Genomic DNA, 47,653 nt, shown 5'->3' with positions numbered 1-47,653 from the left:
TTTGTAGTGAATTATGCACGTGGTCGAGCCAGCCGCCGAGAGCCGGCAGGTTTTCAGGAATCGCCGCCAGCGCGGCCGCCAATGTGGATGTCGCCTGACGAAACTGACGTAGTTCGAACGCTCCGAACGCATAGACTACGCCAATGACAGTCGTCATCGCCAGCGCCAGAAAACTGGAGTGGATAAATCCGACTCCGATCCAAACGACTCCAAGTGCGCCCAAGAAGAAGGCGACTGTAAATAAATGTTTATTCATTGCGTATCTTTGTTATTGAATGCTTCGATGAGTCCCATCGCCGGTTGTAAGCGAAGCTCCATTTCGGCCAGCAGCAGCATTTGCATGTCATTGGAAAAACGCGCCAGCCAGGCTCCGGCTTGCGTCCAACTGGCAGAGTTGTCTGCCTGCTGAGTATCAACCAGCATCTGCTGATGTGTTTTGTACAATTGCTCGAAACGTTTTTTAAGAAGCACCGGCACCTTCGAGAGCAATTTACTCTCGCGATCGCGCAGTATTCCTTCGAGCGCCGCGTCCAGGTCGGCAAGCTTTTTGAGCCTTGGCGACACCTTTGCAAGCGCTTCCCGGACATTGACCCGCAGGGGCTGAATGCGCAATTCCATGTCCCGTTGATGCGTATCATAGAACCGACGATACGGTGCGTAAGCCATGGCAAGGTCCATCGGCAGTTCTATGTGCGTCTTGTCCAAGTTAAGAGAGCAACTTTTCATGATCGAATTGATCAAGCTAGTCTGTATCCGGTGGAATTCGATACCGATCGCAGCACCCAGGGAAAATTGCACTTCGTACTGCATTTTCGGCGGACTCGCAATGCTGTCGCTGTGCACAGCAGACAGGGTGATCGCGTCGGTAAAATGAATCCACAGGCCTAGTTTTTCCGCAAACGCATTCTCGGGCTCGGCAGCATCCACAATGGCCAAGTCAGCGAGACAACGAATTAATTTTGAACTGTGGAAATTTGTACGCAGTGATACTCGCGTCATATGCAGTGCAATCAAAATCGAAAAAAAGCAGGAAGGCTAGCAGTTCGCACGGCTATTCGCATAAACACACGTTTTGGTCCTGCTCCAGCAAATCTGAGGCATTTTCTGTGGGCATTTTATGGCACTCGTGAGCTTGGGATTATATCGTGGAAGAGTAGGAAACTCAAACACTTAGGGAGTACAAGCAGTGCTTCCGCATGAAGATGCTTGCTGCGTAAGCCTTGCCGGCTGAGCCTTATGGCGGAATCCCCAGCATTGATGCATGCTCCACGATATCCCACGCGGCAAGGTCGTATACCTCGGTAAATTCGTCTACAAACTAACGGTAAATTTGTTTACACGAGCACTTGTCAAAAAATATGTACAAATATCCTGTTAAATTCGGAGAGCTATCGCATCTGTAAAGCAAATTCATCTACACCCAATATCCAGCAACCTTGTCAGGTAAATTTGTCTACAAATGAATCTGGGAAATAAGGCGAAGCGCCTAAATTTGAGTTCATCAGAAGACTGCAACAGTACACCTCAAGCGCGGCCTCACTGGGATTGGGCGACGGCATCGCGCCACTGGGACTGGCGACCGACAACACCATCAGTGGTGTGCCCACCGGGAACCAGAACGGCATCAATGGCGTGACCGCCGTGAACGGCAGCGGCAGCACCAGTGTGCCGGGTGTGGCCCGGGTGGTCGATGGCGCTCGCGCCGGCCTGGTCAACACCGTGTTGCCGACAAACGGTTTGTATTCTGTCCATCCGCAACCGAATCAGCCGTATCTGATCGCCACCGCCCCGCGTTTTACGCAATACGGCAATTTCATTTCCAGCGATTACATGCTGGGTCTGCTGGGCATCAATCCCGCCACGACGGAGAAGCGTTTGGGTGACGGCTTCTATGAAGAAAAATTGGTTTCCGATCAGGTCACCAATTTGACCGGGATGCGCTATCTGAATAGCTATGCCAATGCGTCAGCTGATTTTTGATACTGCGAATCCACTGTGATTACCATTCCGAAAATCATTGCTTCGCCGTCACTCACTTGATATGAAACGACCCATGACACCCTATCAATCGATGGAACTAGCGCCGGATTGCAACTTGCAGAGAGTCTTGGCCGGCTAGGTTTTTGGGCAATTCAGTCATCTTGAGAACATGGATCTATGCAAAATTTGAGAAGACCTCTACGCATGTTTATCTCTGTAGCAGCTAGTAATTCGGCCGGTGCAGCGGGCAAATTCAAGGAATTCAAGCGATAATGGCGTTCCGGAATCAGCTTCTAATTTCAATATGCGCGACATTATCAATGGTTTTCTCCGCTTTCAGCAGGACGTCTTTCCAGCACGCAAAGCGCTATTCAAGACGCTAGCGACTGGTCAAACGCCTAAAGCGTTATTCATTTCTTGCTCTGACAGCCGAATGGTGCCGGAGCTTGTCACGCAAAGAGAGCCTGGAGAGCTGTTCGTGATTCGCAATGCTGGCAACATCGTGCCATCGTTCGGTCCTGAACCAGGCGGTGTCAGCGCAACGGTTGAATATGCGGTGGCCCAACTGAAGGTAACGGATATTGTCATTTGTGGCCACTCTGATTGCGGCGCCATGACGGCAATCGCCACATGCGCATGTCTGGACCACATGCCGGCGGTCAAACACTGGCTGCACTATGCCGATGCCGCTCGGATGATTAATGAGTCTAAGAACCATGCGAACGAGAAGGACCGCATAAACGGCATGGTTCGCGAGAACGTTATTGCACAGTTGAACAATATCCGCACACATCCGTCAGTAGCCTTGGCTCTCGCTCAAGGTGGATTAACACTTCACGGATGGGTCTACGATATCGAGAGTGGCTCGATAGACGCGCTTGATGCCGCTACGAACAAATTCGTATCGCTGGCACAGCATCCCACAAGCAAACTCTAAACATTTATCTAATGTGGAAGGGACGCTGCTACAGCATTGGTTATCGTAGTATTGCGCAACAGATTCCGGTCCACAATCTAATGTAGTGTCTGCTTGATCACATCGCTCTTTATCAGTGAAGGGAAAAGCCAATATCGGGCATCAGTCGGGGTTTGCCTGGGTAAAAATGGGTTTTTCAATTGAATGATGTGTCGGTGACTGAGGTTGGCGCGTCGTATCGCTTCGCCGTTGTATTTCATGAAAATCCGGTTAAATGTGCCGTCATCGATCATGCGTTCCAGACCAAGTCGAATTCGCTCGGCCAATTGCGGGTTATTTTTATTCACGAAAAAATAATACGGCCAGGGATAGTAAATCAATAAATTTTGCTCCACTGCCAGATTCGGATAAATCTGGCGGCGTTGATCATATTCATTAAACACCTCGTTAATCCCGCGCGGAAAAAGATCAAAGCGGTCGTGTGCGGTCATGGTGAATAGCGCATCATAATGGGCAGTGACAACATTGATCTCATTGGCTTTCAACACACTTAAATCCACCCAGCCTATACCCATGCCCAGACTGAGTTTTTTGAGGTCGGTAATGGTGTTAACTCGTTCCAGGCTGCTTTGTTTTTTTTTATCGATTAACGAGATACGTAATCCTAACAATCCTTTGCGCAATGGGATGCGGATAGCAATGTATTTCTTTTCCAACTCTTCTGAGGTTGGACTCCAAACCACCGTAACAGAATCCCCCCGTTTTAATTCCACCAGCGAACGTGCTTCATTCATTTTTAATTTGGATGGGCCGACGCTGTATGCGCCGTACTCGCGCTTGGTTTTTTCCAGTGAAGTGGAGAGCAGTTCGATCAAATCATTGTGGCGGATATCGATACTCGAAGCTGAGGAGGGGTATATCACTGTCGTTTGGCAGCACGCGCTACCACTGAGCAGCAGGAGCAGCAGGTGCAACAAGCAACGCTGTGCCGACAAGTAAAGTCTGTTAATCATCGTTTTCTGCACGATTTAGTGACAGTTCGATTTCTGATCCGTCATTTTTCGCCTCACGCGGGAACAGTAGTCGGGCCAGGGCTTCTTTTAATTCATCATCGCGTATCGGTTTATGCAAAACCGGTAGTCCGGTGGATTTCAATTGTGTAATGCGTTTCGGAGAGGTGTCGGCTGTGATCAGCAGAGCAGGAATATTGGTATTAAATTCTTCCCATATCTGTGTCACCGCATCGGCGCCGTTTTCTTTGCCGCGCAAACGATAATCACAAATCATCGCATTCGGTAATGTTGGCGCCTGCATTAAAAGCTGTATGGCAGTTTTTATATCTTCCGCCATGATCACGATGCAACCCCATTGTTCCAGCAGACCGCGTGTTGCTTCCAGGATGAAGGCATCGTCATCAATCAGTAAAATCGTACATCCCTGGAAATCGACGTGGTTGTTCAAAGGCTGTATCGATAAATGGTCGACATTGATGAGTTGGGATAGTGTGAAGGTCACTGAAAACATCGAACCTTTGCCTTCCGAAGACGCAAGCCGCAGTGGCGCGGACAGGAGTTTGCTTAGCTGATCAACGATAGACAACCCCAGTCCCAAGCCCGCCTGATTCAAATCGGCGATGTCGGCTTTATAAAATTCGTCGAAGATTTTTTCCTGCTGATCCTGTGCGATCCCGACACCCGTGTCATACACGGCAAGTTCCAGTTTATGATCAGCACGCCTGCGGCAACCGACCAGTATCCGACCGGTTGAGGTGTAGCGGATCGCATTGGTCACCAGATTGCGCAATATGCGTTCGACCATTAACGGGTCGCTTTTTATCCAGGCCGAACTAGGTACCACTTGGAGTTGCACACCCTTGAAGCTGGCTTGCGGCGCGCATTCATGGCGGATGCGGTTCAAAACGGTCATGACAGGAAAATCGGATATCTGCGGCGCAATTAGTCCGGCATCGAATTTCGCGACATCTAGCAGAGAGACAAACATTTCATCGATAGACTCGGTACACCTTAAGACATTCGCTAATGGTCGCTGCGCCTGGATGGGTAATTCCAAATTTTTCAAGGTACCCAGAAATAGATGCAATGCGTGTATCGGCTGGCGCAAGTCATGACTGGCTGCGGCCAGGAAACGCGACTTAGCGCGGTTGGCGATTTCAGCCGCTTCTTTTTGCGCACTCAGTCTGGCAAGAAGCACGGTCTGTTGTTCGGCAATTTTTCTGTCGGTAATATCTTGGTTGGCCCCGAACAATTTCAATACTTTTCCACTGGCATGCCATTCGTTCTTAAACCGTATCAATACCCAGCGGATCTGATTATCGGTGCAAACTATCCGTGTTTCGATTTGCGACAAATAGCGATTATCGGTCGTGCTAATGGCTTGTTGCAGCATCTGCAGCACGGATTCGGCATCCTCGGGATGCAACAGGAGACCTGCAAATTTGGACAGCGACATGTGGTAGCCGCCAATTTGATGGGCGTCAGTACGATGCAAAGAATAATATTGATCGTTGAAAGTAAATTCGTCACGTTCGATGGAGTATTCCCAATAACCTAGTCGTGCAATTTTCAAAGCATAGGAAAGTGACGCCTCGCTCTCTTGCAATGCCGACTCGATGCGCATGCGTACCGCAATGTCCTGGCGCAATTCCTCTTCGGCAATCGAGCGTTCTTGCCGATATCTATTGATCGCATCCACCAGGATATCCAGCTCATCTTTGCTACGGTCACGCCGATCCAGAGCAATCGGCGTGATGGCATTTTGTTGCTGATTGTTGCTCGACTCGATGGCATGGGCAATCGATTTGAGATGGCGGGTCAGTAGCTGATGCATGATGATAAACAGGATGGCTGCCAGCACACCGATCTTGATCAGTTCTGACATGATCACTGCAATCATGTTATCGGTCATGACATCGCGCAGATCGTCGTAGGATTGCGTAATCCGTAAAGCGCCGATTTTTTTCTCATCGTCCGGCGACATCAAATCAACTGACCAGACCCGATCGGCGACGCCTTTGCCAGCGTCGCGCGAATATTGAGCAACGACTTTGTCGTTATCCACTACCTCCGCCCGAACAATCGTGCTGGTTAGCGTCATGCCTTTCAATGCGGCGGTAAGCGTTGCCTTATCAAATTCCCATAGTCCGCGGGCAATCACAGAAGCATTTTCTTTCACTGCGTTGGACGCATCATCATTCGCCGCAGAAAACATGCGATTGCGCTCATGGAATGCAGTCAAGGCCGACACCATCGAAAACATGATGAAAGTCACCGAAACGACAGAGATCAATATCTTTTGATTGAGGCTGAAATGAAGACTGAAATTTTTAGAGAAAGGCATGGAATTAGGCTGGGCGGCTAAAGCCCTTGTTCTTATTGCCTATAAGTAACATGCAAATATGACAGAGATATGAAAAGTGAAATAAACCACACCTATACGTAAGTACAGATTCAAGCCCGGGGTGGTTGCCTTACCATGGCGGCCATTCAAGCTTGAGCATAGTGCAGATAGTTGAGCGAAGTGCATTTTAAAGAATCGACATGACGCATTACACCCTGATAGTTGAAGACCATCCGCTGTATCGCGAAGGGCTCTCCGATACGTTGAGTTTAATTTTGACCGATACCGTGGTGCTGAAAGCATCCAGTGCAGAAGAAGGTTTATTGATGACCGACCATCTGCAGGATGTCCGATTGATTTGCATTGATTTGGGATTGCCGAAAATTCAAGGCGTCGATGCGGTGTCGATATTTAGAACTAAATTTCCGCGTGCTGTATTGATCGTGATCTCCGGGAATGAGCAGACCGAGTTGCACAAGTTGGCGTTGAAGCGAGGCGCGAATACGTTTATTCCCAAATCTGCATCATCAGATGAAATTGCTGCATTGGTGCATCGCGCCATGGCAGGGGAATGGCTGATGCCGCATGTGGAATTGGCTGAATCCAAGACGATGGCCCCCAGTCATGTGAAGCCGTTTTTGACTATGCGCCAAAACGAAGTGTTGCAGGTAATGGCCATGGGAATGAGCAACAAGCAAATTGCACGGCATATGAATTTGGCCGAGGTCACGGTCAAGTTGCATGTGACCGGGATATTCCGCGCCTTTGGCGCCAACTGTCGGACGCAAGCGTTACAGATTGCTCGCAAGTCAGGGTTATTACTGGATTCGTAATGTTTTTTTAGGTGTCGTAGCTGTCATAAACAATTAAAGGTACTCACGTGAAATTCAACCATAACATCATCACACAAACAGTCGATAAGTCAGGCGGATTCGGTTTCAAGCTCACGCCGTTAGCTAAAAGCATATTGATCATTTGCAGCGCATTTTGCGTAAACACGGCATTCAGCCAACCGATTTTGCCTGTAGATAATGACGCTGTAACCAGCGCGGAATCTGTTCCACCGCCAGCGGCAACGCCAGCGCCGGTAGCAACTTTTGCGTCACCTGATGCGGCGATAGAAGAAGTGATGGTATTGGGACAACGTGCCACGGTTGTCAACGCGATCAAGGCGCAAGAGAAAGCGCCGAATATCATCAACATGCTGACTGCCGATGAAATCCGCAAATTGCCAGATGTGAATGTGGCGGAAGCCGTGGCGCGCTTGCCAGGAATATCGTTGGAAACCGATACTGGCGAAGGGCGTTTTATTAATATTCGCGGTCTTGATTCCGACCTGAACAGTACGACATTTGCCGGTATGCGTCTGCCGCCTTCGAATCCTTCCTCTCCGCAGGGCAGTGGTCGTGCCGTAGCCATGGACGCCATCCCAAATGGCTTGGTCGGTTCAATTACAGTGACCAAGACTAATTTGCCTGAGCAGGATGCAGAGGCATTGGGCGGCTCTATCGAAATTAGCCCTAAAACTGCACCGCTAGATGGCAAGCCGTTTTTTGAAGGTCATATTGGTAGCGGTTATGAAAATTTGCGCGGCACCGGGATTACTGATCTGTCTGTGTCGATGGGTACTCGATTCGGCGGTTCCGGCGAAAACACCGGTGGCATTTCCAGTTATTCGGACCATCCTTTTTCAGTCGTGTTTACCGGTGCTTATTATGAGGATAGACGCGGTATTGATGACGTAGAAAATGCTTATATTGATGATGGTATTGCACCGGCCAAGGCATTGCCTGACATTGACATGCGCCGTTACCAATATCATCGTGAACGTCATGGGGTAGGTCTTGATCTGGGATATCAACCCGATGCCAATAACAGTTATTACATTCGGGGATTTGACTCCGGTTACACAGAGTCAAAAGAAAACAACCATTTAGTGATTAATCTGGATGGCAATCCAGTTGTGAACCCCAATGGTTCCATCACCGATACCGCTACCGGCAAAAAAGCGTTTCAGGCGGATGTGACATCTGAAAAAGAAAAAATCGACGACCAGGTATTCATGGTTGGTGGACAAAATAAATTCGATGGTGATGTACTCGATTATCGCTTAGGCTATACCAAAGGAACATACAATCAGCTGTACGATAATGTTGCAAAATTCAATTACGGCTCTAAGACAGGATCCGTTACCTACGATGATACGGGGCCGGGTAATGTGCCTGTATTTAGCGTAAATGGCGCCAATTATTTAAATCCGTCCAATTATGTGCTGGGCTCCTATTCTAACCAAACCCAGCTCACCACCGATCAGGAATGGTCATTCGCCACAAACTTAAAAATGCCGGTAAGCTGGGGTTCTTTTGATCAGGAAAACATTAAATTCGGATTAGACACACGCTTCAGAACACGCGATTCCGACAATCCATCTTACAGTTATCCAGGCATTCCAAAAATCCCATTGGCCAGCGTTGCGCCGGGCGGCAATACCAGTATGTATAACGGGCTGTACAATATCCAGCCGCTGGTTCAGACCGGCACTGTGAATAGTCTGCTGTCTTCTTACCAAACGACCCTGGCCAGCGATATACAGCAAGCGGAGCAGGCGCATCAACATGGCACTGAAAATGTCAATGCGGCGTATTGGCAGTACCAGATGAAGCAAGGTCCGCTAGGCGTGATCGCTGGTCTTCGAGTAGAAAATACCAATGCCAAATACGAAGCCAATATTGACGAAACCGATGCGGCAGGCAACGATGTCTATACTCCCGTTACGACTAGCCGTAATTACACCAATTTTTTTCCAAGCGCACAGGCGCGATATGAACTGGATAAGGATACGCTGCTACGGGCAACATTTTCTACCTCGATTGCGCGGCCAGGTTTTCAGCAGATTAACCCATCGGTTGTAGTCAGCGACTCGGACAATACTATTTCGACAGGCAATCCGAATTTGAAGCCAACTACCGCAAATTCGTTTGATCTGTCGTTTGAAAAGTATTTGCCGCACGCAGGGATATTGTCATTTGGCGTATTTGACAAGCAGATCAAAAACTATATCGTTGCGACTAACTACAATGAAGTTTTCCAGGACGGTAATACACAATATCCGGGCTTGTCCGGCGTAACGGCGGTCTCATCCTGGGTCAATACCGACTCTGGCTTTGCCCGAGGTATTGAAGTTAACTGCGTGGAAAAATTCAAAGGCTTGCCCGATTTCTGGTCAGGTTTTGGCATCAACGCAAACTATACTTACAATAATTCAGGAACGACAATTCATCCCGGCATAACGTCGATGCTGCCTTCTACATCGCGAAACAATGCCAACTTCGAAGTATTTTATGAACGCGACTCACTGCAATTACGTCTCGGAGCAAACTACGTGTCATCAAGTCTGTGGGCGATTGGCGCCAATGCGACGACACCGGATACGTTTGCGGATTCCCGTCTGCAGTTCGATTTCGGTAGTACGTACATAGTAAATAGTAATTATTCGATCTATTTTTCAGCCAAAAATATATCGAATACACCGCTGAAATTTTATGAAGGAACACCCGATCGTCCAATCCAGCGCGAGTTCTACGGGCGCACCTTCCTGGCAGGGTTGAATTTCACACTCTAGTCATATTGTTTATTGTTGTAAGCAGCAAATACAAAATCCATCAGTGCGACAAATTGATGGGTTTTGTTTTTTATAGATGCTAAGTGTGATCTAAGTATTTTGGATTACGATTGGTCAGCTTAAAAATAAGCAGCTTTTGTAAGCTAAAAACAAACGGTGAATACGCATGGGCTGTATTTACCATGGGCTGTATTTACTTTACGCAGTTGAATTCAAACAATGGAAGCAATGATGAAATTAGCACTTACCGTACTAACGTTAGCCATTTGCGGTTCAGCAATGGCAGCAGCACCCGACTATAAACTTGTCGATACTATCCATATTGGTGGTGGCGCCAAGTGGGATTATTTATATGTTGACAGCGACGCGCATCGCTTATACGTCACACATGCAATACAAACTGAAGTCATCGATACGCAAACCGATAAATTGATCGGCACGATCGGCGATACGCAAGGCGTGCACGGCGTGGCGATCGCCAAAGAATTCGGCAAAGGTTTTATCACTGATGGCACTGCCAATGCCGTTGCTGTTTTTGATTTATCTACGTTAAAAAATACTGGCTCAATTAAAGTCGGTACCAAACCTGATTCCATCGTTTATGCGCCAGCCAGCCAGAAAGTAGTGGCGTTCAACGGCAAGTCGAATAGTGCCAGCATCATTGACGCAAAGACTTTGAAAGTCGTGGCAACTGTTGCGGTTCCCGGCAAGCCCGAATTTTCTGTAGTTGGTGCTGATGGCAACGTGTATTTCAATCTGGAAGACATAGGTCAAATCGGGTCGATTAATCTGACTACAAACAAATTTGTCAAAGCCCATTCGCTCAAGCCATGTGACGGTCCAAGCGGACTGACGATCGATGAAAAGCAGAATTTATATTCAGTTTGTGCGAATAATTTGATGATGGTGACAAGCACAGCAGGTAAAAATATCGGTCAAGCAAAAATCGGCAGTGATCCCGATGGCGTCGCGTATATGGATGGCTATGCATTTAGCGCGAACGGTGCCGACGGCAACATGACGGTGGTCGGACTGGTGGATGGGAAATTCCAGACTGTAGCAACGATACCAACGCAATTCGGTGCTCGTACCATCGCAGCTGATCCTGCAGCCCATCGTTTGTATTTGCCAACCGCTGATTTCAAACCTGCGACTGGCGATGAAAAGCGTCAGCGTATAGCTGATACTTTCCGCGTACTGGTGCTGGAAAAGCAATAAACCATCCTTAAGAAAAACCGGTAAAAGAATAGAGTTTGTATGAAGGTAGTGACCTTGAATAGTTTGTTACGTTTTACTGTAGCGACGGGATTATCGTTATCATTTGCATCGGCATGGGCGGTAGGTGGTGCGCCGTTGGAGACCGATGATCCCGATACGCCGGGAGATGGGCACTGGGAAATCAATCTGGCGACCATCGCCCAGCATACGGTACAGGGTGATACGGTGTCGCTACCTGATGTGGATATCAATTATGGACTGGGTGACTCCATACAACTGAAAGCCGACCTGCCGTGGACGTATGTCCAACAGCCGGGTGACGGATGGAAGTCCGGACCGGGCTTTGCCAACTACGGTGTCAAATGGCGTTTTATTGATGAGGGCGATGCTGGTTTTTCGATGTCGACCTACCCGCAATATGCGCATAGCATCACGACGACATCGATCAATCGTGGCATTGCACCAAGTGGTAGCCAATTTTTTTTACCGATAGAAGTATCCGGTAAAGTCGGTGAATTCGACTTGGATGGCGAGATCGGTCGTAACTTTGTTCAGAACGGTCCGAATCAATGGGAAGCCGGCTTTGCGGCAGGACATGCATGCGGCAAGGGCGTGGATTGTTTATTTGAAATTCATGAAACCTATACGCAGGGCGCTGACGGCGCTGGCGGCTCGACCCAGACCTTACTCAATGTGGGTGCGAGCTGGCAGTTCACCAAATCGTTGGCGATATTGGCTGCGGCTGGGCGAGAGTTCGGCAAGCGAACACCAGATCAACTGCAGGCGCTGTTTTATTTCGGTATACAAATTACTCGATAGGAAAATGCAAATAATGCGTGTTATTTCCCCATTTAGCTTCGCATTGGTCTTGGGTTTGTCAGCCATCAATGCCGTCGCCGCAGAGCAGGTCGTTCCACCAGCCGGATACACTCTGGAGCGGGCAGTGTTAGTCATGCGCCACGGCGTTCGTCCGCCGACCAAATCTGCACAAGCCATGGCATCGTTATCGGATCAAGCCTGGCCTGACGACGCCGCGTGGGGTGCGGCGCCGGGCGAGCTCACGCCCCACGGTGGTTTGGCAATCCGCAAAATGGGGAGTGATTTGCGTGATTTCTATGTCGGTGCGGGATTGTTGCCAGCGCTGGGTTCCATCGCTGATCAAACATTAATTTGGGCTGATAGCGCTGATCAACGGACCCGCGCAACAGGTCAAATGCTGGCGCTGGGTTTGAGCGGAAACGCGACTCAGCCAATTTCTGTGGGCTGGTCAGCTAATCATACCGATCCGCTGTTTCATGGATTAGACGAAAAGACTTGCCCGCTCGATCCGGCGGCTGAGCAGCAGGCAATACTTGCTCAGGGACCTCTCGATACACCAGAAACACGCTCAGCGTTAACACGGTTGCAAGCCATACTTGCGCCACAGGCTTGCCAGGGCAGTGCGGGAGCCTGTCTGGAAGGGCCTGGCAAACTCACTGCAGGCTCAGGAGAAGTGAAAATTTCCGGCCCTCTGTCGATCGGTGCTACCGTCTCTGAAGTGCTACTATTGGAATACGAAAATGGATTGCCGATGTCCCAGGTTGGCTTTGGACGTGCCAGCCGCGCCGATATCGAACAGCTGCAATCGATACACGAACACACGGCTAATTTAACGCGCCGCACGCCGTATATTGCCACGCGGCGTGCCTATGCATTGGCCCAGTTTATCTTGGCTGCCTTGTCGGAAAATAACGTGAATTCAACTGTGCCGACGATTAATGCGGCACAGCGCTTGATCGTATTAGCCGGGCACGATACCAATTTGTCGAACCTGGCCGGCGTGTTCGGGCTGGATTGGCACATGCCTGATCAACCCGATGTCACTGCACCGGGAACTGTGATTGCCTTTGAACGTTGGCGCGAAAATACAACCGGCAAGACGTTGTTGCGCATGCGCTTGTTTTATCAAAACATGGAACAAGTACGCAACCTGTCAGATTCGCCGGCCCGGCAAATTCCATTGCAACCCGCTGCATGTCGAGATTCGGACAACTGCGCATTGAGCCATGTTGTTAGCGAGGTAAAGGCAATCTTACCCAAAGATTGTGCAAAATAAGCCATGAGAATCTTGCTAGTCGAAGATGATGTCATGATAGGCGAAGCGCTGGTGTACGCCTTAAGCACTATGCACTATGCGACAGATTGGGTCACAGATGGCGCATCGGCCCTGTTAACGGCGAAGACACAGCACTATGATGCAATATTGCTGGATTTGGGTTTGCCGAAAATGGATGGCATTGAAGTGTTGCGCAGCTTGCGCCAATCCGGCAGCGCAACACCGGTCCTGATTGTCTCGGCCCGAGATGCGGTTGAGATGCGGATCGCCGGACTCGATCTTGGCGCCGATGATTATGTACTGAAACCGTTCGAGATCGGTGAACTGTTGGCCAGGATCAGGGCGGTGGTCAGGCGCAAAAGCGGACATGCCAACTCTCTGCTGGAAAACGGGAATTTGAGCCTGAATCTCACGACGCGTGAAGCAATTGTCGATGGTGCGGCCGTGCGTTTATCTGCGCGAGAATATGCGCTTCTTGAAGCATTGCTGATCAGACCCGGTGCGATATTGTCGCGACGGGATCTGGAAGACAGGGTCTATCAATGGGATCAGGAAGTTGAAAGCAATGCCATCGAATTTTTGATTCATGGCCTGCGTAAAAAATTGGGCGCGCAATCGATTAAGAATGTAAGAGGTTTGGGATGGATGATCTCAAAACAAAACTAAACTCATTGCAGTTCAGATTGGCATTGGCATTGGCGGTCACTATGATTGTCGCCGCCATCGCAATTGGTGCTATCGGATTCTATTCCACCCTGCATGACGCCCATGAATTACAGGATGATCACCTGCGCGATATTGCCGCCATGGTCAACGCCAATCTTATCACCGTCAACCAGCCCGATACAAATAATCCAGGCGATTTGGAAGATCCAGATGCCCATGTGATTGTACAGTTGGTAGATATCGGCCCGGTATCGCATGACTCTGTTGCAAACAACCAGATGAGATTTCCAGATGGTCTGCACGACGGATTGCAGACGATACGGGTTCAACAGACTGAGTGGCGCGTATTTGTGCAAACGCTGCAGACGGGCGGGAAATTAGTGGTGGGGCAAAAAACCGAAGCCAAGAACGAGATCGCCCGACATGCAGGACGAAAAACTCTGAAACGTATTTTGGTGGTAATTCCTTTTTTGATTTTGCTGTTGAGCTTGACGTTACGCAGGATGCTAGCGCCTTTGTCAAGGTTGGCGGCAGAATTGAATGCACGTCATGCCGAGGATATCCGGGCAATATCTGATAGGGGATTGCCCGCGGAGTTACGTCCGTTTATTTCTGCAATTAACACGGTCTTGAAAAGAATCGCCATCACGCTTGATCAGCAACGACGGTTTGTGGCGGATGCCGCGCATGAATTGCGCAGCCCGTTGACTGCGCTCACCTTGCAAACAAAAAATTTAGCGCGACAAGACATGTCGGACGAGGCGCATCATAAGCTCAACGAATTTGAGCGAGGATTGAAAAGAGCCAATGACCTGATCGATCAATTATTGAACATGGCACGCGCTCAATTGGCCGAGCCCGAGAAAATGCATGCCGTCTCATTGCAGCAGGTCGTAAGAAGTGTATTTGAAGAAATGATGCCTTACGCGGACGCAAAAAAAATCGAACTGGAATTTCGGCAAAATACTGACGTGCCACCGATCACCATCCCGGCAACTGAAATGGATGTAGTCACGTTATTGCGCAATCTGGTTGATAATGCCATTCGCTACACCGGCCCGGAAGGCAAGGTTGAAGTTGCCATTCAAGCTGATGCCTGTTGGGTTGTGCTTACAGTGCAAGACAACGGACCGGGTATACCTGTGGCGGAACGCAGCAGAGTATTTGACTCCTTCTATCGTGTACTGGGAACTGGGCAAACTGGATCAGGATTGGGATTGTCGATAGTAAAGAGCATCGTGAATAAACTCCACGGGGAAATCACCATTGATTTTTCAGATCAGTCACTGCAGAGCGGGACGGTCGTTCTGGTGAAAATCCCGCAAAGCGTACGATAACAATAATTTTATATATTTGGGAGGATCTTTTGCCTGGCTTGGATACCAGGCATTCGACTCTCTATGCTTGGGATGCGTATCGGTTTGCTTTGTTCCCAAAGTTAGACATGACTATATTTGCGCTACTTCTTTGGCAATGCAATCTGCGTAACTGGACAGTCCGGTATTGAGGGATTTGCTTCGCACCGCTTATTGATGATCATCTTGATCACGCATGATCCAACGACGCCGGCAATGATCAAGATAACCATCAGTTGAATAATCGTCAGTCCTTTTTGTTTCTTCATAATCGCTCTCTGTTCTTGTTTGTCGTATCGTCTAAAAGATGTCATAAAAACTGTTTCTTCGCTAAATCCTTAAATTTCAGGCTGCCAGTTTGGCGGAAAATGGCCTTTGACGGTGGTATTTTATTTTTCGGTATGACTTGGCTTCCACCTTAAATAATAGCTTGTGATCACATCTTCACCAGAGCAAGCCATGAGAATCCCATACGCAGTTAGTCACGTTAGCCGTTATTTTCGCTATCAATTTTGGTAGGAAAATTATTGCCAACCATAGCCATTGGGTTGCGCTCTCGATGATTATTTTGAATGAGAAAAGATTAATGCGTATGCACTTTTTGAAAAAAAACGGCAAAATTTAAAAAATAGCTTGCTATTTAGTAGTTCGCTATATATTATTCATTCCATGAACACCAAATCTGAAAAAACGATCGCAACACCGATTCTGGACGAGCAGCTTTGCTTTGCTTTGTATTCCACTTCGCTGGCGATGACCAAGCTGTACCGTAAGCTACTCAAGAAGCTGGATATTACCTATCCACAGTACTTGGTGATGATGGTGTTGTGGCAACAAGATGGAGTGACAGTATCGGAAATCGGAGAGCGTCTGTTTTTGGATTCCGCTACTCTTACGCCATTGCTGAAACGCATGGAGGCTCAGGATTTGATTATCAGAGAGCGTGCAACGCATGATGAGCGCCAGGTGATTATCACTTTAACTAAATCTGGAGATGCATTGCGGCGTTTGGCTGCAGAGGTGCCCGAGTCAATTTATTGTGCGTTTAATTGCACGCCTGACAAAGCGAAGGAAATGGGTGAGTTGAAGGATAGGATTGTTGCGGTGCGATCCGAATTGCTCAAATGAGGGTGCTGGATATTTTCGCGGAAGTTGTTTCTAATATATATCGTACGCTATTTAATAGTTGATTATTTAAATGACGTTGACGCATCTGCGTTAAACAACTGGCAGGCTCCATCTTTGATGAGAAAGTCCCGGTAGCCAATTCCAGTATTTATATAGTGTGCGATTTAATAGTGTAGATTGTTTGTGAGAACCTGGTGCCGCATAGATCGGTCACAAAGGTTCAAATTGATGTAGTAAATGTAGTTAAACCAGTGGTCGGATACGACCAGAAAATTGAAAAGGAAATTATCATGTCGATCGAAAAAGTTCTTTACCGCACAAATGCAAAATCCACAGGAGGGCGCGATGGCCGTTCAGTTTCTTCGGACGGAATATTGAACGTCAAATTATCTACGCCAAAGGAGCTTGGCGGTGCTGGCGAAGCTGGAACAAATCCTGAGCAGCTGTTTGCAGCCGGATATTCTGCATGCTTTCTGAGCGCAATCAAATTTGTCGCAGCGCATGACAAGATTCACTTGCATCCTGATACAGCAGTCGAAGCAACTGTCGGAATTGGCGCTATCCAAACTGGCTTTGGTATCGAGGTGGAATTGAAAGTTTCTTTGCCGGACCTTGATGCAAATGCGGCGGAAGCATTAATCGCCAAGGCACACGCTGTTTGCCCTTATTCAAACGCAACGCGTAACAACATCGACGTGACACTGTCATTGATTTGAAAACGACTAGTGTGTGATTGGCTAAGGATAAAACGAAGTCCAGAGGCGATCCACTTCTTTCCAAGCTTAGTAATGGAGATTTAAAAATGAAATCCAAACGTCTTTTAAATATTTTTTCTTTCTTGAGTATCTTCGGTGTCGCATCATTAGCCATTGGCGTCATGCCCGAAAGTGCCTCCGCTGCGTCGACCGAGCGCGTCAACAATGTTGTACTGGTTCACGGTGGATTCGTTGACGGTGGTGGCTGGGAGTCCGTCTACAAGTTGCTTAAAGCTAAGGGCTACAACGTGAGCATCGTTCAAAACCCGACCACGACGCTTGCAGCAGATGTGGCTGCCACCAAGGCTGTTATTGATGCCCAAAAAGGTCCAGTGGTTCTGGTCGGGCACTCGTACGGTGGTGTAGTGATTTCCGAAGCAGGAAATGACTCTAAGGTCACACGCTTGGTGTACATTGCCGCTTTCGCTGCTGACAATGGCGAATCGGTGCAAAAGCTCATCGCTAACCCTGCGCCAGGCGCACCCGTGCCACCCATCCTTCCGCCAGTCAATGGTTTCCTGATGCTCGACAAGGCAAAATTTCCGGCAGCGTTTGCAGGCGACGTGAAACCAGAGCGTGCAGCGTTCATGGCTGATGCACAAGTCCCTTGGGGAGTGGAAGCGTTAGCCGGCGAAGTCACCAACGCCGCATGGCACACCAAGCCTAGTTGGTATCTGGTGACTAAAGACGACAAAATGATCCCGCCAGATGCCCAGCGCGCGATGGCGAAACGCGCCGGCGCGACTGTGACTGAGGTGACTGGTAGCCATGCTGTGTACGAGTCGCATCCAGCGGCAGTGGCTGCAATCATCGAAAAAGCAGCGACGTCGAAGTAATATATCCATTACGCCAGCTGACATCACGCCTTGTGGGCCCGCGCCCGCAAGGCGTTGTTCTTTTGAGCCGATCACTCCAGCGCACATTATTTTGATTTTTCTTACTTATCTGAGCTGACGCACATTGATGTTGATTTTATGATCGGGGTCTCGCCATTTTTTGCGCCAAAAGTAATTTATGCCCAGCTTTCAACGTTGCCGTCTATAAGAAAGTCATAATGGCACTGCGGTTTGTATCTGGGGCGATTCCATCGGCTTTAACTTTCACTACACGAGCATAAGAATGGCTGGGCGCGATATCGTTGAAAGTGGATTTATTACAGGAACCGAACTCGAAGTTGATGGTGGGATACGATTGGCGTAATCCATTAATGGAATCATCGTATCCAGAATAGCACCTGCTCCCCCTCAATCGCGCTAGGCGGGTGAGAGGGGCAACACGAGGGAGGGATGCAGCCAGCAACACCAATAACTGAAATGCAGCATGCTGCGCACTCCCCAAAAAACTAATGATTCAGGTTATTTAAGGAGTGCAGAATTTTGTATGATGCTCGCTCATTGGGTCTCATTGCAGTGAAACAGATAACGTCGAAGGTGTCGCGGTCGAAGAGCTAAATGTGACGGCGCTACCGACTGGCGTGACGCTGGTATAGCGTAGATCAGCGGTGCCAATAACGAGTGCCAATTGATTACCGGGATCGATTTCCCAGTTGGTCGCTTCCAGGTTCATTTTGATGGCGAGCGGTGCTCCCTGTGTTGCATTGAGGTTGGTGTACGGTTTTTGGGTGATCAACTGACCGATGCCAGTTACCTGATTGACGCTGTAAAGGTAAGCAACTAATGTGAACTGGCTGCTGTTAGGAGTTACAGTAATCTGTAGTGAAGGAATCCCTAAAAGATTCTTGGTCTGAGTAAAGACCGGCCCCATCCAGACGGCTGCATTCGAGCGGTTAACCAAGCTCAATGCGACGGGGGGTGGTAAATCCAGATATCCGGTCAAAGCCCCGCTGAGTAGCACTACACCTGAAGTGGCAGCTGTCAGGTAGCCGCCAGTAATGCCATATTGCCAGTTGCCGCCGCTACCGGACGACAAGTTACCCGTGGGAAGTATGCCAAGAAAACCAGTGGGCTGCGTCAGATTATAGGTAACTGTACCTTGTTGTACTGCATTCCAGTTTGCGTAGGTTTTCCAGACACCGGTCTGGGATTTGACCTGCACCGGCTGTTGAGTATTGATACCGTTATTTACACCCTTTAGATAATGATCAAACCAGCTATTGGCTGCAGCGTAGACTTCGTTAGGCAGGCCAACAGCGCCGAGAAGTTCAGAGGTCGCATGGTCGCCATGTGAAAACATCATCATTTTCGGTACAGTAAGCTGGTTATATAAGTTGACCAATTGGCTGGGTACAAACAAGCTATCTTCAAAAGCATTGGCGACAAAGACTGCCGTGCCATTCGCATTGAGTTGGGCGACACTTGTTATTGGATCGCGTTGCGCGGCGACTGGCAGCAAGGATTGTACGGCGCCATAAAAATTTAACTTAGCAACGTTTTGATTGATCGTTTGCATCAATGGCCCAGGTTTGCCGATATAGCTGGCGAACGACAACAAACCTATGCCTTGTGTACTCGGGGTTTGATTAGCATAGAGCGAATTTTCCAGACTCGCCCACGTGCTCATTGAAGCTACCGCCTTGATGCGGGTATCGTTTTCGGCGGCGAGCAAACTGGTTCCGGCACCGTAGGAAATACCCGAGACGCCAATTTTGTTCGGATCGGAAGGGGTATGGGCCAGAGCCCAGGTGATGACGGTGCTTACATCGCCAACCGTGAGAGGCCCAGCGATATCGATATAGCCGCATTGCGGCAAAATGGCGCACCCTAAATCAAAGCCGCGTGAACTGTAGCTGACGACAATATAACCATTACTGGCTAACGTATTGGCCTCGCCGATGTACTCAATGAAATTCAGTCCCCAGCTGGAGGGCATGACAACTAATGGGAATGGGCCACTACCCTGACCAGTGGGAACCGAGACGTACGCGCCCAATCGGTAGCCATCTATGGTTGGGATCGAAACAAGGGAACCAGGTGGTGTCTGCGCCGCTACTGGCGCAACAACGGCCAATGCCACCACAAACATGACAAGTAAATTTGCAAGTTGACGCATATCATCCTCCGCGAATTATTTAAGAAAAATAAAACCAGCTAGATTTAAATGACTGTTATGACAATTGCTATTGAAGTGCAACACACCTCGTTTTTAGAGGAGTGAGAAACCACACCATGGTGTTGTTCACCATTCTCATTCCAGCCTATTTTTTGTAGGTGGAGATATGCGTGCATTGCTGACAGATTGGATTGTTTTTACGGGTAAAAAAACAGTCGCTTTTAATGACTTGGCGAACTTTTAAGACAATGACTTCCCAAGTTGGAGGTCAATAGTATTGATGCGCAGAAATATAATCAAGGGAATATTTAATTTACTAAAGATGGTTTGTTAAAACCGATTTAGTAATAAATTTTGGTGTTTTGATGTGGTTTTGAGGAGGGCGGCTCATTTCCTCAATGCCCTGATGGGTTTCAAATTGTATGAAATGAGCGGCGGCGCGATCGAGGGGAAATTATTCCGACCACAACTTTCCAGCAGTCGCCCAATTCTCACGTTTGACTTCGGAAATGATGATGTCAACAGATTCCGGCCCACAATCTAATGTTTTGCAGGTGACTTCGGTGATAGCCTGGACGAAAGCGCGTTTTTGTTCCGGGGTGCGGCCTTCAAATAATTGGACGTTGAATGTTGGCATGGGTGTTTCTCCTATTGTGGTTGGATGATGTACCTGATTAATTAAGTTTGATATGAGGGATCAAGCGCATCTAATTTGCGCAGCAGGGCTGGCCATTCGAGTTCACCTTCCGGACTGCCGTCACCCAGCAATTGATCACGGGTTTTGCGACAAATTTCTGCTGATGGCATAGTTAGCTGCGTATTGCCGGATTGCGCTTTGAGTTGAATGTCGCAGGCTTTGGTGAGTGTATCCATCAATACGTAAGCTTCTGCAATTGTGCGGCCACACACCAGGCTGCCGTGGTTGCGCAAGAACATGGCGGGAAAGTCGCCCAAGTTGCTTATCACACGGGTTTGCTCCGTTGGCGTCAACGCCAAGCCTTCATAATCGTGATAACCACATTGTTCATAAAAGCGTAAAGCATGCTGCGACAGTGGTAGCAGGCCGTCGGTTTGTGCACCGACGGCAATCGCGCTGGTATTGTGTAAATGCATGACGCAATGGGCATCCGCTTTGGCAGCGTGGACAGCACCATGTATGGCAAAGCCTGTCACATTGACGCGATAAGTGGCGTCGCCAATGATGCGCCCTTGCAAATCTATTTTGACTAAATTGGAGGCGCAAACTTCGTCGAAGCGATAACCAAATGGATTGAGCAAAAAGTGCCCTGGTTCGTTCGGCACAGCGGCAGAAATGTGCGTGTAAATCACATCGTCCCAGCCATTGATGGCGCACAAACGATAGCAGGCAGCGAGGTCTTTTCGCACTTGCCATTCGGCTGGGCTAATCGAGTGCTGTGGATCTTGATTGTTGGTTGCCATATGCTGTAGATAATATGCAAGAAGAATGAAAAATGCGCATAAAGCAAAACGCATCTGCCGAAACATATAGTTCGGCAGATGCGTTCTTGGGTTTGATCAGAACATTACACCATCAAACGGATTAGAAGCGATGACGAATCCCGACGCCAACGCTGCCGCCGCTGTTTTCGTCAGTAATTTTATCGTACATGTAATTCGCATACACATCCGTGCGTTTTGACAAGTTGTAGTCATAACCCACTGTTGCGGTATTGCGTTTGATCGACGATTCGCCTAAAGGTGCGCTAATGTCTGTGCCAGTACGCTTGGTGCCAGCCCACGATGCCAAAATCGCGCCGTGACCGAATGGAATGCTGGTACCGAGTTGGAGAGTTTTATCTTTCCAGTCTATGCCATCATTGGTGGTTTGCTGATAAGTAGCAAATAGTTTGGCAAAGTTCAAATCGTAGCTACCACCGACAAACCATGCTTTTTGACTTGGCGCAAACGGGCCTTCGCCGTCAGTAGCTTGTTGTACGTTGCCAACTTCGCCTGGTAATGGGTTGTTGATGTCGACGCGTTGATAAAACGCGGTCAACGCCAGTGGGCCATGGAAGTAGAGCACGTTGGCACCAATATTGTTTTTGCCCGTTTGACCAGCAATGCCGCCAAATTGGTAGTGCAAGTTGGCTTTTAGTCCGCTGAAATCAGGTGTGGTGTACATCAGCTCATTGCTCCATCCGGTATCACCAGCAGTGGTGTTAGCCCAGTTGGATGCATTGAATACCGGCACGTCCATGTGCATGATCAACGGTGAGAACTGGAATGAATCGCCGAACGGGTTAAACAGGATAGATGGCAAGAAGTTTGGCGCCAGATCGCGACCTACGGAAATCGCACCGAATGCACCGGATAAACCGACGTGAGCATCGCGTGAGAACATCGTTTCGTTACCATCAAAGCGACCGATTGCGCCGTTATTTGAGCGGAAAAAAGAAGTCAATTTGAAGTTGGCTTGTAAGCCATCGCCCAAATCTTCAGTACCAGAAAATCCCCACCATGATGTGGTCATGCCGCCAGCGCCGACAATGCTGGAAGCGGCGCTATCGCCACTGTATTTTTGCGAACCGACATAAGTATCGACCAGGCCGCTGACTGTGACGTTGGTGTCTGCCATTGCTGGCATGGCTACTATGGCGCTGGCACCGCCGATAAGGGCGGCGACAGCCAGTTTTACTGCTTTGAATTTATTATTTGTAGTTTGCATTGCTTGTATCTCCCTAGTTTTATGAATTGTGTTTCTTTGTGTGTTTCTTTGGTTTATCTACTGCTATTCGTGGAGCCGCCACTGCGGGCAAAAGATGTTTCAGGCTTATGGCCGTGGCGGTCTAGTGCTAATACTTATGTACACTTATTCAGTGAATGCGTTATGCCGAAAACGGGTGCGTTTTGCGCCAGTGATCTGCAATGTCAATCCGGCGTGTAATCCATACGCGATCATGTGACTGCACATAATCCAGAAAGCGCGCTAATGCCGCAGCGCGGGCTGGACGACCGACAACGCGGCAATGCAAGCCAATGGATAACATTTTTGGTTGATTTAACCCTTGTGGATCACCTTCCTGGTACAGCACATCAAAGGCATCTTTAAGGTAATCGAAAAACTGCGTGCCAGAATTGAAGCCCTGCGGAGCAGCAAAGCGCATGTCATTGGTGTCCAGGGTATAAGGAACGATCAATTGCGGTTTACTGACGACTTCGCCGTTGGCATTACTAATTTCTACGCTCTCCCAGAATGGCAGGTCATCGCCATAATGGTCGGCATCATAACTAAAACCGCCATGTTCGACTACCAGGCGACGTGTATTTGGTGAATCACGACCTGTGTACCAACCTTTAGGCGCGCTACCGGTCAGCTCTTTAATGATGTTAACGGCTTGGGCCATGTGCGCGCGCTCAGTGGCTTCGTCGATGTTTTGATAGCTAATCCAGCGTAAACCATGGCATGCAAATTCATGCCCTAATTCTTGAAATGCGGCGACAGCCTCGGGGTTGCGTTGTAGCGCGCGCGCAACACCAAAGATCGTTAATGGCAATTTGCGGTCTTCAAACATGCGCAACAAGCGCCATAGGCCGGCACGCGAACCATATTCATACAGCGATTCCATACTCATATGGCGAGCAGCAAAGCTTTGCGCACCGATGATTTCAGATAAAAATGTTTCAGAACCAGCGTCGCCATCCAGTACGCAATTTTCGCTGCCTTCTTCGTAGTTCAGTACGAATTGCAGAGCGACTCTTGCTTGATTGGGCCATTGCGCATGGGGCGGCGTACGACCATAACCGATCAGGTCGCGAGGATAGCTTGGGGAATGCTTAAGGCTGCTCATATCAACTTCTTTCTTTGTCTCGGAATCTCATTCGCGTAATACCTGCTATTTGTTGCCTTGGCGAATGTTTGTTTGATCGGATTATGTCGTTACGGCACCATTATTAATATATGTTTCGTCTTATATTCACTTATATTCTGAGGTATATCATTTGCGCGTTGGTGGTTTTTAACTGTTTTAGGGCTTACGCAAAATCGCCCCAGCTCCGCCGTTCCAGCATGTCGTACAGGCCGCGCTCGGCACGCCGTGCTGGGGCAATTTTGCGTAAGCCCTATGTTTGCATAGGGAAAAAATAATGGGCAAGTTAAGTACGCATGTTTTGGATATTACCCAAGGTAAGCCAGGCGTTGGTGTCAGCATCGAGTTGTATCGCGTCACGGCTAATGGCAAAATTTTGCTAAAGAACGCCGTAACAAATAGTGATGGCCGTTGTGATGCGCCGTTGTTGCAAAATGACGACTTGTTAGTTGGTCAATATGAATTGATTTTTGCGGCGGGTGACTATTTTGCGGGGCAAGGCGTTAATGTGCCGGCGCCACGTTTTGTTGATAAAGTTACATTGGCGTTCGGTATTGCCGATTCGTCGCAAAATTACCACGTACCATTAGTTGTATCGCCATGGTCTTATTCAACTTATCGCGGCAGTTGATCGCGCTTTAGGTTTGCTCCTGCATGATAAGCGACACAGCAAGCGACGCAAGCTGTGTCGCTTAAATAATCAAGTCATGGCGTAAAAGTCATAAAAACCAGCCACTCTCCATCCGCAGTTTGTGCTACACTTCGCGCAATATCTTGCATCAATACAAAACACTTTGATGTGAAAGATAAGTAAATTGGCATGGCGCGCTGATGTGTTTAGCGCCTCAAAGTCAGATGTTCCTGCCCCAATGCAGTACCCTAGCGGGCACCGGACAGCAGTATCAACGCGTTTCTATTGACGATAAAACTACACAGGTATCGCCTATTTTTCAGATACTTGTCGTTGACTTACTTTAAGCATCTTTTCAGCATCATTTCTGCCCAATTTCTGTAAATTTTAAAAATTTTAACTAATACGCCGTACATGGATATTGTTGAGGCTAAGAAAGTCCTCGAAACAGCGCTACTTTGTGCTCATGAGCCTTTGTCGATTAACGACTTAAAAAAGCTCTATGTGGCCTATGACGATGTCGAGAGCGAAGTTGATGCGGATACGATCAAGTCGATGCTGGAGGAATTGCGCGTCGAATGGTCCGATAAGGGTATCGAAGTGGTGTGTTTATCGACCGGCTGGCGCTTTCAAAGTCGGCCTGAGATGAAAGTTTATCTGGAGCGATTGAATCCGGAAAAGCCGCCCAAGTATTCACGCGCGACATTAGAAACATTGGCAATTATTGCCTATCGACAGCCAGTTACGCGTGGCGATATCGAAGAAATTCGTGGTGTAACTGTCAATTCGCAAACCATCAAAATGCTCGAAGAGCGCGGCTGGATTGAGGCCATTGGACATAGAGACGTACCGGGGCGTCCGGCATTATTTGCGTCTACCAAACAATTTTTGGATGATCTTGGACTGACTTCGTTGGATCAGTTGCCGCCGTTGCAGCAAGTCGCCAAAAACGACATGGCCGAAGGCACGTTACTTGAGTTGCAGGCATTTGAGGCTGATTTGGCCACTAATCTGGCGCAAAATTCAGTTGATCCGGCGGCAGGAGTAGAATTGAATGAGGCGCCACCAGACAATGTCTCCAATAGCTCCACTGAAGTCATAGAGGTTGCAGCAATTTCAGAGCCCATGGCGCTGGTGGCTGAGCAAGTAGTTGAAGATAGCCCCATTGAATTGGCAGAGACTGCAGAGGCAATATTAAAAGAAGTAACTGTTGAAGTAGCATTTGTACCGAACGACATTCCCACCAATGACCTTGCATCCGAAGCTATGGATATTGAATCGATAGCTCACCCTACGCCCGGTCAGCATAACTAACACTTGAATAATGAATCCACCTAGTTCTAAAGATGCGACTACCGTCGACGCGACAGCAACACCCGAGTTGAAGGTCAAGAAACCGAGAGCGCCACGCAAGGTTGCCACTAAGGTGGCGGCAGAGGCTGCGGTCATCAGTGATGATGCGCCAGCGACAACAGCGGTCAAAAAAACGAGAAAAAAAGTCGCCGAATTAGCTGTTGATGCAGAAGTTAGTCAGCCTGCGCCACGTACTCCGCGCAAAAAAGCGGTGCCTAAAGAAGTGAGTTCTGAGGTTGTTGTGTCAGAAGCGGTCAAGGTGCAAGAGTTCGTGCCAGTGTCGAATGAGGCGGTATCAGTTGAACAATCCGCAGAAAAGCCGGTGCGACGTGGTGTGCGTGGCCCACGTGCGATGCGTAGCAACCGTGCGGCTCAGCGCGCGCAAGAAGCTGCTGCAGCGGCAGTTGCCGATGTAGCGACAAGCTCTGCAAGTGATGCGGTGCCTGTGCAAGCGGAAGGCGGCGAAAGTAATGCTGCAGCGGCGATCCCGCGTGGCGAGCGAAATGTTCGTGAGCCGGGTGAGAGAGATCGTCGTACTGGTAATAAGTCGAATAATGTAAATCCGCGCGATCGTCAGCAAAATAAAAAACCGCATAACCGGCAAGGTGAGCAGCAAGGTCGCCCCGGTCAAAAAGGCGGGCAGAAAGCAACGCCTGCTGCCGCTGCGGATGAGGTTTTCTCTTTCGTTACCTCAGAAGATTTTGATAGTCTGGTAACTGAAGATGAAAGTCGTGCCACCAGCCGTCAAGCGCCAAAAAATGTGCGTCGGGATTTAACAGCGGATGATGATGCGCCGAAATTGCATAAAGTATTGGCTGACGTTGGTCTGGGTTCGCGTCGTGATATGGAAGAATTGATTATCGCTGGCCGGGTATCGGTCAATGGTGAGCCCGCGCATATAGGTCAGCGCATCTTGCCGACTGATCAAGTGCGTATTAACGGCAAATTGTTGCAGCGCAAAGTTTCCACGCGTCCTCCGCGGGTACTGGTTTATCACAAACCAGCGGGTGAAATCGTCAGTCATAACGATCCGGATGGTCGCCCATCTGTGTTTGATCGTTTGCCGAACATGAAGGCCGCCAAATGGTTGGCAGTAGGTCGTCTCGATTTTAATACGGAAGGTTTGTTGCTATTTACCACTTCAGGTGACCTGGCTAACAAATTAATGCACCCGCGTTACAACATCGATCGTGAATATGCGGTGCGTACTCTGGGTGAGTTAGAGCAGGGCATGCGTCAAAAATTATTGGCCGGTGTCGAACTGGAAGATGGTTTGGCGCAGTTCTCTAAAATCGCCGATGGTGGCGGTGAGGGTATTAATAAGTGGTATCGCGTCACGATTGGCGAAGGTCGTAATCGTGAGGTACGTCGGATGTTCGAGGCAATTGGCTTGACTGTTTCGCGACTGATTCGTACTCGTTATGGCGCAATGACTTTGCCTCGCGGCTTAAAGCGTGGTCGCTGGGAAGAGCTGGATGAAAATGACGTGCGTGCCATGATGGCTGCCAACGGCTTGGAGAAAGCTGCCTCGCCGAAAACGGGCGCTGGCGGTAAAGATCGCCCATCGAGAGGTGCTGGGCCAGGTCAAGGGCAAAGCCGTGAGCCGAATGGTAATCGCGCCGGGGGTAATTACGCCGGCAACTCAACATCTAAGTTCGGGCAAAATTCGGGCCAAGGTTTTGGCGGTGGTTATGGTCAGCAAGGTCAGGGGCAAAAGCGTGGCCCTAACCAAGGTCCGGGAGGGCGCCCTCAAGGTCAGCGCAGTCGTCAGCCTGATCCATTGCAAACTGCGCTAGGTTTTCCCGATGCCGGCCAGCAGCGTCGAAATAATACGCGTCCAGCAAGGCCGGGCGGCAGAGGTCCTGCAACGCCAGGCGGCTATCAAGGCGCACCAAGCGGTGGACGTCGTCGTCCGCGCTGATAAAAAATAGTTGTTTTGTTCCTTGCAGGGAGTTGTCAAATTGTTATGTAAAGCAGGCCTGGCGTAACAAAAGATAGTTTCTACATTGCGATAGCTATGCTAATCGCTTATAATCTGCAAGTTAACGGAAGTTGTTTCACAATCAGTCTGTGAAATCTTCGTCTGAAGCAATGCGAGCATAGACAAGCCAAAGCAGTACAAGCTTGATGCAAGCGATAAGAAGATGGGCTGATGCCCATTTTTTTTTTGCTCAACGATTGTGAAGCATCTTGTTTCAAATGCGCGGAGCACGCGCTGGCTTGATAGAAACAAGCGCTAAACAAGAGTCGGTACAGGCATAAATAATTATTAGGAGAATCTCCTTGCAGCTACAGGAATTGATAGAAAAAACCGTGGTTGGCATGGGCTACGAGTTGGTCGAGTTCGAAAAAGCCGCGCGTGGTTTGTTGCGTGTGTATATCGATCTGACTGCCGAAAATGCTGCGCCAGATGAAGATGGTGTGCCGGCATCGATCACCGTAGAAGATTGTGAAAAAGTGACGCATCAATTGCTGCATGTATTAACGGTCGAAAATGCGGTTTACGAACGCTTGGAAGTGTCGTCACCTGGCCTTGATCGGCCGTTGAAGAAGCTGGCAGACTATACGCGTTTTGTAGGTAAGGAAGTCATCATCAAATTACGTTTACCTATGCCAGGCGCAGCGCACCGGAAAACTTTCCAAGGTGTTTTGCAAGCGCCGGATGGTGAAAATTTGAAACTCGAATTTGTAGCAAACGATGGGTCGTCAGCATTACTGGATTTTATGCTGGCTGACGTGGACAAGGCACACTTGGTGCCACAAGTGAATTTTAGGAGTCGCAAAGCATGAGTCGCGAAATTTTATTGTTGGTCGATGCGCTCGCGCATGAAAAAAACGTCGACCGAGACGTCGTGTTCGGTGCACTAGAACACGCACTTGGGCAAGCAACCAAGAAGCGCTATGAAGGCGATGTGGATATTCGCGTGGCTATCGACAGAGAAACTGGCGAATTCGAATCCTTCCGTCGTTGGTTGGTTGTGCCCGATGAAGCTGGTTTGCAAATGCCAGATCAAGAAATTTTATTATTTGAAGCACTCGAGCAGATTGAAGGCGTAGAAGTCGATGACTACATCGAAGAGCCTATCGAGTCAGTGGAATTCGGCCGTCGTTTTGCGCAAGATACTAAGCAAGTCGTATTGCAAAAAATCCGTGATGCTGAGCGTGAGCAGATTCTGGCTGATTTCCTGGAACGTGGCGATTCGCTGGTGACTGGCACGATCAAACGGATGGAGCGCGGCGACGCGATTGTTGAATCCGGCAAGATCGAAGCTCGTCTGCCACGCGACCAAACGATTCCTAAAGAAAATCTGCGTATTGGCGATCGCGTCCGCGCCTATATCTTGCGCGTTGATCGCAATGCCCGTGGACCACAAGTGATTTTGTCGCGCACTGCACCAGAATTCATCAAGAAATTGTTTGAGCTGGAAGTGCCGGAAATTGAACAAGGTACGCTGGAAGTGAAATCAGCTGCTCGTGATCCGGGCGTGCGCGCCAAGATTGCCGTGTTTACTAATGACAAGCGGATTGATCCTATCGGCACTTGCGTCGGTATGCGTGGTTCACGCGTGCAAGCCGTGACTGGCGAGTTGGGCGGCGAACGTGTTGATATCGTGTTGTGGTCAGAAGATCCAGCCCAATTTGTGATCGGCGCATTGGCCCCGGCCAACGTCTCATCCATTGTTGTGGATGAAGAAAAACACGCTATGGATGTAGTTGTTGATGCCGAAAATCTGGCGATCGCGATTGGTCGTGGTGGTCAGAATGTACGCTTGGCAGCTGAGTTGACCGGTTGGCAAATCAATATCATGACAGCGGAAGAATCGGCAGACAAGTCGGCGTTGGAAACAGCTGCGACACGCGCGCTGTTCATGGAAAAGCTCGACGTTGATCAGGAAGTTGCTGACATTCTGGTAGATGAAGGTTTTGCCAGCCTGGAAGAAATCGCTTATGTGCCAATTAGCGAAATGTTGGACATCGAATCCTTCGATGAAGATACCGTCAATGAATTGCGTACCCGTGCACGTGATGCCTTGGTAACAGAGGCGATTGCTTCTGAAGAAGGTATGGAAGGCATGGAAGATGCACTTGCTAATTTCGAAGGCATGGACCGTGTAGTGGCTGGTAAGTTGGGCTTGGCAGGTGTTAAGACGTTGGCTGCGTTTGCTGCTTTGGCCTATGACGAATTCGGTGCGATTCTGGCCTTACCGTCAGAGCGTGCCCGTCAATTGATTAAAGAAGAATTTAAAGATGTGACTGACGATGAGATGAAACTTATCGATGGTAAGTACGATGATCGTGCCAAGGCTTTACAAGCTAAAGCATGGAACCTTGCGGAAGCCAAGTGATCCGCGAGGTTCCCATGTCGTCTACCGCGCCACATAGAAAAAGAGGACTGAATGGCGAGTAACAATGTAGCCCAATTTGCCACCGAGCTGAAGATGCCAGCGGATTTGCTATTAACGCAATTGCGCTCAGCAGGTGTCACTAAAGAATCAACTGAAGATACTTTATCGAAAGAAGATAAGGATCGTCTGCTGGAGCATCTGCGTCGTTCACACGGCGCTAGCGCCGATAGTGAAAAAAAGAAAATCACTTTGACGCGTAAAGAAACCACTGAAATCAAGCAGGCTGATGCTACTGGAAAGTCACGCACTATCCAGGTTGAAGTGCGTAAAAAGCGCACTTTTGTTCAGCGTGATGAACCAGCGGTAGCAAGCCCAGCAGCAGTCGCTTCCGACACAACTGAATCTGCAGCACCGGTGGTTGACGAGGCAGAAGTTGCTCGTCGGGCTGAAGATGCTCGCCGTCAAGCTGAGTTAATCGCTCAGCAAGAAGCTGACTTGCGCGAAAAGCAAGAGCATTTGGCCAAACTTGAAGCTGAAAAAATAGCGCAAATTAAAGCTGCGCAAAAAGCTGAGATCGAAGCCAAAAAAGCCGAAGCTGAAGCGAAAAAAGCGGCTGAAGCAGCCGCCGTAGTTGCGGCAGCAGCACCAGTTGCACCGGCAGCCGAAAAAGCGGCGACGCCTGCGCCAACGCCAGCACAAGTGGCTGATGCAGCCAATGTGGCCGCGGCAGCAGCAGAGCAGGAAGAGAAAAAGCGCGTAGCGGCTGAAGAGGCGAAGCAAAAAATCGCCGATACAGCCAAAGAAGCTGCGGCAAAAACTGCCGCCAATGATCTGGCACGTAAAGCAGTGCAAGATGAAGTAGCGCAGATCAAAGCCATGATGAACGCGCCACGTCGCGTGATCAAGGCGCCAGAGCCTGTGGTTGCTGCTCCAGTGGCCGCTGCCAAAGCACCTGCTGGCACCTTACATAAACCAGCTGATAAAAAGCCGGGCGAGAAAAAAGACGAGAAAAAACCCGTGGTCGACAAAAAATCGATCAAATCGGCGAACGTTTCCTCGACTTGGTCTGACGATAGTAAAAAACGTGGTGCTGGCATCAAAACCCGTGGCGGCCCAGCGGCTGGTACTGGTCGTGACGGCTGGCGCAGTGGTGGTAAAGGCGGTCGTCGCGGTAATTCGCAAGCAGATGATCATGAAAGCAATTTCCAGGTGCCGACCGAAGCAGTGGTCAAGGACGTCTATGTTCCTGAAACCATTACTGTTGCAGAACTAGCGCACAAAATGTCGGTGAAGGCGTCAGAAGTCATCAAGCATTTGATGAAGCTGGGACAGATGGTCACCATCAATCAGGTACTGGATCAAGAAACATCAATGATTCTGGTCGAAGAAATGGGCCACACGGCACATGCAGCCAAGCTCGATGATCCAGAGGCTTTATTGGTCGATGGCGAAGAGCAGGAAGATGTTGAGCAATTTCCACGCGCACCAGTGGTTACCGTCATGGGTCACGTTGACCATGGTAAAACTTCATTGTTGGATTACATCCGTCGTTCTAAAGTGGCTTCTGGTGAAGCTGGTGGTATTACCCAGCACATCGGTGCATACCACGTTGAAACACCAGGCGGAATGATCACTTTCCTTGATACACCAGGTCATGAAGCCTTTACGGCGATGCGTGCACGTGGTGCTAAAGCGACAGATATCGTGATTCTGGTGGTGGCTGGTGATGATGGTGTGATGCCACAAACTAAAGAAGCGATTGCCCATGCAAAAGCTGCTGGCGTACCGCTGGTGGTTGCTGTCACTAAGATGGATAAACCTGGTGTTAACATGGATCGCGTCAAGCAGGAATTGATCGCTGAACAAGTTGTGCCAGAAGAATATGGTGGTGATGCTCCGTTCGTAGCAGTATCGGCCAAAACGGGTATGGGCGTTGATGCCTTGCTAGAGCAAGTACTGTTGCAAGCCGAAGTGCTGGAATTGAAAGCGCCGGTGGCTTCGTCAGCACGTGGTCTGGTAGTAGAAGCACGTCTTGATAAAGGTCGTGGTCCGGTTGCAACCATCTTGGTGCAATCAGGTACATTGAAGCGCGGTGATGTGGTCCTGGCTGGCTCTGCTTATGGTCGTGTTCGTGCCATGACAGATGAAAATGGTAAGGCGATCACCGAAGCTGGTCCGTCGATTCCAGTTGAAATTCAAGGCCTGACCGAAGTGCCGGTGGCTGGTGAAGAAGTGATGGTCATGGCCGATGAGCGCAAAGCGCGTGAAATCGGTTTGTTCCGTCAAGGTAAGTTCCGTGACGTGAAACTGGCTAAGCAACAAGCTGCCAAGCTGGAAAATATGTTCGAGAACATAGGCGAAGGCGAAGTCAAAAACCTGCCTATGATCATCAAGACCGATGTGCAAGGTTCACAAGAAGCGCTGGTTCAATCGTTGCAGAAATTGTCGACCGGCGAAGTACGAGTGCAAGTGGTTCACGCTGGCGTTGGTGGTATCAGCGAATCAGACGTCAATCTGGCAGTGGCAGCGAAAGCAGTCATCATCGGCTTTAACGTTCGTGGCGATGCGCAGGCACGCAAACTGGCAGAAGCCAATGGCGTTGATATCCGTTACTACAGCATTATTTACGATGCAGTAGACGAAATCAAAGCAGCGATGTCCGGCATGTTGGCACCAGAGAAGCGCGAGCAATCATTGGGCTTGGTCGAAATTCGTCAAGTACTGCTGGTCAGCAAGGTCGGCGCGATTGCAGGTTGCTATGTACTCGAAGGTTTGGTCAAGCGCGGTGCTTCGGTACGCTTGTTACGCAACAACGTGATTGTCTGGACAGGCGAATTGGATTCCTTGAAGCGCTTCAAAGACGACGTAAAAGAAGTTCGCGCTGGTTTCGAATGCGGTCTGACACTGAAGAACTTCAACGACATCAAAGAAGGCGATCAGCTTGAAGTGTTTGAAGTCGAAGAAATCGCTCGTACACTGTAATTGCGTGCAAGCTTAGTAAGGACACTTGGTACTAGCAATTCGGTACTAGCAATTTAGTGCAAGTAATGATCGGGCTTAATTGAATAATTAAGCCCGATTGTTTTTTGGTGTAACCTGTTCTAGCTATGTGATGGGTGAAGCATTGTGCTCACCGATTATGTAAAAAATACAACGAAATGAAATTATGGCTAAAAATAGCAAATCTATCCCGTCGCGCGGTCTGCGCGTAGCGGATCAAATCCAGCGTGATTTGTCTGTCATCATTGCTTCTGAACTAAAAGACCCGCGGGTTGGCATGGTAACGATCACAGAAGTGCAATTGACGCCGGATTATGCGCATGCCAAAGTGTTTTTCACTATGCTCAATGACGATCCTGCAGCGATTAAGAATACCTTGGATGCTTTGAGTAATTCAGCCGGTTTTTTGCGGAATCAACTCGGCCGCGTTTTGAGAATTCATACATTGCCGACATTGCATTTTCATCATGATAGCTCCACAGCGCGTGGTCAGGAAATGTCACGTCTGATTGACGAGGCTAATGCCACCCGCGCTAAGGACGACGATCAGGAATAAACCCCTGGGTTGCACGTTTCATTTCACATATCAACGTTCAAAAAGTCAGATAGTCTATGGCGTCAACTTCGCCCAAAAAAATTCGTATTCCTCTTAACGGTGTTTTATTGCTAGATAAACCAGTTGGTTTTTCTAGCAACGATGCCTTGATTAAAGCCAAGCGATTATTGAACGCGCCGAAGGCTGGCCACACCGGTACGCTTGATCCATTCGCTACCGGCGTATTGCCATTGTGTTTTGGTGAGGCCACCAAATTTTCCCAGGACTTATTAGAGTCCGATAAAACCTATGAGGCGGTGATCCATTTCGGCATTACCACGGCGACCGGGGATACTGAAGGTGAAGTCCTGACAACGAGCGAAGTCAATGTGACGCCCGAGCAGATAGCTGCCGTGTTGGCAAGATTTCGTGGCGATATCAAACAGATTCCACCGATGTATTCCGCACTTAAACGTGATGGCAAACCGCTGTACGAATATGCGCGCGCCGGCATTACGTTAGAACGCGAAGCACGCGACGTCACCATTCATATGCTGGAATTTTTAGACTATCAGGCACCATTTTTACGTGTGCGGGTAGCCTGCAGCAAAGGCACCTACATTCGGGTATTGGGTGAGGATATTGGCGCAGCCTTGGGTTGCGGTGCACACTTACAAGAGTTGCGACGTATCCAAGTCGGCCATTTAACGTTAGCTGGCTGCATTACGCTGGACACGTTATCAGATACACCGGAAGAAGAGCGACGGCAATTATTGGCGCCGGTAGATAGTCTTTTATCGTCGTTTCCAGAAATAGTCTTGTCAGACGGATTAGCGCAGCGGTTTTTGCAAGGTCAACGTCTGACATTGGAAAAAGAAGGCGTGAAGCTCCCTGAGTCAGCTGGGCGAGTGCGCGTTTATCGATTGTCGGAAATGGATGGCAACACGAATGTCGAACCAGTGCGACAATTGTTAGGAACGGCACAGCTACACGACTACGGTGTTTTAGCACCAGAGCGCTTGATCGCCACCGCATGATGGCGTAATAATGCAGGTATAGAAGCGCAGACTTCTGACATTTTTACAACAAACGGCAGTGCAAGTTATTGAAATTGCACGGCTTTTTAGATTCCGAAAATACGTTCTTGCACTGCGTCATGCTATAATGCGCGGCTTCCCGAATTCCGCTGTAAGTAAGCCCACATAGCTGTTTATACATTGTTGCCCCTCCTAGTCGTACAGGCGTACTGTCTGCGTCGGGGGCGCCTAATCAAAACAGCTATGCGGCCTTACTTATTTACCGGATTACCCGGGTTTTTTGAACAGCGGCAGGTTTGTTTGATTGTGACAACTTCGCGCAACACATCGTGTGACGATATTGTTGCGACTTATTTGTAACGTTATTTACACCGTCACTCGCCACATTCGTTGTTCCGTTGTTCATTACTGAATTCCTCAATCTTCCATATTTAATATGTCAAACTCAAAACGCGCTATCCGCAACATCGCCATTATTGCCCACGTTGACCATGGCAAAACCACGCTAGTTGACCAATTATTGCGTCAATCTGGTACTTTCCGCGACAACCAACAAGTCGATGCTCGCGTGATGGATTCGAACGATATCGAAAAAGAACGCGGTATCACGATTTTGTCGAAGAACTGCGCAGTCGAATACAAAGGCACGCACATCAACATCGTTGACACCCCGGGCCATGCTGACTTTGGCGGTGAAGTGGAACGTGTATTGTCGATGGTTGATAGTGTTCTATTGCTGGTTGATGCGCAAGAAGGCCCGATGCCACAAACGCGTTTCGTGACACGTAAAGCATTGGCGCTAGGCCTGAAACCTATCGTTGTCGTGAACAAGGTTGATCGTCCTAATGCACGTCCGGAATGGGCAGTGAACGCGACTTTTGAATTGTTCGACAAGCTCGGCGCAACTGATGAGCAATTGGATTTCCCAATCATTTACGCATCAGGTTTGAGCGGTTATGCAGGTTTGACTGAAGACGTTCGCTCAGGAAATATGGAGCCTTTGTTTGACGCTATTCTGGAACACGTTCCAGCACGTGAAGATGATCCTGATGCACCTTTGCAATTGCAAATCACTTCGTTGGAATACTCATCGTACGTCGGAAAAATTGGCGTTGGCCGTATTCTTGCTGGTCGCGTTAAAGCTTTGCAACAAGTGGTCTTCATGAATGGTCCTGAAGATACGCCGAAAAAAGCCAAGGTTAACCAAGTATTGACATTCCAGGGTCTGGATCGCGTTTTGGTTGACGAAGCGCAAGCTGGCGATATCGTGCTGATTAACGGTATCGAAGATTTGAGTATCGGTAGCACGATTTGCGCACCAGATGCACCAAATGGTTTGCCGATGTTGAAAATCGATGAGCCGACTTTGTCGATGAACTTTATGGTTAACAGTTCGCCGTTGGCAGGCCGCGAAGGTAAGTTTGTTACTACGCGTCAGATCAGAGATCGCCTGGAAAAAGAATTGCGGGCGAATATGGCATTGCGCGTTGAGCAAGATCCAGATAACGATTCAACATACAAAGTTTCAGGTCGTGGTGAGTTGCATCTGACAATTTTGATTGAAAACATGCGTCGTGAAGGCTTTGAATTGGCTGTGTCGCGCCCTCAGGTTGTATTCAAAGAAATCAATGGCGTACGTAATGAGCCATTTGAAATGCTGAGCGTTGACGTTGAAGAAGAAAATCAAGGCGGCGTGATGGAAGAGTTGGGCAAACGTCGCGGCGATTTGCAAAACATGGAATCGGATGGTAAAGGCCGTACACGTTTGGAATACCGTATTCCAGCACGTGGTCTGATCGGCTTCCAGGGCGAATTCATGACGTTAACCCGTGGTACAGGTTTGATGAGCCACGTGTTCGATGACTACGCACCAGTTGATAACAGCAAGAGCGGTGACTTGGGTGTGCGTCGCAATGGTGTTCTGATTTCCCAAGATGATGGCGCTGCTGTAGCTTATGCGATTTGGAAATTGCAAGATCGCGGTCGTATGTTTGTTAGCCATAACGATCCAGTGTATGAAGGCATGATCATCGGTATTCACTCACGTGACAACGATTTGGTTGTGAACCCGATTAAAGGTAAGCAATTGACTAACGTGCGTTCATCAGGTACTGACGAAGCGGTACGTTTGGTACCGCCAATCGAGATGTCATTGGAATACGCGGTAGAGTTTATTGCTGATGATGAATTGGTTGAAGTCACACCAAAAAGCATCCGTCTGCGTAAGCGTCACCTGAAAGAAAACGATCGTAAAAAAGCATCGCGCGACGCATAATTGTTGCTTGATGTTGTTGGCGTGCGAATGACTATCGCAGGTTAGACATATTCAGTAGTACCGACCCGTCAATCTTGTGAGGCCAATGTGCTTTGCAATATTGACGGGTTTTTTCATGGCATTTCAGTAAAGAATGAATGTGGAAAAACCCCATTTCATTTTGTTATAGCCAGCTTTGACTTTAGCTTCAACTTCAGTGTGAACTTCTGCAAATGACTTATCGCAAACGAACAATTAGCGTTGCCCCGATGATGGATTGGACAGATCGGCATTGCCGCATGTTCCACCGTCAAATCACGCGCCATACCTGGCTGTACACCGAGATGGTGACCACCGGTGCCTTGTTGCATGGTGATGTGCCGCGCCATCTGGATTTTAATGATGAAGAGCATCCCGTCGCATTACAACTCGGCGGCAGCGAACCTGCTGATCTGGCAAAAAGTGCAAAACTTGGCGAACAATGGGGCTACGACGAAATCAATTTGAATTGCGGTTGCCCATCTGAGCGCGTGCAAAAAGGTGCCTTCGGTGCTTGTCTGATGGCTGAAGCGAACCTTGTGGCTGACGGTGTCAAGGCGATGCGCGATGCGGTTGATATTGATGTCACCGTCAAACATCGCGTCGGCATTGATGAAATTGAGCATTACGACTTCGTCAGAGATTTTGTTGGAACGATAGCTGATGCTGGTTGCAAGACGTTTATTGTTCATGCGCGCAACGCGATTCTGAAGGGCCTTAGCCCGAAAGAAAATCGCGAAATACCGCCTTTGAAATACGATTTTGCCTATCAATTGAAACGTGATTTTCCTGCGCTGGAAATCATCATCAATGGGGCGATTAAAACTACTGCAGAAATCGACCTCCACTTGCAGCATGTCGATGGTGTCATGCTTGGTCGTGAGGCTTATCATAATCCGTATTTGATGGCCGATTTCGATGGGCGATATTACGATGATCATGAAATTACGCCGAAGTCGCGCGCAGAAATATTACAAGCGATGATGCCGTATATCCGTCAACAATTGGCCTTGCATGGCAATGATGGTAAAGGTCTGCGTTTAAACAGTATTACGCGCCATATGTTAGGTTTGATGGCGGGATTGCCGGGTGCCAGAAGTTACAGACAGGCTTTGTCTGATTCTAAAAAACTGGCTTTGGGTGATCCGGCATTATTGCTAGAGGCGATGGCAAGAATGCAACCATTGGCTGCGTAATCTGGTTTCTGACGGCATTTATCGAATAATGAAATCTATTAAAATGGCGAGATGGCTTTAACCCAAGCTTGATCGTTTTCTTATTTCAAGGCAAAAACATGTCAATTGCAACAACCGAAGAAATCATTGCTGAATTACGCGCCGGTCGTATGGTGATACTGGTCGATGAAGAAGATAGAGAAAATGAAGGCGATTTAGTCCTGGCCGCCGATTTCGTGACGCCGGAAGCAATCAACTTTATGGTGAAACATGCGCGTGGCCTGGTTTGTCTGACGCTGACTGAAGAGCGTTGTGACTTGCTGGATTTGAGCATGATGACCAGTCGTAATGGCACCGCTTATGGCACCAATTTCACGGTCTCGATTGAAGCCGCAGAAGGTGTTACAACCGGTATTTCAGCGGCAGACCGTGCCCGCACTATCCAGGTTGCGGTAGCAAAAAATGCTAAGCCGAGCGACATCGTTCAGCCCGGCCATATTTTCCCGCTCAAAGCCAAAAAGGGCGGCGTGTTGATGCGTGCTGGTCATACTGAGGCGGGCTGTGATTTAACTCACATGGCAGGTTTGACACCAGCGTCAGTGATTTGCGAAATCCTGAAGGAAGACGGCACTATGGCACGTTTGCCAGATTTGCTGGAATTTTCAAAAGAGCATAATTTAAAAGTCGGCACGATTGCCGATTTGATTCACTATCGAAGCCAGCATGAAAGCGTGATTGAGCGTTTGGCTGAACGCACCACCCAAACTGCACAAGGCAGTTTCAGAACCATTGCTTACCGCGATACGCCTAGCGGCAGTGCGCATTTGGCGCTGGTGCATGGCACACCAACTGCGGATGTAGAAACGCTGGTGCGTGTGCATCAACCAGTATCGGTTCTGGATTTGTTGGAAACTGAAGCGACTAATCACTCCTGGAATATGGCATCGGCTTTGCAGGCAATTGCGGCCTCGCCGTGTGGAGTTGTGGTGTTGCTCAATTGCGAGCAATCGGCAGAACAGATTTTCGATAAGTTTTCAGCACTCGATGCATGCGATAAAGGGATTAAAGCACCGGCTCCGCGGGTTGATTTACGCACTTACGGTATTGGTGCTCAAATTCTGAAAGATTTAGGCGTCGGCAAAATGAAGTTGCTGGCAAGTCCAAGAAAAATGCCTTCGATGGCGGGTTTTGAGTTAGAAGTAACTGGCTATCAAAATAAACCGAATAGTTAATGCACTGCTTTCGGAACCGATTGCGCGACACAATATTGTGCTGGTCGCTACGCTCCGAAAGAAGTCTAAATAAGGTAAGGGTGCGGCAAGCCGTGCCCGCAACGATTCATAATTTGTTGTAATTGTTTGTTGTAAAAAATGTTGTAACTAAGGCGCGCTGCGCAAAAAGGAAAGCCATGACAGTCGGAACTTATGAAACTAACCTCAACGGTGCAGGTTTGCGTATCGGTATTGTGCAAGCGCGTTTTAATGAAGATGTTTGCCACGGTTTATTGTCAGCTTGTTTAGGCGAATTACAACATCTGGGCGTAGACGATGCCGATATCTTGCATGTCACCGTTCCTGGCGCGTTGGAAATTCCGCTGGCATTGCAAAAATTGGCAGAAACCATGCAATTTGATGCGTTAGTGGCATTGGGCGCAGTGATTCGCGGAGAGACTTATCACTTTGAATTAGTCTCGAACGAATCAGGTCGCGGCATCAGTGAAGTCGGTTTGGAATTCGGTATTCCGATCGCCAATGCAGTCTTGACGACTGAGAATGATGAACAAGCAGAAGTACGCATGAAAGAAAAAGGCGTTGATGCCGCGCGTGTAGCAGTGGAAATGGCAAATTTGTCTATCGCACTGGAAGAATTGGCTGAGTCAACTGGTGACGAAGAAGAGTAAAAACGGAAAAAATGATGACTAACAAAACGCAATCTACCCATGCCAATCCAAGCAAGAACCGCACACCTCGTCACCGGTCGCGTGAGTTTGCGCTGCAAGGTTTATATCAATGGTTGCTGAGCAATGAAGATGTGCACGACATTCATGCCAACATCCGTGAAGCGCATGGCTTTGATAAAGCCGATGTGGAGCATTTCAATGCCTTGTTGTTTGGTGCGGTAAAAGATGCAACGTCGCTACGTGCGGAATTGGCACCGTTGATAGACCGCAAAATTACGGAACTATCGCCTATTGAGCATGCGGCGTTATTGATCGGTGCATTTGAGTTGCAGAACCATCTGGAAATTCCGTACAAAGTTGTGATCAATGAAGCCGTTGAATTGACTAAGTCATTTGGTGGAATTGATGGTCATAAATATGTTAACGGTGTGCTGGATAAATTTGCTGCGAAAGTGCGGCAGACAGAGATCAACGCAAAGCATCGCGTTTAAGCATCGTTTTATGCATAGCTAATTCAAAATAACCGATTTGAAAATTATCGCCGTCCCCGCGAACGCGGGGATCCAAGTTGCATAAGATGGATTTCCGCGTTCGCGGGAATGACGAGGTGATTTTTCAATCGGTTATTAGACATTATTTATTCAAAAATTATCACTACATTTCCCTATGAATTTAGCCAACCTCGCTTCTCGCCTCGACAATATTGCGCCGTTCCATGTCATGGAATTGGCAAAAATGGCTGCCGCTTTGGAGCAGCAAGGCCGGCATATTATTCATATGGGTATTGGCGAACCCGATTTTACTGCGCCGCCATTGGTCGTTGCCGCGGCGACGCAGGCTATGAATGACGGCAAAATGCAGTACACCTCTGCTACCGGTTTGCCCGCTTTGCGTGCTGCGATTTCCGATCACTACAGAAGTGTGTATGGATTGGAAATTACGCCGTCACGTATCGTGGTCACGGCTGGAGCATCGGCCGCATTGTTGTTGGCGTGTGCGGCGTTGGTGGAGAAGGGCGCAGAAGTGTTGATGCCGGATCCATCTTATCCTTGCAATCGACATTTCGTTGCGGCGTTTGATGGTGTGGCGCAGATGATTGCCAGCGGGCCTGAGCAACGTTTTCAATTATCCGACGAGGCGGTACGCTTACATTGGAGCGCCGCTACGCGTGGGGTTTTGTTGGCATCGCCGTCAAATCCAACTGGCACATCCATTCTGCCAGATGAGTTGGCAAAAATTCTTGCTACTGTGCGCGAGAAAAATGGTTTCGCCATTGTGGATGAGATCTATCAAGGATTGACTTACGATGCTCAACCGTTCTCGGCCTTGTCTCTCAGTGATGATGTGATCGTTATCAATAGCTTTTCCAAGTATTTCAATATGACAGGCTGGCGATTAGGCTGGTTAGTTTTGCCGGAAAAACTGGTGCCGCAGATCGAAAAATTGGCGCAAAACTTATTCATTTGCGCGTCATCTATCGCACAACATGCCGCGTTGGCTTGTTTTGAACCGGCATCGCTGGCTATTTATGAAGAGCGTAAGGCTGAATTTAAACGTCGTCGCGATTTTTTGGTCCCAGAGTTGATCGCACTTGGTTTTAAAGTGCCGGTAATTCCAGATGGTGCCTTTTATATTTATGCGGATTGCAGCGCATTGGCTGATGATGCTGATCATCTGGTCAAAGGGATCATGCAGGAAGTCGGCGTGAGTGTGGTTTCCGGATTGGATTTCGGCGCTTTTACCGCGCCTAACTACATTCGCCTGTCATACGCAACATCGATGGAAAATTTACAAGAAGCGGTGCGACGCTTAAGGAAATTTTTTGGCAAAGAGGATGTTTGATGCTTTGCCGCTGATAACCGGTTTTGTGCAAGTTTTATTAAGAAAAAATTAAAAAAATAACGTCATATTTCTGGTTACAGCAATTTCCCGCACTGATAACATAGTCGTCTCACTCAGTTTAATAACGGAGACTTTTATGCAATTCGCCTTTCCCCCACAGCAAGCAGTTGTCCCGATTGAAGGTAGTGAAGCACTTTTTCCGGTGCATCGCATTTACTGTGTAGGCCGTAATTACGCTGAACATGCGAAAGAAATGGGCCATAGCGAGCGTGAAGCGCCATTCTTTTTTATGAAGCCAGCCGATGCAGTTTTGCCAGTGGCAAGTGGTAGCGTCGGCGAAATGCCTTATCCATCGCGCACACAAGATTTGCATCATGAAATTGAATTGGTCGTTGCTCTGAAGAGCGGCGGCAAAAATATTTTGGCAGCAGACGCGGCAAAACATATTTTTGGTTACGCCGTTGGTCTCGACATGACCCGCCGTGATTTGCAGGGGGAGGCAAAAAAACAAGGCCGCCCTTGGTCTACCGGTAAAGGTTTTGATTACTCCGCACCGATCTCATCGATTCATCCTTCTTCAGATCTTAAAACCAGCGGTAGTATTCAACTTGCCGTGAACGGTCAGGCGCGACAACAAGGTGATATTGCCCAATTGATTTGGAGCATTGCAGAAACTATCGAGTATCTTTCTACCTACTTCGAATTACGTGCGGGCGATTTGATTTTTACCGGCACGCCAGCGGGTGTTGCTGCGGTGGTAAAAGGCGATGTGCTTGAGGGTAGTGTTGATGGTGTGAGTGGACTGAAGGTACGTCTGGTTTAGTCGCATTAGTAGTAGACTTTTCGGATCAGAAGGAAAACTAGTCAATTCAGTTGGATAGTCTACGCTGATGCAACTATACAAAAAATATAGGAGGAGATATGAAACTCTATAGCTACTTTCGTAGTTCTGCCGCCTATCGGGTGCGTATAGCGTTGAATCTGAAGGATTTGCCGTACGAAACCGTTCCAGTACATTTGTTAAAAAATGGCGGCGAACAGTTAAGCCCGGAATATCGTCAGCTCAATCCGAATGGTGTAGTGCCAACGTTGATCGACGATATGGCGGTTGGAAAAATGGCAAGTCATTCCACCTTGAATCAATCACTTGCCATTATCGAATATCTGGAAGAGATCTATCCACATGTTGCCTTGTTGCCGTCGGCACCGATAGATCGCGCTTTTGTACGGAATATTGCGTTGTCGATTGCTTGTGACATTCATCCTCTTAACAATTTACGCGTGCTACGTTATTTGGTACGCGAATTGAAGGTGGATGAGGAGGCCAAAAACAAATGGTATCGCCATTGGTGTGAAACAGGTTTGGCAGCATTGGAAGCGCAGTTGGCGGCTGACACTCGTGTCGGTAAATTTTGTTATGGTGACACACCGACCATGGCTGATTGTTGCTTAGTGCCGCAGTTATTTAATGCACAACGATTACAATGTGATTTGTCGGGAATGCCAACATTGATGCGTATTTATGCGCATTGTCTGCAACTTGATGCGTTTGTCAGAGCAGCACCGGAAAATCAGCCGGACGCCGAGGCATAAATAGCGCTTACACAAAACGTACCGGATACTGTCTTTTGTATCCGAACGATATAGCGCACACCCAGGGCTATGCCTTGGGTGATGTTGTTGGCGCTAATTAATTACTTCTTTCCTATGTTCCCTGCATGGGCACAAAATGCCTGGTCTAATTTGATGCCTGTTTTGCGGGAATCCAAATAAGCGTTCCCAAAACATCGTTTAGATGTTGTCGTATCTCCTAGTCGTACAGCCGTACTGTCTTTGTCGATACGCTTAATCTAAACAATGGTTTGGAAGCACTTAACTTTATTTTCTGGAGTAGGCATATGTTTGGATGGTTTGAAAAACTGCTGCATCCTTATCCAGATGCTGTATTGAAGACGCCACCACGCGGCTTCACTGCTTTTATCTGGGCTTGTACCAAAGGCCTGCGCCGCTACATTGTCGCCATGATTTTATTGACGGCGGTTATTGGCGTTTTTGAGGCAATGTTGTTCTCAATGATGGGGCGCATCGTTGATTGGCTAAGTAAGGTACAGCCATCGCTGCTATGGACGCAGGAACGTGGTGGATTATTGTTGTTGGCAGTGGTGTTATTGGCCAGCCCGATTGTGGTGGCTTTGCAGTCTATGTTTAAGCAGCAGGCGTTGGCAGGCAATTTCCCGATGTTATTACGCTGGAATTTTCATCGAATGATGCTGAGTCAAAGCATGGGCTTTTATCAGGATGAATTCGCTGGTCGAGTGGCAGCCAAAGTCATGCAAACGGCGCTGGCAGTACGCGATATCTGCATGATATTGGGTGATATTCTGGTATTCGTGTTGATTTACTTTGTGACGATGGTGACAGTAGTCGGCAGTTTTAGCTTTTGGATGTTGTTGCCATTTATGGGCTGGTTGGCGTTGTATGCCTTTGCATTGCGCTACTTTGTGCCACGTCTGAGCCGTGTCGCACAATCGCAAGCGGATGCGCGTTCGTTGATGACGGGCCGTATTACCGATGCGTACACGAATATCGCGACAGTGAAATTATTTTCACATGCGGGGCGTGAGGCATCTTATGCGAAAACAGCGATGGATGAATTTTTAGTCACAGTGAAGCGGCAAATGCGTCTGGTGAGTGGCTTTGAAATTACCAATCATATTCTCGGCATGCTATTAATTCTGAGTACAGCAGGCGTCGTTCTGTGGCTGTGGACACAAGGTCAGGTTGGTGTTGGTGCGGTCGCCGCAGCGACAGCGATGGCATTGCGCTTGAATGGTATTTCGCACTGGGTGATGTGGGAAATGGCATCATTGTTCGAGCAGGTCGGTACGGTACAGGATGGTATTAATACTTTATCGCGTCCTCATGCTGTGACAGATATAGCGGATGCCACTGCTTTGCATGTAAAACACGGCGAAGTGCGTTTTGATGATGTGAGTTTTGCCTATGGCGGACCACGTCCGGTGATCGAGCATTTGTCGCTGCATATACGACCTGGAGAAAAAATTGGTTTGGTTGGACGTTCCGGCTCTGGAAAATCCACTATCGTTAATTTGTTATTGCGCTTTTATGACGTTGAGAAGGGACGCATTTTGATTGATGGCGCCGATATTCATCGCGTCACACAAGATAGCTTGCGCGCACAAATCGGGATGGTGACGCAAGATACATCGTTATTGCATCGCTCAGTACGCGATAATATTTTGTATGGACGTCCCGATGCCAGCGATGCGGAAATGATTGCTGCCGCCAAGCGGGCCGAGGCGCATGATTTCATTTTGACATTGGAAGATGCAAAGGGCCGCAAAGGATATGACGCACATGTCGGCGAACGTGGTGTTAAGTTATCAGGTGGTCAGCGCCAGCGTATTGCAATTGCACGCGTGATGTTGAAAGATGCGCCGATTCTGTTGTTAGACGAAGCGACCAGCGCGTTGGACTCGGAAGTTGAGTCGGCCATTCAGGCAAGTTTGTATCGTTTGATGGAAGGCAAAACCGTGGTGGCGATTGCCCATCGTTTATCGACGATTGCTGCGATGGATAGATTGATCGTGTTGGACAAAGGTCGCATCGTTGAAGAAGGTGATCATCATAGTCTGTTGGCCAGCGGCGGTTTATACGCGCGTTTATGGGCGCATCAAAGTGGTGGATTTTTGGGTGCTGAAGATGATGATGCGGTTGATGCCAAAGATGGAAGCGGAGCGGTTATTGTGCGCCGCCCCGAAGATGCTGATTTGTTGGTTAATTTAAATCGGTTCTAACGTTACTTTATAAAGCCGGATGAAAACTATCCGCACGGGCGATCGGCCAGTACTTCTCGTACACCTGATAGCGATAATTGCCATTAAGCAGATCGCCCGGTTCCAGATATTTCAATAATTGCGACATCAATCGTACTTCATGATCAGAGATGCGTCGTACGATATGATGCGCGCGCAGTGCCGAAGTGTGCGGTAACCCTGCCGCCTGGACTAATTCCTGCAGCGCATGCAGAGTAGTTTGATGGAAGCGATAAACACGTTCGGCTTTGTCAGGAACTACTAATGCTTGCATTCGCCCCGGATCCTGAGTCGCGACGCCGGTTGGGCAGCGATCCGTATGGCAGCTTTGCGACTGAATGCAGCCTAAAGAAAACATAAAGCCGCGCGCTGAGTTACACCAGTCCGCACCAATCGCAATGGTACGGGCGACATCGAAAGCGGTAATGACTTTACCGCTGGCGCCGATCTTGATGCGATCACGTAGCCCCGCGCCAACTAGCGTGTTATGCACCATCAGCAAACCTTCTTGTAATGGCATGCCAACATGATCAACGAACTCCAAAGGTGCAGCACCAGTACCGCCTTCTGAGCCATCGACGATAATAAAGTCTGGCAGAATATTCGTTTCCAGCATCGCCTTAACTATGCCAAAAAATTCCCATGGGTGACCTACGCACAACTTAAAACCAACGGGCTTGTCACCGGATAATGTGCGTAGTTTTTGGATGAATTCGAGTAGCCCTATCGGCGTCTTAAATGAAGAGTGCGTCGCAGGAGAAACGCAATCGACCCCCATAGGCACGCCGCGTGTGGCAGAGATTTCCGGCGTGATTTTGGCGGCTGGCAGTATACCGCCGTGACCTGGCTTCGCACCTTGAGACAGTTTTACTGTAATCAGTTTGACTTGCGGTGACTTGGCTTGTTCGGCAAATTTATCTTGATTGAAAGTACCGTCTTCATTACGACATCCAAAATAACCCGAAGCGACTTGCCAGTTGAGATCGCCGCCAAATTCGCGGTGGTGTGGAGAAATGGAGCCCTCCCCGGTATCGTGCAAGAAGCCGCCTTTTTGCGCTCCTTTATTAAGTGCGCGTATGGCGTTGGCCGATAGTGCGCCGAAGCTCATAGCCGAGACGTTGAAAACCGATATCGCATAGGGCTGGGCGCGCTCAGCACCAACTGTGACGCGGAAATCGTGATTGGCGAGAACTGTTGGCGCTAAAGAATGCCCCACCCACTCGTAACCAGTTTGTTTTACGTTGAGTTCGGTGCCAAATGGCCGACTATCGACATCGCCTTTCGCACGTTGATAAACGAGGCTACGTTCTTTACGTGTAAACGGAGCGCCATCATTATCGCCCTCAAAAAAGTACTGACGTATTTCCGGCCGAATCATTTCAAATAAAAAACGGAAGTGCCCCATCAGAGGGTAATTGCGCAAGATGGCGTGATTCTTCTGACGTATATCTAAGATGCCACGTAGAGTAAGTAATGCTGGTATTAACGACCACCACCAACTGATCTTTCCTGTGACCGCCAGTGCGGCTAGTAAAAGGCTTAGTAGAGCGATACTGAAGAACACTGTATAGCGGCTGGTAAACATAATCGCTTTCTCTTAGATAGACAGGTATGCCATCCTGATGTTGTGAATTTCAATGACAATTTTTCTAAGACTATAGGCTAATAAAATAAAATTGAAAATATTTCAAAAATTGCTTGCGGTGTTGAAGGTGGGTTGCTATAGTTCGGCCTCTGCAAAAAACGACGCGAAGTAAGCTGCGAAGTGAAGGTAGAA

At 48.6% G+C, this 47,653-nt stretch carries 38 protein-coding genes and 1 pseudogene; 29 read left to right on the top strand and 10 right to left on the bottom strand.

Annotation, left to right across the window (positions count from 1 at the left end):
- Both GEV47_RS18455 and GEV47_RS18450 read right to left on the bottom strand, forming a co-directional pair.
- Nucleotides 1–256: pseudogene (locus GEV47_RS18455) on the bottom strand (hypothetical protein); the annotation flags it as partial.
- Nucleotides 253–999 carry a DUF3348 domain-containing protein gene (locus GEV47_RS18450; RefSeq protein WP_153236277.1) on the bottom strand — a complete coding sequence of 249 codons (747 nt, stop codon included), beginning with the start codon at nucleotides 997–999 and terminating at the stop codon, nucleotides 253–255. The gene GEV47_RS18450 and the pseudogene GEV47_RS18455, both read right to left, overlap by 4 nt.
- A gap of 546 nt (nucleotides 1,000–1,545) precedes the next feature.
- Here GEV47_RS18450 and GEV47_RS18445 point away from each other — a divergent pair.
- Together GEV47_RS18445 and GEV47_RS18440 are read left to right on the top strand one after the other, a co-directional pair.
- Nucleotides 1,546–1,980 (top strand): S-layer family protein, encoded by a 435-nt coding sequence (locus GEV47_RS18445; protein WP_153236276.1) that lies wholly within the window; start codon nucleotides 1,546–1,548, stop codon nucleotides 1,978–1,980.
- A gap of 304 nt (nucleotides 1,981–2,284) precedes the next feature.
- On the top strand, nucleotides 2,285–2,917 hold the full coding sequence (locus GEV47_RS18440; protein WP_153236275.1) for a carbonic anhydrase: 633 nt from the start codon (nucleotides 2,285–2,287) through the stop codon (nucleotides 2,915–2,917).
- Between the two features lie 77 nt (nucleotides 2,918–2,994).
- Here GEV47_RS18440 and GEV47_RS18435 read toward each other — a convergent pair whose 3' ends face one another.
- Together GEV47_RS18435 and GEV47_RS18430 are read right to left on the bottom strand one after the other, a co-directional pair.
- Complete coding sequence (locus tag GEV47_RS18435) at nucleotides 2,995–3,909, bottom strand: substrate-binding periplasmic protein (protein WP_153236274.1); 915 nt, start codon at nucleotides 3,907–3,909, stop codon at nucleotides 2,995–2,997.
- Nucleotides 3,902–6,253, bottom strand: a complete 2,352-nt coding sequence (locus GEV47_RS18430; protein WP_153236273.1) for an ATP-binding response regulator — start codon at nucleotides 6,251–6,253, stop codon at nucleotides 3,902–3,904. Before GEV47_RS18430 ends, GEV47_RS18435 begins: the two co-directional genes overlap by 8 nt.
- Nucleotides 6,254–6,453: 200 nt before the next feature.
- On the opposite strand from GEV47_RS18430, the gene GEV47_RS18425 reads away from it, so the two are divergent.
- From GEV47_RS18425 to GEV47_RS18385, 10 genes are all read left to right on the top strand, one after another.
- Entirely contained in the window at nucleotides 6,454–7,086 is a 633-nt protein-coding gene (locus GEV47_RS18425) for a response regulator (RefSeq protein WP_153236272.1), read from the top strand.
- Nucleotides 7,087–7,133: 47 nt separating this feature from the next.
- Nucleotides 7,134–9,875, top strand: a complete 2,742-nt coding sequence (locus GEV47_RS18420; protein ID WP_153236271.1) for a TonB-dependent receptor — start codon at nucleotides 7,134–7,136, stop codon at nucleotides 9,873–9,875.
- 228 nt (nucleotides 9,876–10,103) lie between these two features.
- Nucleotides 10,104–11,093 carry a YncE family protein gene (locus GEV47_RS18415; RefSeq protein WP_153236270.1) on the top strand — a complete coding sequence of 330 codons (990 nt, stop codon included), beginning with the start codon at nucleotides 10,104–10,106 and terminating at the stop codon, nucleotides 11,091–11,093.
- Nucleotides 11,094–11,132: 39 nt separating this feature from the next.
- Entirely contained in the window at nucleotides 11,133–11,912 is a 780-nt protein-coding gene (locus GEV47_RS19420; protein ID WP_194270713.1) for a hypothetical protein, read from the top strand.
- Between the two features lie 13 nt (nucleotides 11,913–11,925).
- Nucleotides 11,926–13,188, top strand: a complete 1,263-nt coding sequence (locus tag GEV47_RS18410) for a histidine-type phosphatase (RefSeq protein WP_194270712.1) — start codon at nucleotides 11,926–11,928, stop codon at nucleotides 13,186–13,188.
- Nucleotides 13,189–13,191: 3 nt separating this feature from the next.
- A complete protein-coding gene (locus tag GEV47_RS18405) occupies nucleotides 13,192–13,854 on the top strand; it encodes a response regulator (RefSeq protein ID WP_153236268.1) in 663 nt (220 codons plus the stop codon).
- Nucleotides 13,830–15,191, top strand: coding sequence for an ATP-binding protein (locus GEV47_RS18400; RefSeq protein ID WP_153236267.1), 1,362 nt, complete (start codon nucleotides 13,830–13,832; stop codon nucleotides 15,189–15,191). Before GEV47_RS18405 ends, GEV47_RS18400 begins: the two co-directional genes overlap by 25 nt.
- Before the next feature lie 687 nt (nucleotides 15,192–15,878).
- On the top strand, nucleotides 15,879–16,337 hold the full coding sequence (locus GEV47_RS18395) for a MarR family winged helix-turn-helix transcriptional regulator (protein WP_153236266.1): 459 nt from the start codon (nucleotides 15,879–15,881) through the stop codon (nucleotides 16,335–16,337).
- Nucleotides 16,338–16,627: 290 nt separating this feature from the next.
- Nucleotides 16,628–17,053, top strand: a complete 426-nt coding sequence (locus tag GEV47_RS18390; protein ID WP_153236265.1) for an organic hydroperoxide resistance protein — start codon at nucleotides 16,628–16,630, stop codon at nucleotides 17,051–17,053.
- A gap of 86 nt (nucleotides 17,054–17,139) precedes the next feature.
- Nucleotides 17,140–17,928 (top strand): alpha/beta fold hydrolase, encoded by a 789-nt coding sequence (locus GEV47_RS18385; RefSeq protein WP_153236264.1) that lies wholly within the window; start codon nucleotides 17,140–17,142, stop codon nucleotides 17,926–17,928.
- 565 nt (nucleotides 17,929–18,493) lie between these two features.
- Here GEV47_RS18385 and GEV47_RS18380 read toward each other — a convergent pair.
- The 5 genes from GEV47_RS18380 to puuE all read right to left on the bottom strand — a co-directional run bounded on the left by GEV47_RS18380 (nucleotide 18,494) and on the right by puuE (nucleotide 23,910).
- Complete coding sequence (locus tag GEV47_RS18380) at nucleotides 18,494–20,101, bottom strand: alpha/beta fold hydrolase (RefSeq protein ID WP_153236263.1); 1,608 nt, start codon at nucleotides 20,099–20,101, stop codon at nucleotides 18,494–18,496.
- Nucleotides 20,102–20,555: 454 nt separating this feature from the next.
- The gene (locus GEV47_RS18375) at nucleotides 20,556–20,738 is read right to left on the bottom strand and encodes a 4-oxalocrotonate tautomerase (RefSeq protein WP_153236262.1); all 183 of its coding nucleotides are present in this window, start codon (nucleotides 20,736–20,738) and stop codon (nucleotides 20,556–20,558) included.
- Nucleotides 20,739–20,779: 41 nt separating this feature from the next.
- The gene (locus GEV47_RS18370; RefSeq protein ID WP_153236261.1) at nucleotides 20,780–21,541 is read right to left on the bottom strand and encodes a class II aldolase/adducin family protein; all 762 of its coding nucleotides are present in this window, start codon (nucleotides 21,539–21,541) and stop codon (nucleotides 20,780–20,782) included.
- 121 nt (nucleotides 21,542–21,662) lie between these two features.
- Nucleotides 21,663–22,787: a porin gene (locus GEV47_RS18365; protein ID WP_153236260.1), complete on the bottom strand. Its 1,125-nt coding sequence runs from the start codon at nucleotides 22,785–22,787 to the stop codon at nucleotides 21,663–21,665.
- Between the two features lie 160 nt (nucleotides 22,788–22,947).
- Nucleotides 22,948–23,910: an allantoinase PuuE gene (gene puuE, locus GEV47_RS18360; protein WP_153236259.1), complete on the bottom strand. Its 963-nt coding sequence runs from the start codon at nucleotides 23,908–23,910 to the stop codon at nucleotides 22,948–22,950.
- Between the two features lie 295 nt (nucleotides 23,911–24,205).
- On the opposite strand from puuE, the gene uraH reads away from it, so the two are divergent.
- The 17 genes from uraH (at nucleotide 24,206) to GEV47_RS18275 (ending at nucleotide 45,858) form a co-directional block, all read left to right on the top strand.
- A complete protein-coding gene (gene uraH / locus GEV47_RS18355) occupies nucleotides 24,206–24,559 on the top strand; it encodes a hydroxyisourate hydrolase (protein ID WP_153236258.1) in 354 nt (117 codons plus the stop codon).
- 414 nt (nucleotides 24,560–24,973) lie between these two features.
- A complete protein-coding gene (scpB, locus tag GEV47_RS18350) occupies nucleotides 24,974–25,873 on the top strand; it encodes an SMC-Scp complex subunit ScpB (protein ID WP_153236257.1) in 900 nt (299 codons plus the stop codon).
- Nucleotides 25,874–25,883: 10 nt separating this feature from the next.
- A complete protein-coding gene (rluB, locus tag GEV47_RS18345) occupies nucleotides 25,884–27,833 on the top strand; it encodes a 23S rRNA pseudouridine(2605) synthase RluB (RefSeq protein ID WP_153236256.1) in 1,950 nt (649 codons plus the stop codon).
- 362 nt (nucleotides 27,834–28,195) lie between these two features.
- Complete coding sequence (rimP, locus tag GEV47_RS18340) at nucleotides 28,196–28,702, top strand: ribosome maturation factor RimP (protein ID WP_153236255.1); 507 nt, start codon at nucleotides 28,196–28,198, stop codon at nucleotides 28,700–28,702.
- The gene (nusA, locus tag GEV47_RS18335; protein WP_153236254.1) at nucleotides 28,699–30,258 is read left to right on the top strand and encodes a transcription termination factor NusA; all 1,560 of its coding nucleotides are present in this window, start codon (nucleotides 28,699–28,701) and stop codon (nucleotides 30,256–30,258) included. Before rimP ends, nusA begins: the two co-directional genes overlap by 4 nt.
- Nucleotides 30,259–30,309: 51 nt before the next feature.
- Nucleotides 30,310–33,240 (top strand): translation initiation factor IF-2, encoded by a 2,931-nt coding sequence (infB, locus tag GEV47_RS18330; protein ID WP_153236253.1) that lies wholly within the window; start codon nucleotides 30,310–30,312, stop codon nucleotides 33,238–33,240.
- Nucleotides 33,241–33,424: 184 nt separating this feature from the next.
- Entirely contained in the window at nucleotides 33,425–33,814 is a 390-nt protein-coding gene (rbfA, locus tag GEV47_RS18325; protein WP_153236252.1) for a 30S ribosome-binding factor RbfA, read from the top strand.
- 56 nt (nucleotides 33,815–33,870) lie between these two features.
- Nucleotides 33,871–34,830, top strand: a complete 960-nt coding sequence (truB, locus tag GEV47_RS18320; RefSeq protein ID WP_153236251.1) for a tRNA pseudouridine(55) synthase TruB — start codon at nucleotides 33,871–33,873, stop codon at nucleotides 34,828–34,830.
- A gap of 436 nt (nucleotides 34,831–35,266) precedes the next feature.
- On the top strand, nucleotides 35,267–37,105 hold the full coding sequence (gene typA / locus GEV47_RS18315) for a translational GTPase TypA (protein WP_153236250.1): 1,839 nt from the start codon (nucleotides 35,267–35,269) through the stop codon (nucleotides 37,103–37,105).
- A gap of 212 nt (nucleotides 37,106–37,317) precedes the next feature.
- Complete coding sequence (dusA, locus tag GEV47_RS18310) at nucleotides 37,318–38,319, top strand: tRNA dihydrouridine(20/20a) synthase DusA (protein ID WP_153236249.1); 1,002 nt, start codon at nucleotides 37,318–37,320, stop codon at nucleotides 38,317–38,319.
- A gap of 98 nt (nucleotides 38,320–38,417) precedes the next feature.
- Entirely contained in the window at nucleotides 38,418–39,530 is a 1,113-nt protein-coding gene (gene ribBA, locus GEV47_RS18305) for a bifunctional 3,4-dihydroxy-2-butanone-4-phosphate synthase/GTP cyclohydrolase II (protein ID WP_153236248.1), read from the top strand.
- A gap of 176 nt (nucleotides 39,531–39,706) precedes the next feature.
- Nucleotides 39,707–40,198 carry a 6,7-dimethyl-8-ribityllumazine synthase gene (ribH, locus tag GEV47_RS18300; RefSeq protein WP_153236247.1) on the top strand — a complete coding sequence of 164 codons (492 nt, stop codon included), beginning with the start codon at nucleotides 39,707–39,709 and terminating at the stop codon, nucleotides 40,196–40,198.
- Between the two features lie 14 nt (nucleotides 40,199–40,212).
- Nucleotides 40,213–40,689 carry a transcription antitermination factor NusB gene (nusB, locus tag GEV47_RS18295; protein ID WP_153236278.1) on the top strand — a complete coding sequence of 159 codons (477 nt, stop codon included), beginning with the start codon at nucleotides 40,213–40,215 and terminating at the stop codon, nucleotides 40,687–40,689.
- A 175-nt stretch (nucleotides 40,690–40,864) separates the two neighbouring features.
- Entirely contained in the window at nucleotides 40,865–42,040 is a 1,176-nt protein-coding gene (locus GEV47_RS18290; protein ID WP_153236246.1) for a pyridoxal phosphate-dependent aminotransferase, read from the top strand.
- 136 nt (nucleotides 42,041–42,176) lie between these two features.
- On the top strand, nucleotides 42,177–42,863 hold the full coding sequence (locus GEV47_RS18285) for a fumarylacetoacetate hydrolase family protein (RefSeq protein ID WP_153236245.1): 687 nt from the start codon (nucleotides 42,177–42,179) through the stop codon (nucleotides 42,861–42,863).
- Between the two features lie 98 nt (nucleotides 42,864–42,961).
- Nucleotides 42,962–43,633, top strand: a complete 672-nt coding sequence (maiA, locus tag GEV47_RS18280; RefSeq protein WP_153236244.1) for a maleylacetoacetate isomerase — start codon at nucleotides 42,962–42,964, stop codon at nucleotides 43,631–43,633.
- Nucleotides 43,634–43,938: 305 nt separating this feature from the next.
- Complete coding sequence (locus GEV47_RS18275; protein WP_153236243.1) at nucleotides 43,939–45,858, top strand: ABC transporter ATP-binding protein; 1,920 nt, start codon at nucleotides 43,939–43,941, stop codon at nucleotides 45,856–45,858.
- A gap of 7 nt (nucleotides 45,859–45,865) precedes the next feature.
- On the opposite strand, the gene GEV47_RS18270 is transcribed toward GEV47_RS18275, so the two are convergent.
- On the bottom strand, nucleotides 45,866–47,461 hold the full coding sequence (locus GEV47_RS18270; protein WP_153236242.1) for an FMN-binding glutamate synthase family protein: 1,596 nt from the start codon (nucleotides 47,459–47,461) through the stop codon (nucleotides 45,866–45,868).
- Nucleotides 47,462–47,653 lie beyond the last annotated feature (192 nt).

The organism is Glaciimonas soli (assembly GCF_009497155.1).
In the GTDB taxonomy this organism is placed as follows: domain Bacteria; phylum Pseudomonadota; class Gammaproteobacteria; order Burkholderiales; family Burkholderiaceae_D; genus Glaciimonas; species Glaciimonas soli.
The sequence above is the reverse complement of the archived record's forward strand: the minus strand, read 5'-3'. Positions and strand labels throughout refer to the sequence as shown.

What these genes read in the sequence shown, in the direction of transcription:
- GEV47_RS18450 (WP_153236277.1), bottom strand. Translation starts at nt 999, where the DNA reads ATGACGCGAGTATCACTGCGTACAAATTTCCACAGTTCAAAATTAATT.
- GEV47_RS18440 (WP_153236275.1), top strand. Translation starts at nt 2,285, where the DNA reads ATGCGCGACATTATCAATGGTTTTCTCCGCTTTCAGCAGGACGTCTTT.
- GEV47_RS18435 (WP_153236274.1), bottom strand. Translation starts at nt 3,909, where the DNA reads ATGATTAACAGACTTTACTTGTCGGCACAGCGTTGCTTGTTGCACCTG.
- GEV47_RS18430 (WP_153236273.1), bottom strand. Translation starts at nt 6,253, where the DNA reads ATGCCTTTCTCTAAAAATTTCAGTCTTCATTTCAGCCTCAATCAAAAG.
- GEV47_RS18425 (WP_153236272.1), top strand. Translation starts at nt 6,454, where the DNA reads ATGACGCATTACACCCTGATAGTTGAAGACCATCCGCTGTATCGCGAA.
- GEV47_RS18415 (WP_153236270.1), top strand. Translation starts at nt 10,104, where the DNA reads ATGATGAAATTAGCACTTACCGTACTAACGTTAGCCATTTGCGGTTCA.
- GEV47_RS19420 (WP_194270713.1), top strand. Translation starts at nt 11,133, where the DNA reads ATGAAGGTAGTGACCTTGAATAGTTTGTTACGTTTTACTGTAGCGACG.
- GEV47_RS18410 (WP_194270712.1), top strand. Translation starts at nt 11,926, where the DNA reads ATGCGTGTTATTTCCCCATTTAGCTTCGCATTGGTCTTGGGTTTGTCA.
- GEV47_RS18405 (WP_153236268.1), top strand. Translation starts at nt 13,192, where the DNA reads ATGAGAATCTTGCTAGTCGAAGATGATGTCATGATAGGCGAAGCGCTG.
- GEV47_RS18400 (WP_153236267.1), top strand. Translation starts at nt 13,830, where the DNA reads ATGGATGATCTCAAAACAAAACTAAACTCATTGCAGTTCAGATTGGCA.
- GEV47_RS18395 (WP_153236266.1), top strand. Translation starts at nt 15,879, where the DNA reads ATGAACACCAAATCTGAAAAAACGATCGCAACACCGATTCTGGACGAG.
- GEV47_RS18390 (WP_153236265.1), top strand. Translation starts at nt 16,628, where the DNA reads ATGTCGATCGAAAAAGTTCTTTACCGCACAAATGCAAAATCCACAGGA.
- GEV47_RS18385 (WP_153236264.1), top strand. Translation starts at nt 17,140, where the DNA reads ATGAAATCCAAACGTCTTTTAAATATTTTTTCTTTCTTGAGTATCTTC.
- GEV47_RS18380 (WP_153236263.1), bottom strand. Translation starts at nt 20,101, where the DNA reads ATGCGTCAACTTGCAAATTTACTTGTCATGTTTGTGGTGGCATTGGCC.
- GEV47_RS18375 (WP_153236262.1), bottom strand. Translation starts at nt 20,738, where the DNA reads ATGCCAACATTCAACGTCCAATTATTTGAAGGCCGCACCCCGGAACAA.
- GEV47_RS18370 (WP_153236261.1), bottom strand. Translation starts at nt 21,541, where the DNA reads ATGGCAACCAACAATCAAGATCCACAGCACTCGATTAGCCCAGCCGAA.
- GEV47_RS18365 (WP_153236260.1), bottom strand. Translation starts at nt 22,787, where the DNA reads ATGCAAACTACAAATAATAAATTCAAAGCAGTAAAACTGGCTGTCGCC.
- puuE (WP_153236259.1), bottom strand. Translation starts at nt 23,910, where the DNA reads ATGAGCAGCCTTAAGCATTCCCCAAGCTATCCTCGCGACCTGATCGGT.
- uraH (WP_153236258.1), top strand. Translation starts at nt 24,206, where the DNA reads ATGGGCAAGTTAAGTACGCATGTTTTGGATATTACCCAAGGTAAGCCA.
- scpB (WP_153236257.1), top strand. Translation starts at nt 24,974, where the DNA reads ATGGATATTGTTGAGGCTAAGAAAGTCCTCGAAACAGCGCTACTTTGT.
- rluB (WP_153236256.1), top strand. Translation starts at nt 25,884, where the DNA reads ATGAATCCACCTAGTTCTAAAGATGCGACTACCGTCGACGCGACAGCA.
- nusA (WP_153236254.1), top strand. Translation starts at nt 28,699, where the DNA reads ATGAGTCGCGAAATTTTATTGTTGGTCGATGCGCTCGCGCATGAAAAA.
- infB (WP_153236253.1), top strand. Translation starts at nt 30,310, where the DNA reads ATGGCGAGTAACAATGTAGCCCAATTTGCCACCGAGCTGAAGATGCCA.
- rbfA (WP_153236252.1), top strand. Translation starts at nt 33,425, where the DNA reads ATGGCTAAAAATAGCAAATCTATCCCGTCGCGCGGTCTGCGCGTAGCG.
- truB (WP_153236251.1), top strand. Translation starts at nt 33,871, where the DNA reads ATGGCGTCAACTTCGCCCAAAAAAATTCGTATTCCTCTTAACGGTGTT.
- typA (WP_153236250.1), top strand. Translation starts at nt 35,267, where the DNA reads ATGTCAAACTCAAAACGCGCTATCCGCAACATCGCCATTATTGCCCAC.
- dusA (WP_153236249.1), top strand. Translation starts at nt 37,318, where the DNA reads ATGACTTATCGCAAACGAACAATTAGCGTTGCCCCGATGATGGATTGG.
- ribBA (WP_153236248.1), top strand. Translation starts at nt 38,418, where the DNA reads ATGTCAATTGCAACAACCGAAGAAATCATTGCTGAATTACGCGCCGGT.
- ribH (WP_153236247.1), top strand. Translation starts at nt 39,707, where the DNA reads ATGACAGTCGGAACTTATGAAACTAACCTCAACGGTGCAGGTTTGCGT.
- nusB (WP_153236278.1), top strand. Translation starts at nt 40,213, where the DNA reads ATGACTAACAAAACGCAATCTACCCATGCCAATCCAAGCAAGAACCGC.
- GEV47_RS18290 (WP_153236246.1), top strand. Translation starts at nt 40,865, where the DNA reads ATGAATTTAGCCAACCTCGCTTCTCGCCTCGACAATATTGCGCCGTTC.
- GEV47_RS18285 (WP_153236245.1), top strand. Translation starts at nt 42,177, where the DNA reads ATGCAATTCGCCTTTCCCCCACAGCAAGCAGTTGTCCCGATTGAAGGT.
- maiA (WP_153236244.1), top strand. Translation starts at nt 42,962, where the DNA reads ATGAAACTCTATAGCTACTTTCGTAGTTCTGCCGCCTATCGGGTGCGT.
- GEV47_RS18275 (WP_153236243.1), top strand. Translation starts at nt 43,939, where the DNA reads ATGTTTGGATGGTTTGAAAAACTGCTGCATCCTTATCCAGATGCTGTA.
- GEV47_RS18270 (WP_153236242.1), bottom strand. Translation starts at nt 47,461, where the DNA reads ATGTTTACCAGCCGCTATACAGTGTTCTTCAGTATCGCTCTACTAAGC.